The following is a 56928-nucleotide window of genomic DNA, read 5'->3' as shown; positions in this document are numbered from 1 at the left end:
TACCTTGTCTCATCATGTAGTTATGACAACCAGTCGCCCCTTGGGGGTGGAGACCGCATCGGGGGAAGAGAATGTCACAACATGTGCTGCCGGCCAAACTGTGCATGCGGCGCCAACCCAGGCAACTGCGCAGCCAGGAGGTGGCGAGCCGCATCGAGCAGGCCACCCTGGCCCTGTTGCAGGAGCAGGGGTTTGCGGCCCTCAACACCAACGCCATCGCCGCCCGCGCCGGGGTGGGCATCAAGTCGCTCTACCATCTGTTCCCCAACAAGGAGGCCATCATCTGCCGGTTGGCCCTGGACTGGCTGGCGGCGGTGTGCGAGGCGCAGGAGAGCATCCGCGAGCAGGCCGACAGCTTGCCGCAGACCCTGCTGATGCTGGACGAGGCGCTGGAGGCGCTGGATGAGCGCTTCGTCGGCTATGGGGCGCTGTGGCAGGCGATGGATCTCATTCCCGCCCTGCACGGGGTCGAGCAGGAGCACGAGGGGCGACAGGTAGCCTTCTGGTCCGAGCGGCTGCGCCACTTTGGCTGCCGCTGGCCCGAGCCAGAGCTCACCACCCTGGTGCGCTACTTCTACCGCACCGCGGACGTGGCCAAGCAGTGCACCAAGGGGCAGGGGGAGGCGGGGGCGCACCTGTGGCAACTGCATAGACGCTGGAGCGAGCAGCTGATGATGGCGGCCATCGAGGAGCCGGATCCCGCCCGGGTCTGGCAGTCGATGCCGGGACTGGCGCCGGGTTGCCAAGCCGCCGCGAAGGGGGGCGAATAGAAGAGGGACGAATAAAGAGAGGGAGTGCCAGGCACTCCCTCTCTTGCATCTGGCATTGCGCCCAGGGGGCTAGCCGTAGCGGGCCAGGGTCAGCCCCTCGTCGCTGATGGCCGGAGCGCTGCCCGAGATGAGGTCGCTGAGTAGTTGGCCCGAGCCTGCCGCCATGGTCCAGCCCAGGGTGCCGTGGCCTGTGTTGAGCCAGAGCCCGGGGATGGGGCTTGGCCCCACCAGGGGCGTGCCGTCCGGGGTCATGGGGCGCAGCCCGGTCCAGAAGCTGGCCTGCTCCAGATCCCCCCCCTGGGGGAAGAGGTCCCTCACCACCATGGCCAGGGTGTCGTGGCGTCTGGGGTTGAGCGCCAGATTGAAGCCGCTGAGCTCTGCCATGCCGCCGACCCGGATCCGCTCATCGAAGCGGGTGATGGCGACCTTGTAGGTTTCATCCAGCACTGTGCTGCGCGGGGCGCCAGCGGCGTCCGTCATCGGCAGGGTGAGGGAGTAGCCCTTGACCGGGTAGACGGGTAGCTCTATCCCGAGTGGGCGCAAGAAGCCGGTGCCATAGCTGCCCAGGGCGCAGACGATGGCGTCGGCCTTGAAGCGCTGCTCGCCGGCACGGACCGCCACGGCGCGCCCCTGGGCGAGCTCGACCTCGTCGATGGCGCAGTTGAAGACGAACTCCACCCCGAGCCGCCGTGCCTCGTCAGCCAGGGCCTGGGTGAAGCGGAAGCAGTCCCCCGTCTCGTCTCCCGGCAGGCGCAGGCCCCCCACTACCTTGCCGCGCACCCGCGCCAAGGCGGGCTCCACCTCTTCACAGCCGCTGGCATCGAGGGACTGGTAGGGGACGCCATACTCTTCCAGCACTTCGATGTCGCGCTGGCTGGCATCGCGCTGGGCCTGGCTTCGGAACAGTTGCAGGGTGCCGAGCTGGCGCCCTTCGTAATCCAGCGCCAGCTCGTCGCGCAAAAGCTTCATGCAGTCGCGGCTGTATTCGGCCAGGCGCACCATGCGCCCCTTGTTGACCGCATAGGCTGCCGGGGTGCAGTTGGCGAACATCTTCAGCATCCAGCGCAGCTGGAAGGGATCCGAGGTGGGGCGCACCGTGAAGGGGGCGTGTTTTTGCAGCAGCCATTTGGCGGCCTTGAGGGGAATGCCGGGGGCAGCCCAGGGGGAGGCATAACCCGGGGAGATCTGACCCGCATTGGCATGGCTGGTTTCAAGGGCCACCCCGTCGCGCCGCTCCAGCAGGGTCACCTTGTGACCGGCTTTGGCCAGATACCAGGCGCTGGTCACACCGACCACGCCACCACCGAGTACCACTATGTCCATCTTGTCTCTCCTTGACTGGGGCCTCCACCTTAATCAGCCGCCACAGGATATTCAACTGGTGTCGTTATCATTGGTGATTATCACCATTCACATTTTGTTAACTGGTTCTCAATGTTGTCATATTCTCACTTTTTGGCATGAAATCCGGTCGATTCAGAGCCGCTCCAGGTGGAGCAGATGGTGCTCCGCCGTCGCCAGGATTGCCTGTTGCCGGGAGGTTGGCTGACCATCCCAGTTGGCATAGGGCAGGGCGAGGCGGGGGTGGCTACCGAGCCTCTCCCGATGGCGCCATAAAAAGTGCCAGTAGAGGCTGTTGAACGGGCAACTGTCCGGCCCACTGCGCTCCTTCACCTCGTAGTGGCACCCCTTGCAGTAGTGGCCCATCCGCTCCAGGTAGGCGCCGCTGCTGGCGTAGGGCTTGCTGCCCATCAGGCCGCCATCGGCAAACTGGCTCATGCCGCGGGTGTTGGGCTGCTCCACCCACTCGATGGCATCCACATAGATGCCCAGATACCAGGCATCCACCTCATCCGGATGGATCCCCGCCAGCAGGGCAAAATTGCCGGTCACCATCAGCCGCTGGATATGGTGGGCATAGGCGTGATCAAGGGACTGCTGGATCGCGTGGCGCACGCAGGCCATCCGGGTCTGCCCGCTCCAGAAGAAACCGGGCAGGGGGCGCTCGGCCCCCAGGGCATTGACGCGACCATAGTCCGGCATCTTTTCCCAGTAGAGGGCGCGGACAAACTCGCGCCAGCCGAGGATCTGGCGAATGAAGCCCTCCACCTGTGCCAGGGTGATGGTGGCCTGATTGGCCTGCCAGTGGGACTCGGCGGCACGGATCACCTCGAGGGGATGGAGCATCTTGCTGTTCATCGAAAACGACAGGCGGCTGTGGAACAGGCTCCAGCCCCGCTCGCTCAGGGCGTCCTGATAGCGGCCGAAGTGGGGTAGGCAGTGTGCAAGGAAGTGTTCAAGCAGCGCTCGGCTCTGGCGCCGGGAGACGGGCCAGGGCAGAGCGCTGGCATCCGCAGTGCCAATGGTGGCGACGCCGTGGCGGGTCAGCATGGCATCGATGTCGCTCACCTCGTTGGCAAAGGTGAGGGTTGCCGGTATGGGCTGGCGCTCCGGCAGTCTGGCGCGGTTCTCGCTGTCAAAGTTCCAGCGCCCGCCAAGGGGCTGGCCATTTTCATCGAGCAGCACCTTGTACTGCTTTCGCAGGGCGCGGTAGAAGAACTCCATCCGGCTGTGGGGGTAGTGCCGCCAGCCATCCCGGGGGGTGAGAAAATGCTCGCTCTCCACCTCGGCGGTCGGGATGGGCAGGCCCGCTGCCCAGGTTTTCAACTGGCTGGCAAGGCGCCACTCGTCCGGGCTCTGCCAGGCAAAGCGTTCGGCTTGATGGTGGGCGATCTGGGCCGCCAGCAAGCTGGGCAGATCGGGCCAGGGGGCGCTCTCATCCAGAGTCAGGTAGCAGACCCGGTGGCCCGCCTTGGTGAGGGCGGAGGCGAAGGCGCGCATGGCGGCAAAGAAGGCCAGCACCTTCTGGCGATGGTGGCGGCAGTAGTCCGTCTCCTGGCGCAGCTCCGTCATCAGGTAGCAGACCGCGGGATCCGGCGTGCGAAACCAGCTGTGACCGGCGTTCAGTTGGTCTCCTAGGATGAGGCGCAGCTCCATCAGGAGTGCTCCTTATGACGGCGGCAGCGTTCGCTGCAGTAGCGCACCTCCTGCCAGCAGCGGGCCCACTTGCGCCGCCAGGCAAAAGGACGCAGGCAGACGGGGCAGACTTTCTCGGGTAGATGGGGTTTGAGGTGCATGTTCCGCCTCGTTCACTGGGTTGACCGATCTCTGCCTGCATAACGAAGCGCAACCAGGATGGGATCACAGTGGGACGGGAAAGAGGTCGTTCCGGCTTGCGAGGGGAGAGGCGCAATGAGAAGGCCCCCGCACCTGTCGGTGCGGGGGCCTTCTGTGACCGTTACTGGTTGCTGAACAGCTTGGCGGGGGGCGTGGACTGGGCGGTCAGGGTCATGCGGCCCGAGGTTTCCAGCCAGGTTCTGATCTTCTTGGCGTCGGCCACCCGCTCATCCGTGGTATTGGCGTGAAGCAGCACCATGACCACGGGCTCATTGTTGACCCGGGTGTCCATCACCAGGCAGCGACCCGCTTCGCGGATGTAGCCGGTCTTGGAGACCATGATGGGCCAGCTTCCTTCCCGCACCAGGCGGTTGGAGTTGTGGTACTGCATCTGGCGTTTGCCGTTGCGCACCAGTCTGTGCTCTGTGGTGGAGTACTGACGGATCAGCGGGTAACTGGAGGCGCTGGCCACCAGCTTAGCAAGATCGTGGGCGCTGGAGACGTTGCGCGGGTTGAGCCCTGTGCTGTCGGCGAAATGGGTGCTCCACATGCCGAGCATGCGGGCCTTGGCGTTCATCGCCTCGATAAAGGCGCGGCGACCGCCGGGGTAGTGTCTCGCCAGGGCCGAGGCGGCCCGGTTTTCCGACGACATCAGGGCGATGTGCAGCATGTCGGCGCGGCTGAGGCGGGAACCTATGGCCAGGCGGGAACCTGTGCCCTTGATCCTGTCCACATCGTCCATGGTGACGGTGAGCATCTCGTTGAGGCGCTGGTTGCCATCCAGCACCACCAGTGCCGTCATCAGCTTGGTGATGGAGGCGATTGCCATCACCCGGTTGGCGTTGCGTTCAGCCAGGATCTCCCCGGTTCTGGGGTTGGCGACCACGAAGGCATCGGATCCCAGGGCGAGATTGGTGCGTGGTGCCATCAGGCTGTTGGTGGAGGAGGAGGTCGCAGAAAACGGGTTGGCATGGGCGCTTTCCATGCTGGCGGGAAGGAGGAAGGCGCCGAGCAGCAGGGGAAGAAAAGGACGAAGGTTCATGGTTTGGCTCTACTACGACTGACAGGGACATTTGGCTAAGTTATATGACGGTAATTGACGCTTCACAACGTCTGACGGCCCGATATTTCCATTTTATGGGATGGCTCACCTTGAAATAACCGATTTCACGGCTATAGCGCCCTCTCACGGGATTCATAATGAGCCATGCATGGCACGCACGTTGGCCTGGTTCAGCCCGTCATGGGGCGCACTATATGCCCTTTCTGACCAATCATTGCTACTCTTTTTGCGCCTTCCGGGGCGGCATTGGGCCGAAGGCACCATTAATCCTCTTTGTGTCGGGAAGATAGGCGCCTGCAGGGGCTGCGAGGGGGATGCCAGCCGACCCGGATCAGCGCAGCACCACCCTCATCAGCGGCGAGGGGCTGCGCGCCACAAAATGGTGCCAGACATGGTCATAGAGCGCCTGCTGCCCGGGAAAGCTCACCAGCGCCTTGGCCTCGGCGAGCGAACACCAGCGGTACTCGGTGTGCTCGTCGTTGAGGGTCACAGCCTGATGGGGTGGGCAATAGACAACAAAGACCGGCACCACCATCACGGTATTGGTGGCCGCGTCGTAAAACTGCTCCAGATATTGGCCGTTATAGAGCTCGGTTACTTTGATGCTCGTCTCCTCGCCAAATTCGCGCACTATGGTCTGCCAGCCGGTTTCACCGGCCTCGACCGTGCCCGCCACATGGCACCAGAAGCCGCCCTTGACCCGGTTCATCAGCAGTATCTTTATCTGGCCATCGATGTCCGATAGTGCCACTCCGGCAACGGCGTTGCAGCGAATGGGGATCATGCCTGTACCTTGTCGTCGTGAAATCACGGTTTGCATTATGGGGTTGTTCGGCGCCCCTTGCCCCATTTTCTGCGTCCCGCCCTGTCCCCGGTTAGCCCCCCATGATGCGGGCTGTCTGAATAGCCTCGATAAGTGCGGCCCGGTTGATGCGGGGGCGCTCGCTGTCGAGCAGCTGCTGCCACAGGGTGATGGCCTGGCGGTAGCGACCGTGCAGGAAATGATCGGAGGCGAGCAGCATCAGGGCGCTCACTTCCCCCTTGTCCTGCTTGAGGGCGTCATCGAGCAGGCGTTGCGACTGCGGGGTGAGTCGCTGGCCCGCCTGGTAGTAGAGCACTATTGCCTGAGCTGCCCGGGTCGCGGCGCTGGTGCCTCCCTCCTGCAGGGCCAGGCGCTGGTAGGCGAGCAGGGCGTTGTCGTACTCGTCCCGATACAGATACAACTGGCCGAGCTCGGCCCAGGCTTCGAGATCGGCGGGGTTGCGCTGCAGCCGCTGGTGCAGGGCGCCCAGCGCCTTGTCCTGCAGATCCCGTGGACTCATCCCCGCCAGGGGATCGGGGCGGGACTGATAGGCCTGCCAGGCCTGATAGCGGCCGCTGGCGGCATAACCGGCGGCAACGGCGCCTATCGCCACTATCCCGAGCAGCAGCAGGGCGCGCGCGTGCTGCCTGCTGCGGCCGGGGGCCTGGGTCAGCCGCTCGCGCAGGGCCAGCTCGGCGACAGGCGTGGCATTGGCAAGGTGGGCGGCGGTCAGCTCCCGATAGAGGGGATCATGGGGGGAGAGGCCTGCCTGCTCCCTTGCCATGATGCGCCGGTTCAGCTCGGCCCTGGGATCCTGGGCCAGGTTCCCTTGCTCCTTATCGCCAATCAGCGGCATGCGAATCTGCTGTTTGCGCTGCAGGCTGGCGCGCAGGCGAGCAAGCGCCAGCACCAGCAGCAGAAGGGGCCCTCCCCACAGCAGCGCTGTGCTGCCCTTGAAGGGGGGATCGTAGCGCACGAAATCGCCAAAGCGGCTGGTCATGCGGGCGATCACCTGCTCGTCGCTCTGCCCCTCGTCTACCCAGCGGTAGACCTCGAGGCGCAGATCCCGGGCTATGGGGGAGTTGGACTCCACCAGGTTCTGGTTCTGGCACTGGGGGCAGCGCAGGGCGCGGGCGAGATCCTGGGCGCGGCTCTGTCGCTCCGGGTGCTGGAATTGATAGGTATCGACCCCGCTGGCCGTGGCCGCCGGGCTCAGCGCCATGACAAGCATGATGGCAAGGGCCATCAGCAACGGGTTGATGAGGGGGCGGATCTTCATGGTTGCCCCTCCGTCTGTGGGGTGGGCAGGGCACGGGCCCTGGCAAGCAGGGGCGCAAACTGGCGCTGCCAAACCTCCTTGGTGAGCTCGCCTGTGTGGCGGCTGAGCAGGGTGCCATCGGCGGCAAAGAGATAGGTCTCCGGCGTACCGTAGACACCGAGCTCCAGCGCCAGCTTGCCGTCCGGGTCCGCCAGCACGGCGCGATAGGGGTTGCCCGCCTGGATAAGCCAGGCTCGGGCGGCGTCCCCCTTGTCCCGATAGTTGAGACCGTAGAGGGGCACTGTCTTGGCCAGCTCGCTGAGCAGTTGATGCTCGGCGCGGCAGCTCGGACACCAGCTGGCCCAGACGTTGAGCACAAAGGGCTCACCTTTTAGCGCAGCGGTATCAATAACCCCCCCCTCCAGCAGATTGTCGCTCTGCCAGGTCGGCAGGGTGCGCCCCAGAGTTGCCTCGTCCTGGCGGTAAGGGTCGTTGCCAAGGCCGAGCCAGAGCAGACCCCCCAGGCCCAGGGTGACTATCAGGGGGAGGAAGAGACGCAGGTGCGGGCTCATGGCGCCTCCTTGGGGAGCAAGCCCGCGACTTGATGTGCAGAGGTCTGCGGTTGGGCTGCCAGCAATGGCTTGCGCCCCAGCAGACGCAGGGCGCCGCCCGCCATCATCAGTATGCCGCCGAGCCAGATCCAGCGCACCAGCGGCTTATGATGCAGCCGCATGGCATAGGCATCGGGCCCCATCTTCTCGCCGAGCACCACGTAGAGATCGCCAAACAGGCCCCCCTTGATGCCGGGTTCGTTCATGTTCATGGTGCGCACGCTGTAGTGGCGCCGCTCCGGGGCCAGCCTGGCCACCTCCCGGCCATCCTTGTGCACGCTGACAGTGATGCGCTCGGCCGTGTAGTTGGGGCCGATCAGCGGCTCGCTCCCCTCATAGCGAAATTCATGGGCGCCGAGGCGATAGGGTTTATTGGCGGCGAGCACTGTGCCGCCCTCCTGGCTGTGGTGGCTCACCTGAGCGATGCCGAGGGCGCAGACCGCCACCCCGAGGTGGGCCAGCAGGCTGCCGAGCCGGTTGGCACTCAGGTCGCGAGTCTTGAATGAGACATTGAGCAGCAGGCTCGCGATGAGCCAGAGGCTTATCATATTGGCGAGGATGCCGCTCCAGCCCAGGGTTCCCTGTTCGCGATAACCTAGGCTGAGCAGGCCGCCCCCCAGCAGGCCGAGCAGGGGCGGCAGCAGTATCTTGAGGCGGGAGGATGCCATCAGCCCCTGCCAGCGCAGGCGCGGGATCTGGGTCATGAGCGCCATCAGCAGCAGGGCCAGCGGCACGAAAACAGCGTTGAAATAGGGGGCGCCCACCGAGAGGGAGCCCAGGTGCAGGGACTGGAACACCATGGGGTAGAAGGTGCCGAGCAGCACGCAGGCACAGGCCACCGACAGCAGCAGTATGGCGGCGCCCAGCAGCCCCTCCTTTGACCAGAAGCCGAAGCGGGCGTAGGGGGCGCGGGTGTCGGCCCGCAGGGCAAACAGGGTGAGCGCCGTGGTGAGCAGCAGGCCGAGCAGCAGCAAGAGGGTGAGGCCGCGATTGGGATCCACCGCGAAGGCGTGTACCGAGGTGAGCACCCCGGAGCGCACCACAAAGGTGCCAAGCAGGCTCAGGGCGAAGGTGAAGATGGAGAGCAGCAGCACGCCGTGGCCGTAGGCGCCGCGTTTCTCGCAGACGATGAGGGCATGCAAGAGGGCTGTGCCCAGCAGCCAGGGCAGCAGGGAGGCATTCTCCACCGGATCCCAGAACCACCAGCCGCCCCAGCCGAGTTCGTAATAGGCCCACCAGGAGCCGAGCACTATGCCGGCGGTGAGAAAGACCCAGGAGCCGAGCGCCCAGGGGCGGCTCCAGTGGGCCAGGGCGCCGTCCAGTCGGCCCGAGTGTAGCGCCGCCATGGCGAAGGCGAAGTTGACCGCAAAGCCGACGTAGCCGAGATAAAGCAGGGGGGGGTGAATGATAAGGCCGATGTCTTGCAGCATGGGGTTGAGATCGCGCCCCTCAAGCGGCCCCGGGAACTGGCGGTCAAAGGGGCTGGAGAAGATCAGGGTATAGAGGGCAAATAGCCCGACGATCAACCCCATGATGGCCAGCACTCGAGTGGTGATCAATGGATCGACCCGTTTCGAACAGAGCGCCACCAAGGCCCCCCACAACCCCAGCGCAAACACGAAAAAGAGCATGGAGCCCTCGTGGCCGCCCCACACGGCCGCCAGCTTGAAGCCAAGGGGTAGGGCGCTGTTGGCGTGCTGGGCCACATAGCTGAGGGTGAAGTCATCCCGGGCAAAGCAGCTGGCGAGCAGCAGCAGGGCAGCGCCCAGCAGTATGGCATTGCTCAGCGCCAGCGGCTTGGCGCAGCGCAGCAGGGTCGGGGAGGCGAGGCGCAAGCCCAGCCAGGGCAGGGTGCCCTGCAGCAGGGAGAGTGCCGCCGCCAGCAGCAGTGAGAGATAGCCGAACTCCGCCAGCACACAACCTCCAGTTTCATTCGTTTATGTTATGCCGCAGCGTCTGCACAGCACCGGCGCTGGGGCATAAGATCCACACTCTTGGAAACAAACAAGCGCCAGTCCCCCGAGGGCGGCTGGCGCTGGTGATCATACCTTTAAACAACCGTCATCTGGCCGGCATACGAGGATGACGCAGCATCAGACAGCAGCATATCCATCAGGGTCATGCTGCAAGCCGACGTCGTATGGTCGCTTTTGCTACAAATCATGCATTTCCCCTTATACCACCGTCATCTGACCGGCATAGAGCACGAAGTAGCGCAGCAGCAGTATGCCCACCAGGGTCAGGCTGCAGACCAGCACCAGGTGGCCGTTTCGCTCCCGCAGCGCGGCCGGAGCCAGCAGGGAGAGCAGCTGGGGCAACAGCATGCCGATCCCCACCACGCCGACCCAGAACACCTGAGCCCAGAAGCCGCTGCCGATAGCGGCCCACATGGCCACCTCCTTCTGACCGCCACCGAAGTAGAGACCGGTAAAGAAGCAGATCAGCAGCAGCACCTCTACCGCCAACACGGGGCGCTCGAAGCTATGCACAAAGCTCACGCCCGGGCTGTGGTGGTGCTCCTTGAACAGGGTGACCGCCAGCAAGATGGTGGAGGCGATGCCGGAGCTGATGCCGGAAACCAGGAAGAGCACAGGCAGCACTGGGTTGTTCAAGAGCGGATAGGTCTTGAGCGCCGAGAGCAGAAAGCCGGTGTAGGCCCCCAGCAGCACCGCCAGCAACAACAACAGCGGCGCCAGCAGCCGCTCGAAGCGGGCCAACAGGGCGATCAGCCCATCCACAAAGGCGAACTTCTCTTTCAGCAGGTGACGGCGCAGGGTCTCAATCTCGGCCCGAAACACCACCGCCAGCCAGGCGAACAGCACAGCCATATAGAGCTGGAACAGCATGACCCCCATGGACATCACAGAATCGAACTGGTAGTGGAACATCAGCTTCCAGAAGGTCCAGGGGCGGGCCAGGTGGAAGATGAGGATCAAGAGCCCCAGGATCACCGAGAGTGGCGCCAGCAGGGCGGTTGCCTTGATGATGCCGCTCTCGCTGCCAGCACCCTTGCGGCGCAATAGTACCGAGAGGCTAGTAGCCCCGGCGGAGATGCCGAGCAGAAACAGATAGATAGCGATCGGCCAGTCCCAGACAAGGGAAGGGAAGTGAAATGCGTCATACCACATGGTCATTCCCTCCATGGGTTATTGCCGGGGTAGACGGCGATGGGGCAAATCCCCACACCAGCGAGGGGAAGTGAAATGCCGCTTGCATGGTCATGACGTTATCTCCCCTTTGGGCACGCGGTACATCTTGGGCGAGGTGCCGAGCGCCTGCTTGTAGCGATAGGTGGTCTCCTTCACCAGCCGTTTGGCTATGGGGCTATCGGGATCATCCAGATTGCCGAACACCAGCGCCTTGGTGGGGCAGGAGGCCACGCAGGCCGGCTCCTTGCCCGCCGCCAGGTTGGTCTTGCGGCAAAAATCGCACTTGTCCGCCACCCGGGTGACCGGGTTGATGAAGCGCACCTGATAGGGGCAGGCGGCCAGACAGTACATGCAGCCGACGCACAAGTCCGGGTCCACGTCGACGATGCCATCCTCCTTGCGGATATGGGAGGCACCGGTCGGGCAGACGTGGACGCAGGGGGCGTTGTCGCAGTGCTGGCAGGACTTGCGAAAGAAGTGGTAGTCGGCATCGGGGAAGGTGCCTATGGGGCCGGAGCGGAGGATCTCGAGGCGCGAGACCCCCTGTGGTACCTGGTTCACTTCCCGGCAGGCATCCATGCAGGCGGTACAGCCGATGCAGGCCGTCTCGTCATGGAGCATGCCATAGCGGACCCCGTCTATGGTCTGGCTGTGGGCCAGGATGGCTGTGCTGGCGCGCACCGGCCCCGTCATCATGATGAGGGCCCCCGCGCTCATCCCCGCCATAAAGTCACGACGAGAGCAGCTCATGGTGCCTCCTTGCCCGCATTGACCTGCAGACCGGCCGCCTTGGCTTGATGCTGCTTGCTGTGGCAATCGACGCAGATCTTGATGCGGGATTTTTCGGCTATCCCCACCATGGGCTCCTTGGCCGGGTGCAGCGCGTGACAGCTGGTGCAGCTGAGCTTGGTGGCGTGCACGTCGTGGGCCCAGAGCGCCTCGCGCAGGGGTTTGGGCTCGTGGCAGCTCATGCAGACCCCGTTCTGCTCGGCGATGGGATAGCCATCGTCACCTTGCTTTTCATTGAAGCTGTCGCTAAAGCGCATCACGTCTTTGACCCCTTCCCTGTGCTGGGGGGAGGGCTGGCCGTGGCAGTTGGTGCAGGTGACAGGTGCCAGGTTGTTGGGATTGGTCGCCTGACCATGCTTGCCATGCATCCCCTCGGTCTGCTCCTTGTGGCAGTCGGTGCAGGCCTTGTCGGGGCTGCGCAAGAACGCCACGTCATGCGTTTGGGGCAGGGCCGCAGGCGCGCTCGTCGCCTCGGCAGCCTGGCCCTGCAGGCTGGTGAGCAGCATGGCTGCCATCAGCGTCAGTCGTAAGAAATCCATCGTTAAATCACCCATAGGAAGCCTCCATCCGATTGCGGGCCCGACTCGGCGGGCCCGCAAATCTCGTTACTGTGCGAGCCGTCCGGCCGCTTTGGCCTCGGCATCCCAGGCGGGGACTGTGGTCTTGAGGAACTGGGCCTTGTCGCTGTTCATCTGCTTCATGTCCATGCCAAGGGCAGCCTGGGCCTTCTCCTTGCTGGAGATGTCGGGAATGGCGATCTCGTGGCTGATCCCCTTGGCGGCAAGCAGGCGTGCCAGCTTGGTGCGGGCGTCGGCGGCCTTGTCCAGGGCGGTGCCCAGCATGCGCAGCGCCACTTCAGGGGCGTGCATCTGCACCCCGTGGGAGGCGATGGAGAAGTCCCAGCGCCATTGGGCGTGACGGATGTCTTGCAGAATGTCCTTCATCTGCGCCTCGGTGGCGCCGGCATCCCAGGCCGCCTTGGCCTCGAAGTGGGCGTGCACCAGCTGCTTCTCGACCTTCAATTTGATCTCGGTCACCGCATCCTTGCGCTGCTTGACTACCCCCTGCAGCATCTCCTTGCTCTGGGTGTGGCAGTTGCGGCAGGTCTGCTCGAAGCGATCGAAGGGGTTACCCACCTTGTGATCCGTGTAGACCTTGCCCTGCTCGTTCTGCACCTTGGGCATGTGGCAGTCGACGCAGGCGACGTTGTTCTGGCCGTGAATGCCGGCGCGCCAGGTCTCGTACTCGGGGTGCTGGGCTTTGAGCATGGGGGTCTTGGAGAGGGCATGGGTCCAGTCGGCGAAGCCGATTTCGTCGTAGTACTCTTCCATCTGCTCGACAGTGGTGCCCTTGTCCCAGGGGAATTTCACCGCCTTGGTGGGGCCATTGAAGTAGTACTCCACGTGGCACTGGCCGCACACCTGGGACTGTTGATCGAAGCGGCCCTGCTCCTTAAACGGTTTGCCGATGGCGGTCATGGCGCGGTCTGCATAGGGGCGGGAGAGGTGCAGGGCAGGTTTCCCTTCCTTGAACTCTTTCGAGGCGGTGTCGTGGCAGTCGGCGCAGCCTATGGTATTGACGATTTCCGGCCCGCCCTTGGCCCACATCCCCTTGAAGTAGCCATCTTCGCCTTTCTCGTCGATGACGCGGGCCACATCCGGGCCCTTGCAGCTCCAGCAGGCCATGGGCAGGGGACCGTCTTCGGCGGTTTTCGGTGCCCCGGTGCGCAGTGTCTCGCGCACGTCCGTCAGGGCATAGAAGTGACCGCGGGGCTTGTTGTAATCCTTGGAGAAGGGGTAGCCGGCCCAGAGCACCACCATCTGCGGATCTTCCGCCAGGGCGTCGGTGCGCTCCCGGCTCTCGCTGGTGTTTTTCCAACTGCTGAACTGATCGGCGTGATCCTTGGCGAACAGCTCGCTGCGCGCCTCTATCTTGCCCTCGGGGGTGGCCTCGTCTGCCTGTGCCAGCATGCTGGTGCCCAGCAGGGCAGTCAGCAGCAGGGCGGCCAGACCCGGCCGAAATGGCTTGTTATGTGAACCCACGGTCATCACTCCCAGATAAAATGTCCATGCCGAGCCTGACCGTTCCATCTTGGTGCGTGGACATCTGTGCCCATGGTCGATGGGCATGGCAGGCCGATTAATTGTTATGGCTGCATAGAAAATTATTTTTATGCATTTGCTCGTGGAGATAATACCAAATGGGTAAAATGGATAATCATTTATCCCTGTGGGAGTTGCGCTAGATCAATTGGCATGGGGGGCTAATGCAAAAAGTGAGATCCAGGTTGAATTATTGAGCCCAATCGGGTGGTTACCCCCATCACCTCTCCATGATGATGCGCTGCGGCTGGCCATCGCCTCGGGGATGCGGGAGCGTGCCAAAGGGCGGGAGAGCAGGGGAATGGCCTCTGTGACCTGGGGTGCCGCCAAGCGAAAATGAATACTTATTCTTTATTTCTGCTGGGGAGGGGTGCCTTGCCTTCCCCTGGTGAAATAGTGGGGAAGCCTGGCCGGTGCGTTCAGGTCAGAAACTGTCGTATGGATAGGTGCCAAGAGAGCCATATTTTTCATCTGAGGCGTGAAAAAGGGCATCTATCCTGATCTATCCCGTGAATGGCAGCACTTTATTGAATTTAATAGGAAGGTTTGCGGCATTTACTTTCGATATTTTCGAAAATGACGAAGGGATCTGTGTCCGTAGAGGCGGTAAAATAGCCGCCTGTCACGGTGACGTCCTGTACCCTTGTGGGTCTGGACTGTCTGTGTTTACCCGTTGGAGGATGTATGGCTGAGCTGCGAATAGAGAAACCGACTCTTGTTACCCAGGTGGAGGGTGCCGTGTTTGTAATGGATGCCGATGGCTCCTTGCACCCTGCCACCCTGGGGATGCAGCTGCTGCCGGGAATGCGCCTGTTCACCGAAGGGGACGGGCGTTTCGAGCTGGCCGATCCTGCGAAGACCCCAAACGCTGACCAGCCCGAGCTGGCGCAGACAGAACCGAACCTGGCCATGGATCCCGAGCTGGCCAGCTTGCAGGAGGCTATCCGTCAGGGGGCCGACCCGACCGAGCTGTTCGAGGAGACCGCGGCCGGTAACGCGGCCGCCGCCACGGGTGGCGGTGTGGTCGGCTCCAGCGCCGGCGGCTTCGTGGTGGTGGATCTCAACAGCGAATATACCCTGGCGGAGTCTGGCTTTGACACCGATCATCAGGGTGCCCAGCCAGGGGACGAGCTGCTCTATTCGGAAGATCAGGATCTCCTGGCGGGCATCACCATCATCGAGCCCCAGACCACCGACAACATCATCAACGCCGACGAGGCGACCGGCGTCATCATTCGCGGCTTTGTCGAGGATGTGGAGGTCGGCCAGACCGTCACCGTTACCCTGATAGACCAGGATGGTAACCGACTCACCACCACCACAGTGGTGCTGCCGGGCTTCGTCTGGGAGGCAAACTTCGGTGATGTCACCGGCAAGCTGGTGGACGGTCCGCTCACCATAGTGGCCGATACCCAGGATGCCGCCGGCAACCGGGCCAGCGACACCGGTCAGACCCTGCTCGACACCATCACCACCATCACGCTGGATCTCAGTGACGAGAGCGACACCGGCGCCAGCCAGGTGGACGATCTGACCCGCGACACCACGCCGCTGCTGCAAGGCAAGGGAGAGCCCGGAGCCACCGTCACCCTGAGCCTCGCCGGAAACGTTCTGACCGTGCTCACCGTGGATGGCAACGGCAACTGGCAATACCAGATCCCCAGTGACATGGCCGATGGCGCCTATGATTTTCGCGTCGATTCGGTGGACATCGCCGGCAACAGAGCCAGCGACACCCTGACCGTCACCGTCGATACCCTGGCCGGTATCGACATCGACGATCTCGACACCCAGAGCCTGCTGGGCCAGGGCAACGTCACCCTGAGCGGCAGCACCACAGAGGTGGAAGCGGGCCAGCGGGTCACCATCAGCCTCATCGGCCAGAACGGCCAGACCCTTTACAGCGGCTCCGCCCTGGTGGGGAGCGACGGCCGCTGGCAGCTCAATGGCCTGGATCTCTCCGGCATTCAAGGTCCCTTCGAGGTGCGCGCCGAGGTGACGGATCTGGCGGGGAACCGGGTGATCGATGGCGCCCCCCTCATCGGCCAGAGCGATACCCTGACCCTGTCCGAGGCGGATCTGACCAAGGGCCCGGTGAGCGCCACCGGCTCCCTGCACACGGGGGCGGGCCTGGATGGCAACCTGCAGGTGAGCTTCGGCGCCGATCAGAGCGCCCTCGAGCAGCTCGGCCTCACCAGCCAGGGCGCGCCTCTTGGCTACACCATCAACGGTCAGACCCTGACCGCCAGTGCGGGCGTCTTCACCCTGACACTGGCCAATGACGGCAGCTATCCCATCGTCTGGCAGCAGAGCCTGGATCACGACCTGGACAGGACGTGTTGCGCCTGCCGTTCGATACCGCCGAGACAGCGTGGTGATGTCGCGAATGTCGCCGTATCAATCTGGTGGACAGCGCGCTCAGCTTTGAGATCCCGGCCATTCCTAGACCCGAAGATGCCTTTACCAACGGTGCCGCCGTGGTCAGTAGAGCAAGTTGTGGTGGGCCGCACAGGCCGATCCCCTGCGGCGGACTCCCTGGTTTCAGCAATCAGAGCCGCGACGCTCACCCCCTCAACGGCTCGGGTCTTGCCAGCGATGGCCATGTGCTGACCTGAATTCAGCGGCAATCGCCTGCTGACCAGGCTGTACCCCCGGATGCCCAACGGCAACGGGTGGAGGTGCTGAAAGCCGAGCTGACAGCCGCTGAGCAGCTGGCAGCGATATCGATGGGCGGTAGTGGTCACCCTCACCGGTCCGCTGGATCATCGGGAGCGACACGCTTTCCCTCGGCCTCTCCGTCTGAGCGCCAACGAGATAGACGGGGACAGCACCACGCCGATCTCCAGGTCGCCATCAATGACGGCATGGATCCCAGCCTCGGCATCGACACCGGCATCAGCCTGCAGGAAGGGGCCGCCGGTCAGACCCTGGATGGCCAACTGCCGGTCAATGTGGGCAGCGATCGCCTGGTGTCCCTGAACTTCGAGGGGAATCCAGCCCGCCCTGGATGGTCTCACCAGCGGCGGCAAGCCGACCAGCTATCAGGTCAATGGCAACCATCACCCTGCTGGATGCGGGGGGCAAGACGGTGCTGACCGTGACCCTGGACTGGATGGAAAGTACCATGTGAAGCTCGATGGCGTGCTGGATCAACCTGTGGGTACCAACAGCGTCAATCTGGGGCTGCAGGTGCAGGGCACCGACTTTGACGGCGACCAGAGCAACCTCGGCACCCTCAACATCCAGATCACCGATGGCGTCTTGCCCCAGGTCGACCCCGTCTCCCTGACTCTGGTGGAGGACAGCAACTGGAGCGCGGCCAGACCCTTAACGGGGATCTGGCATCACCGCGGCAGCGATCCCCTTGCCAGCATCACCTTCGATGCCAGCCAGCCGGGCTGCAAGGGTTCACCAGCGGGCAAGCAGGCCGTGACCATCAGCGGCAACAGCATCGAGGGACGTACCCCAACGGCAAGCTGGTGTTTGACCTGACCCTTGATCAACGATGGTCACTACGTCTTCACCCTGAACCAGCCGCTGGATCAGGGCAGTGCGGACAGCCTGGTCAAGGCGGGCTTCACCCTCACAGACAGTGATGGGGACAAAGTCTCCTCTTCTTTAAGCGTCGCCATCGGTGATGGGGCCAACCCGGTGATCAGCGCCGTGACCGGCACCAGCCTGACCGAGGCCAACCAGGGCGACGCCGCCGTGGTGGGCAACATGAGCTTCACCGTGAGCCACGGCTCGGATGCCCTCGATGCAAACAGCCTCAGGTTCGATATCGCGGCGATCCAGAGCAGTCTGGACGGCAAATACAGCAGCCACGGCAGCCCGGTTACCTTTACCCTGGATGCCAACGGGGATCTGGTGGGCACCAGCGTGGACGGCCGCGAGGTGCTGCGCGCCGAGCTGGATCTGGTGGACAACAACGGCAACTGGAGCGTCACCACCAAGGTGACCCTGAGTGGTGAGCTGGATCACCAGGGCAGCGAGTCCCTCGACCTGCCTCTTGCCATCACCCTCACGGACAAGGATGGGGACAGGGTCTCCACCCAGTTGCCGCTGACCATCAAGGACGGCAAGGCGCCGAGCTTTATTCCGGGCAAAGGCGTGTAGCCCTGGATGAGGGCAACCTCACCGGCAGCAACAGCCTGAGTCAAACCGGTCACTTCGATGTGCAAGCCGGGTCGGATCGGGTGGTGGAGGTGGCCTTTGCCGATGCCAGCGAACAACCTGCGCTGACCGCCTTGGGTAAACCGGTGCAGTACGAGCTGGTGGACGGCGATGCCGGCATCCCGGGCAGCCAGATCCTCAAGGGCTATGTGGAAGTGAATGGCCAGCGGGTCGAGGTGTTGCGAGGTCAAGCTCAGCGGCAAGCTCGAGCAGGCGGGCAAGAACGGGTTTGACTATCAGGTGACCCTCTATCAGGGGCTTCATCAGGGCGCCAACGCCGTGACCGAGCTGCCCATCAAGGTCATCGTCGTCGACAGCGACAGGGCGGGCGGTAACAACGACACCACCAGCGGCACCCTCAATATCAGCGTTGCGGAAGGGGAGAAACCGACCCTCACCCTGACCGATGTGACCCTCAGCGAGGGGCGCTTCGATGGGGCCGCGAGCAACCAGACAGGTGACGACCAGCAGGCCACCGGTACCCTCACCATCAAGGCGGATTCTGATCCCGTAGTGGACGTGCGCCTGACCCTCTCCGGTCAGGTCGTGGATGCCAGCGGCAAGGCCATCACCCACAACGGCGAGACCCTGACCTGGCAGGAGGTGCCGGGCAGCAATGGCCACAGCTTCCAGGGGGTGACCGCGAGCGGCACCCTGGTGCTGAGCGTGACCCTGCCGAGCGTGCCGGGCAGCATAGCGGCCCACAGCTCGGCGACCCTGGATTACCAGGTCACTGTGCACACCAACCTGGATCACGGTGCCGACGACAAGCTCAACCTGACCCTGCCGGTCCAGGTGACCGACAGCGACGGCTCTGTGATCAACGGCAATACAACAGCCGTGATCACCGATGCCGCCGACCCGAGCATATCCGCCATTGAACCGGTTCGGGTCGAGGAGTCGGATCTCAATGCAGGAACGGTCAGCATCCGGGGCACCACACCTGCAGGGACATGGAGAAACCGATAGTGGCAGGTGACCATCACAGCCGGTTCGGATCGGGTTGCCTCCCTTGAGCTGGATGTGGCTGCATTCAATCAGGCCAATCACCTCACGTCGGGTAGGCAAAGCGGTTACGCTGGCTGCACACAGCACTGGCTGGTATCTGGCTACGGCAGAGGGTGGCAAGTCGGTTTTCTGGGTCCACCTCGATGTTAACGGCAGTTACAGCGTCCATCTGGTTGGCCAGCTTGATCACGGTGCACAGGGTAAAGATGATCTGACCATCGAGGTGCCGCTCTTTGTCACCGATCATGATGGCGATCGCAGCCCCAACGTCAGTGTGACCGTGACGGTACAAGATGACATGCCTATCGGCACTGTGCTGGCTCATACCCTGAGCGAGGGGAGCAGCCTCCTGGTCAGCGGAGATCTGCTGCCTACCGCCAATGAAGGTGCAGATGGTGCCCGTGTCGAGTCGATCACCATCAATGGCCAGACGTACGCCATCAATGGTTCTTTGATAGAAGATGTGATGAGCCCGATGGCAAGCTGGTGATGGGAACCCTGACCATCTCTGCCGATGGCTCCTACCCTTCAAGCCTGCGGCCGGTTTCAATCACAGCAACAACACCCAGTCAGCTGCAGTCAGGTGGTGACAGCCCATCTGGTCGATGGCGATGGCGATCGTGCGAGATAGCACCCTGACCCTGAATCAGGGATGAGTGGTGCGCTTTACCGTCACTGCAGCCATTGGTGACGAAGATGAGGGGCGCAGGATCCGAGGCCAGGGTATCCCTATCAACATGCAGCTCGATATTGGCGATTTCGATCGCGGTGAGCATGTGGATCATTGCTTATCCAGGCGCCTGCCAATGCCCATGGCACCTTCTACTTCAACGGTGTTGCCCTCACCACCACACCTGATGGCAAGTGGTTTATCGTGCCGCCAGCGGCCATGGTGACCAGTGATAATGTTCACTACACCACTCAGGGGGTGACCTTTGTGCCTTCATGCAACTGGTCGAGCTGGAACAATGGCGGTCAGCCGCTGCACTTCCAGGTGCAACTGCAGGTCGGTGTCACCGAAGGGGCGGCACCTGCGGTGCTAACCGGCGATCTGGCCATTACTGTGCGCGGCGTGGCCGACAAGCCGATGTGGGACACAGCCAACACCACTCGCCACTATGACACCGATGAAGACAGCACAGGTATCAAGCTGGACGTGCAAGGCGAGCCTGACTGATACCGACAGATCCGAGACGTTGACCTATCAGATCAAGCTGGAAGCGGGCAAGGGAACCCTGCTGCTCGACGGTGCTGAGCTCAAGCCAAATAACAGTGGGCTGATACCGTTTCGGCCGGCGACATCAACAAGGTGACAGTGGTTCCGGGCAAAGATTTCAGCGGTGACATCAAGCTGTCGGTGACGCCGATCAGCACCGAGAAGAACCCGATCGCTCAGGGTCAGGGTACGGCGCAGGGAGACAAGATTGAGCTGGTGATCAACGTCAATCCGGTGGCAGATGACGCCAAGCTCACCGTGCGCGATATTCAGGGCAAGGAAGACACCCTGCTCGATTGGCAGCAAGATCGCCTTAGCCATCTGGGTGACACCACGGATGGCTCCGAGCAGATGTTTGTGCGCATCAGCGGCCTGCCCGCCGGGGCCACCCTGCTGCTGGGTGGCGTGGCGGTGACCCTGGATGCCAACGGCTACTACGAGGTTCCCTTTGACCGCATCAATGAACTCAAGCTGCAGCCGCCGAAAAACAGCAACGTCGATTTCGACTCTGACCATCAAGGGGGTGGTGAAGGACAGCGCCACCCTGACCGACGCCAATGGTCAGACCCACACAGTGGTGAATGAAAAGGAGACCGGCTCCCAGAGCCTGCACGTGGATCTGGTAGGGGTGGTGGATCAGCCTCACTTCGAGCTTGGCAATACCGGCTGGGAGGCCAAGGGCAGGTTATGCCATCACCATCGCCGAGGATGGCCGGGCACCGCTCGACTTCACCCTCACCTCGGGCGAGTGGGTCGATACCCCGCACGATAACTCCGAGAGCCTCAACCTGGTGCTGGAAGGCCTGCCGGAAGGGGCCAGGGTGTTCGATGGCAACGGCAAGGAGCTGACCCTGACCTTCGCCGGGCTCGATGCCAGCGGCAAACCGACCTATCAGGTCAATGTATCGAGCCTTGGCAACCTGCTTATACAGCCGCCCCCCAACAGCACGGCAGATCTTCAACCTGATCGCCAAGGTGGTGGTGACCGAGAACGACGGCGATCACAAGAGCTTCGACGTGCCGCTGCATATCAAGGTGGAGCCCGAGATCGACGCCACCGACTACGCCAGGACCAGCCATGGCCTGGAGGATCAGTTCACCGTGCTGGACTGGCAGCCGACCTGACCGACGGCGCCGAGCAGGTCACGCACCTCGGCCTCTCCGGCATAGCGCCGGCTACCAGATCTGGCTGCGGGTCGGCAGGAGTCGATAGTCAGCTGACCGTGGTCAGCGGCAAGGTGGACTTGAGCGACGCCCAGCTGCGACAGCCTGCTCAGCGGCGGCCAGCTGCTGGTGAAGGCGCTGGAGGATAGCGATCGGGATACCACTCTCAGAGCCATGTCACCGTGACCCAGCATGATGTGGATTCGGGCGCGGTGGCCGAGAAGGTGATCGATGGCAATCTGCACCTGGATATCCAGGCCGTGGTGGAGCCCGATGGCAACCTGGTGCAGCAGGGTGGAGGTCTGGTCAGCCCGGATGGGCTGATATCCCTGGACTGGACGTCTTCGTGTTCCGACCTGGACCCCAGCAGCGTGAGGACCATCGACTACCTGGTCATCAGCGATCTGGTGCAGGCGATCAGTGGTGGTGGTTGGCGGTATCAACAACGGCCAGGGCAACTGGACCGTGCCGGCGGCCCTCGGCAGCTATGCCCTGCGCTCGCCGGACGGCTTCACCGGCACTGCTCACCTTCAAGGTCAGCGCCATGGTGATCGACCTTGGCGACAACAACGAAGGGGGATGTGAGCGCGCCGGCCTATCGAGAGATGACCACCAGTGCCGATTTCCAAACAACCAACTCTGGCCAGCTGGCGGCCGACTGTCGATATCGACAACAGCGCCCATCACAGGGGTAGGAGGATCATCCGGCGTCAACTTTGGCAGCCAGCTCAAGGCATGGTGACCCTGGGCACGGCAAACATCGGTGATGACGAGCTCAGCATAGTCCTCACCGGTCTGCCCCCCGGCGTGAGCGTGCAGGGGCTCACCTTCGACTTCGTCAACGGCGAGTACCTCATCAAGCTGCCGGGTGGCCTCAGTGATCTCGACAAGCTGACCCTGACCCTGCCGGAGGATTACGCTGGCAGCGGCCTGAGCTTCAACGTGCGTCTGGTCAATACCGACACAGTGAGCGGCAACACCAATACGGTGGAGAAGGTCGTTTCCCTCTCCATCACCCCCGAGGTGGACATCAAGGGCGGCGCAGATGGCCAGCCCGAGCTGCACCTGCAGGTGAAGGAGGTGAACGGTCAGCCGAGCAACCTGGAAGACACCGAGATCCACCTCGATCTCTCGGTCAAACTCGCGGACATCAGCCCCTCGGTGGCCAACGGCGGCCTGGAGACGGTGGAGCGGGTGACCCTGACAGTGGATGCCAAATACGGCCACTTCCTCGATGCCAATAGGAATCCCGTCCAGTCCCTGGTGGTGGATGCCAATGGCCTCAAGGATCTGGTGTTCGTGCCCAAAGAGCACTTCAGCGGTCAGGTACCCTTGGGCATCAAGGTGGACATTCTGGACACAGCCACCACGGGGACGGATCGCGGCAGCTGGAGCGGCAATGCGAGCTTCGAGGTGCTGCCGGTCAATGATCCGGCCCAGCTCACGGTGAAGGATGTGAGCGGCAACGAGGATGGCAGCGTCAGCCTCGGCGGGCTAGGCGCGACCCTGGTCGACAATGATGGCTCCGAGCAGATAGTGGCGCTGCAGATCAAGGGGGTGCCGGACGGCTTCACCCTGTCGGCACCGGCGGTCAACAACGGCGGTGGCGTCTGGCAGGTGCCTGTGGGCACCGACTTCTCCAAGCTGACCCTGATCCCGCCCGCAGATTTTAGTGGCAACGTGGAGCTCACCCTGAGCGCCTTCACCCTTGACAAGGGGCTGACCATGCCCCTCGAGACCAGCGACAGTTTCACCGTCACCGTCAAGCCGGTGGGGGATGCCATCATCGCCGACATTCAGGACAAGGCGAGCGGCACCGAGGGGGACGTGGTCACTCTCAACCTGGGACTGGAGACCAAGGACACCCAGGCCACCGGCGGCAGCGCCAGCAACGTTAACGAGAACGGCCCGGAGCAGGTGCGGGTCACCATAGAAGGGGTTCCCGATGGGGCAGAGATCCGTCTGCCGAGCGGGGTGACCGGCACTGTGGTGGATCTGGGCGGCGGCGTCTGGCAAGTGACCACGACGGGCGGCAAGCTGGCGGCCGTGGAGCTGGTGACCAACGACGCCAATGGCACCCTGGATCTCAAGGTGACGGCCCAGAGCCTGGACAACGGCGCCCTCGGCCCCGAGGTCAGTGGCACCATCCAGGTGGAGGTGAGCCCGGTCAACGACGCCCCCATCAACGTGCTGCCACAAGATCCCCAGGTGGCCCAGGAGGATCAGCCCTTCGTCATCCACGGTTTGCAGGTGAAGGATGTGGACGCGGGCAGCGGCACCATGGAGGTGCGCCTGTCGGTGGAACATGGCACCCTGGCGCTGCCTGCTGGCAGCGGCGTGACGGTGGTCGGCAACGGCACCGGCTCTCTGGTGCTGACTGGCACGCTGGCCGATCTCAATGCCTTGCTCTCCGGTGGGGTCACCTATCAGGGCAACAGTGATTTCTACGGCAATGACGCCCTGACCATGGTCACCAACGATCAGGGAACACCGGCAGTGGCGGGGCACTCAGCGATACCGATGTGCTGCCCATCGAGGTGCAGCCGGTCAATGATGCCTGCAGGTACAGGATGTGGATGCAGGCAGCAGCACCATGGAGGTGACCCTGTCCGTACTGCACGGCACCCTGAACCTGCCGGTGACGGTGACCGGCAGCGGCAGCGGCTCCCTGGTGCTGAGCGGATCGCAAGATGCCATCAATGCCCTGCTGGCGGGCGGCGTGACCTATCAGGGCGAGCAGGACTTCAATGGCCAGGATGCCCTGACCATGGTGACCAATGACAAGGGCAACACCGGCAGCGGGGGCGCCCTGGTCGACACAGACGTGCTGCCCATCGAGGTGCAGGCGGTCAACGATGCCCCTGTGACCCAGGTGCCGGCCGCCATGCAGGTGAAGGAAGATGGTTCACTGTCCCTCTCCGGGATCAGCGTGAAGGACGTGGATGCGGGCACTGCCCCCATCTCCATGGTGCTGCGGGTCGAGCACGGCGTACTGACCCTGCTCGGGGCAGCGGGCGCCGTCTGGTGCAGGGGGCGGGCAGCAGCGAGATTACCCTGGTAGGGGTCGTTGGCTGATCTCAACAGCCTGCTCAAAAGCAACCTGCACTACGAGCCGGCCAAAGATTTCTGGGAGAGGATACCCTTACCGTTACTACCTCCGATCAGGGCAACAGCGGTGCGGGTGGCCCGCTCACCGATACCACCCAGGTCGGCATCACTGTCACCGCCGAGGCGGATATGCCCAGCTCGGTCTGGGCACCCACGACATCCACGCCCTGCAAGGGGCCGTTATGCCCTTGGCATCAATGCCAGCGTGGTCAATCCGGCCACCGGTGAGCTGTCCATCCGCATCAGCGGTCTGGGCGGTGCTCAGGTGGTGGACGAGCACGGCCAGAGCGTGGGTCATGCCGACAATGGCGACTGGCTGCTGCCCATGGAACACTCGGCCCCACTCTATGTGAAAGGTTTTGGCGACGGTGACCATGTGCTGGGGATCCTGACCGCCGAGTCGAGTGCGGGTGGCAACCGTGAGCACGCCCCTTGAGACCCTCACCATCCACAGCCAGAGCGGCCACGACCTGGTTGGCTCGGATCGGGGGATTGGCTGTTCGGCTCCACCGGCGATGATCCTGGGTGGTCTGGGAGATGACGTGATCGGGGCGGCATGGCAACGACATCCTGAGCGGCGGCGCTGGCAGCGATCTCTTCGTTTGGCAGCACGGGGATGAGGGGACGTCGGCCTTGCCCGCCATCGACACCATCACCGATTTCCACCCGGAGGAAGGGGACAAGATCGATCTGGCGGACTTGCTCAAGGGGGTGACCGACAGCAGTGTGGATGGTTTGCTCAATCACCTGTCGGCCTCTGTCACCACGGGGAGCAATGGCCTGAGCGATGTGAATCTCTCGGTCTCCCCGGCGGGGGATGGTCAGGTGACTCAGCAGATCACCCTGAAGGATGTGGATCTGAGCGGCTGGAATCTCACCAGCACCTCTTCCCACGACATCCTGCAATCCATGCTGGAAGATCAGCATAGCCTGATCATCCAGCACCCTTGATGGGACAGATGGCGGGACAAGCGAATGAAAAGAGCCGGCAATTGCCGGCTCTTCCTTTATCTGGTTTTTACCTATGTGGCCGAGCGGGCCATCCGGCCTGGCGTTGCAAGGCGATCAGGCCAGGGCCTGGGCAAGCAGATGGATCGGATGCTCGCAACGGAAGGCGGTGCTCATCTCGATCTGCCACTTGCAGGTCTCGCAGTCGGTGATGACGAGATCAGGCTTGAGGCGGTTTATCTGATCAAAGAGCCCTTCGCCTATGGTCTGGCTGGTCTCGTAGTTCTCCGACTTGAAGCCGTAGGTACCGGCGATGCCGCAGCACTGGGAGTCGAGCACGGTCACCTTGACCCCGGGAATGGCGCGCAGCAATTCGAGGGTGTAGATGACGCCCCCCATCTTCTCCATGTGGCAGGGGGTGTGGTAGGCGATGTGCAGATTGAGCGGTTTCATCGCCGGTTTGTTGCCCTGGTAGAACTCGTTCCACAGGAAGCGGGTCACCAGGGAGATGCGATCCCGCACCTTGCGGTTGTCCTGCTCCAGCAGGTGGGGGTATTCGTCCCTCAGGGTGAAGCCGCAGGTGGATGAGGTGGCCAGGAGCGGCATCTCGTTGCCCAGCAGGCTGTTCTCCATCTGCTTGATGTTGAAGGCCGCCTGCTGCTTGGCCTTGTCCATGAAGCCGTTGGCAATGAGCGGCACGCCGCAGCACTTCTCCCGATCCAGCAGTTGCATGCCTATGTTCATGGCGTTGAGCACCTGCACCAGCTCCTTGCCGAGCTGCGGGTGGTTGTAGTTGACGTAGCAGCCGTGGAAGTAGGCGATCTGGCGCTCGAAGCGGGCCTGGGTGGCCTTCTGCTTTTTGTACCAGCCACGGAAGGTGCCCTGGGAATACTTGGGCAGATCCCGGTGGGAGGAGACCCCCAGCGCCTTGTCCAGCACCAGCTTCATCGGCTTGAGGCCGGTGGTGAAGTTGACCACGGGGGCCATCAGGGTAGACATGCTGCCCATCAGATCGGTGTGGGAGAGCACGAACTCGCGGATCCCCGGTTTGAAGCCGCTGTACTGGTGCTTGGCCTTGGCGATGATGTCGCCGATGCGCACCCCGCTTGGGCAGGCCACCTCACAGCGTTTGCAGTTGGTGCAGTGCTTGAGGGCGCTGTCAAAGAGCTCAGGGCTCTTGATCCGCAGCCGCTCCCCATCCGGGCCCGCCTGCTTGGGGCCCGGGTAGGCAGGGTTGGCCTTGGCCACCGGGCAGTAGGCGGTACAGACGGTGCATTTGATGCACTGATCGAAGGTTTGATTGGCGTGATCCAGTAGCATGATTTACTCCTCCCGGGCCGGATTGAAAGCGCAAGGGACGCGGCAATGGGATTGTCGAGCGGGCAGCGCTCTGCCCGCAGTCAGGAAATGCAGGGTGGGCATCTCAGCCCTCCGCCAGGATATGACCGGCGGCCTGCCAGCCGGTGGCGACGGCGACCCCGGAGCCCGAGCCCTCCTTGGATTGGGCATCGTAGTGGGCCAGCACGCCGTATCGATTGAGTGGGAATGTGTGATTCATCTCAGACCCCCGCCAGAATATGGTCGGCGGCCTGCCAGCCGGTGGCGACCGCGACCCCGGAGCCTGAACCTTCTCGCACGGGATCGTAGTGGGCCAGCACGCTGCCGGCGCCATAGAGGTTGGCAAGGGGCTTGCTGCCGCGCAGCACTCGCAGCTGGTCGTCCGTCTTGACCCCGAAGCCCATGAAGGGGTGATGGTCGAACAGGCGGCGACCGGCCCAGGCGTCGCGCTCGGGGAGGCTCAAGACGTCGGCGTCGAAGATGGGCTCGCGAATGCCCCCAAGGCGGGACTCCAGCCCGCGGCTGAAGAAGCTGCCGGAGGCGAGCACGAAGTGGTCCGCCTCGAACAGCTGATCGTCGCCGTTCTGGCTGTGCACGCCGATCACCCGATCGCCGTCGTAGCGGGCGCCCAGCACCCGCTCGCTGGTGAGGAAGGTGCCGCCGAGGGCCAGGAAGCGGCGCTTGAGCGCCTCCTGCATCCGCATTCCGATGAGGGACGGCGGCATGGTGGCCACCTCCTTGATGGTGCAGCCGGTGCGTTGCTCCAGCTCAGCCAGGCGGGGGCCGACCAGTCCGAGCGACAGGCAGGCGGGCAGCACTATATGGCGGCAGCCCGGCTCGCCGCACTCCTTGACCATGCGGCCTATCTCGCGGGCCAGATCCGTCAGCAGGTCATGCTTGTCGTGCTGCTGTTTGTCAAACAGGCGGGCTATGTCGGCAGAGCGAAACTCGTGGGGATTGCGGCTGAACGCGGCGAGCTGGGGAAGGCGGATTTCACCGGTCAGGATGCGGCAGTGGGCGAAGCGCGCGTGGGTCGCCAGATTGGCGGCCGCCAGCGCCGGGTGGAAGTCGCGAAAGCCCTCGAGCGTCGCCAGCAGCAGCACGTCCGGTGCGGGGGCCTCCGTGACACAGGCGCAGGTCTCGGGGGAGAGCCAGGTGGATTTCAGGGTGCCGATGGGGGTCAACCGCTGATGGTTGCGCTCCTGGCGAAACAGGGGCAACCCCTGCTCGTGGCAGTGGCGCTGCAGATCCGCGAGGCTAGCCTCTATGTTGGTCAACCCTACCTTGCTGTAGGGGTGATCCGGATGGGCCGCCATAAAGGCGGGCAGGGCGGCGCGAGGGTCGCCTTCGCTTTCCAGCAGATCCACCGAGCCGGAAGAGAAGTGCAGGGCGCTCTGGCCGGAGGCCATCAGCAGGGTCTTCTGGCCCGCCTCGGCCAGACGCAGGGCCGCCGACAGGCCTGCCATGCCGCCGCCTATCACGATAGTGTCAAATTTCATGGCTGCACTCCTTGGCTGGATGGGCTGGACGAGGTCCGGGCGAGGGGAAAGGGGGGATCGCTCACCAGATGGGGCGCCGTCCATTCCCCCAGGCCAAAGAGCCCTTCGTAGATCCAGTAGGTAAACTCGGCTTCGCGCAGGGCATCCCCCCAGAGCACGGGGCGGGTCCCCTTGTAACGCTCCTCGAGGAACTGGCGCAGCATGACGCAGGCCTCACGGCCATCGGCCTTGCCGTACTCCTGCATCAGGCCGGCGGCCCGGTAGGCACACAGCTCCCCCTGACAGGGTCCCATGCCCAGACGAGTGCGGCGACGCAGATCCACCAGGTTGTCCACGTCGAGCTCGCGCAGGGCGTATTCAATCTCCCCTGCGGTCACCATCTCGCACTCGCAGATGAGGGCGTTGGCCTTGGGATTGTCCCGAAAGAAGGCGATGACCCGCTCGCCGTGGCGGTACTGGGCCGAGCCTTCGGCGGGCACAGAGAGACCGGGGGCCGAGACCTTCTCCGGATCCCGCGAGCCGGGCAGATTGAGTTCGGCGGTGCGGCAGGGCCGGGAGTTGCCCAGCTTGTTGGCGACGAGATCGGTGGCCCACTCCGCCATCAGGCGGTAGGTCATCAGCTTGCCGCCGGTGATGGTGTTGAAGCCCTTGAGGCCGTCGCGCTCGCTGTGATCCAGCAGCACTATGCCGCGGCTGATGTTGCGGCCGCTCTCGTCGCCGTCCACCGCCACCAGGGGGCGTACCCCGGCGTAGGCGCGCAGCAGACGGGTGCGCGCCATGATGGGTGCGAGCTTGATCCCCTCGCGCAGCAACACTTCTACCTCTTCGGGTTCGACGGTGAGCTGATCAATCTTGTTGTAATCGATGCGGCTGGACGTGGTGCCGATGAGGGAGATGGTATCGCCCGGCACCAGAATGTCCGCGTCCGCCGGTTTGCGAGCACGGTTGAGCACCAGCTGGTTGATGCGGTAATCCATGATGAGCAGGGAGCCCTTGGCCGGGAACATGCGGATGCCGAGATCGGCGTATTCGCAGATTTGCTGGCCCCAGATGCCGGCGGCGTTGATCACCTCCTGGCACTCCACCTCGAACGCTTCGCCGGTGCGGGTGTTGATGGCCTTGACCCCATGGACCCGATCTTGCGTGCGCAGCAGCCCCAGCACCTTGCTGTGGGTGAAGATACGGGCGCCATGTTCCTTGGCATCCAAGACGTTTGCGGCGGCCAGGCGGAAGGGATCAACGGTGCCATCCGGCACATGAATGGCGCCTATCATCGCCGGGTTGGCGTTGGGTTCGAGCCGTAGCGCCTCGCGGGGATCCAGCTGCCGGGTCTCGATCCCCGCCAGGGCGCAGGCCTCCATGAAGGTGCCTTGGAAGTTGATGTCATCTTCCGGCAGGGTGACGAAGAGGCCGCCGGTCGCCTCCACGCAGTGGCTGGCGATCCGCTTGAGAATGCGGTTCTCCTGAATGCACTCGCGGGCGGACTCCGGATCCGTCACCGCGTAGCGAGCCCCCGAATGGAGCAGGCCGTGGTTGCGCCCCGTGGTGCCTGCGGCTATGTCATCCCGCTCCAGCAGGATGCAGTCGATGCCCCGCAGCGCGCAATCGCGCATGATGCCGGCCCCGGTAGCGCCGCCACCTATGATGACGACTTCTGTGGTTATTCTTTTCATTCTTGCCCGTCTCATCTCGTCCAGATGGGGTCAGTGTGGCGCCTGTCTGGCTGAAAATGTTTGATATGGGCCAAATTAATGTTCGTAAACGCTCACAAACGGCAGGGTTGATGAGCGAACTGTGACCATAGTCACATCCCGATCAGGGCGGGGCCAGGCCGGCCCCTCAAAAAAGAGAAAAGCGGGAAGGGGAATACGGGGTAGAGAAGAGGGCAGAGAGCCGAGCAGAGATAGGAGGAGGGGAAGATGGCGGCTCGCCCCAGATGGCAGACGGGGAGGCGATAGCCACCCCGCAGCCGCGCGGGCTAGGTCCTCAGCCGCAGCACTTCTTGAACTTCTTGCCGCTGCCACAGGGACAGGGGTCGTTGCGACCGACCCGCAGGGGGGCAGGATCCTGCTCGCCATCGGTGTAGACCCAGCGCCCCTGGTGGCGCACGAAGCGGGAGCGCTCATGTAGGCAATGGCGCAGGAAGGGGCGCTCATCACCCTCCAGAAACCAGGCCTTGAACTCCACCATGCCGCTCTCATCCGCTGGGCCGCCCTGGGCGGCCAGGATCTCCAGCCCATCCCAGCGGGTGTCGGTGCGGGAGAGCTCCTCCACTGTCAGAGGGCCAAGATAGTCCGGGTGCCAGCTGTGGACCAGGTACTCCCCCAATCCCAGCACGAAGGCGCTGTAGCGCGAGCGCATCAACTGCTCGGTGGTGGCGGCGGCTTGGCCTGCGTGAAGCGCGCCGCAGCATTGGGGGAGAGAAAGAGAGGATCCGCAAGGACATTGGCTCATGGGTCGGTTCATCGGGTCGATATAGAAGGTGGCGGGATTGTAGCGAAAGCGGCCCCCCCTCGGCCAGCATCCCATGCCGATACGGTAGGAACTGAATATCAAGAATAAACAGCAGAAAGGATTACACCATGACACTTAAGCAGAAGATCCTGTTACTGGGGGCCATCCCCGTGCTGCTGATGGCCCTGGTGGTCAACCTCAGCAACTACCTGGTGGCCAGGAGCGACCTGGAGTCCGAGCTGGTGGTGGCGAGGGACAAGGCGGTCAAGGAGCGCAAGGCCCTGCTCAGCAGCTACCTGATGCTCGCCAAGACGGCCATCGACAAGGTCTATGCCGAGCCGGACAGCCCAGAGGCCCGTGCTCGGGTGAAGGAGATCCTGCGCCCCTTGCGCTATGGCAGTGACGGTTACTTCTTCGTCTACGACTTCCAGGGCAATACTCTGCTGCTGCCCACCCGCCCCGAGGTGGAGGGCAAGAACCGCTGGCAGGACAAGGATACCAAGGGCACCTTCCTCATTCAGGAGATAGTCAAGGCGGCCCGTGAGGGGGATGGCTACTCGGAGTACTGGACCAACAAGCCTTCCATAGGGCGGGATGCGCCCAAGCTCTCCTTCAACCTGGTGCTCGACAAGTATCAGTGGGTGGTGGGCACCGGCTTCTACATAGATGATATCGACACCGAGCTGGCGGCCCTGCGCAGCGAGCGCGAGGAGAACATGCACGGCTCCCTGCAGAGCAGCGTGCTGCTGATTCTGGTGATCCTGGGGGTGACCCTGGCGGTGACAGTGGTGCTTGGCAACCGGGTCACCCGGCCGCTGGCGGATGCGGTGGCGGCCCTCAATGACATCGCCGATGGGGAGGGGGATCTGACCCGGCGCCTCAAGGTGCAGAGCGAGGACGAGGTGGGCCAGCTGGCCAGCGCCTTCAACCGCTTCGTGGAGCGGATCCAGTCGGTGGTGAGCCAGGTCGGGGAGACCAGCCATCAGTTGCTGGGGGCCGTGGACAGGCTGCACAGCTTGAGCGAGCACGCCGACCGGCAGATGCACGGCCATGGCCGTGAGACGGATCAGGTGGTCACCGCGGTGACCGAGATGAGCTCCACCGCCCAGGAAGTGGCGGCCAGCGCCTCCAACGCGGCCACGGCCACCAGCGACGCGGCGCGGGAATCCGATGCGGCCCGTGAGGTGGTGGGCAGCGCCATCGGCAGCATCAACCGCCTGGTGGAGGAGGTGCACACCGCCTCCGGGGTCATCGAGCAGCTGGCCCAGGAGACCGGCAAGATAGGATCCGTGGTGGAGGTTATTCGCGGCATCGCCGACCAGACCAACCTGCTGGCCTTGAATGCGGCCATAGAGGCGGCCCGGGCCGGTGAGCAGGGGCGCGGCTTTGCGGTGGTGGCGGACGAGGTGCGATCCCTGGCCGGTCGCACCCAGCAGAGCACCAAGGAGATCAACGAGATGCTGCAACGGCTGCAGGGGGGCGTGCGCCAGGCGGTGGAGGTAATGCAGGCGAGCGAGGCGCGCAGCCAGGAGACGGTGCAGGAGGCGAGCCACATTGCCAGCTCCCTCGACAGCATGGTGACGGCGGTCAGCACCATCAACGACATGAACATCCAGATAGCGACCGCCGCCGAGGAGCAGCATGCGGTCTCCGAGGAGATCAACAAGAACCTGGTAGCCATACAGCAGATCGTCAGCGAGCTGACCGAGGCCGCCGGGGAGTCTAACACCACCACCCGCGCCCTGGCCGGCACGGGTGACAAATTGCGTCAACTCGTCTCCCGCTTCCGTTACTAGTCACATTTTTGCCGTCTGGACGTCATTTCCAGACGGCAAATTTGGGGATCGGCGCAGAATGTGGGAAAATCGCGCCATTCGTTCCTTTCGTTAGCCCCTACCCTATGAATGAGATCGTGAAAGGCAGTATCGATTTGATCCGTCAGCTCAACTACGGCCTGGTCTACGCCAGCCTGGAAGAGCACAAGGAACTGTCCGTACCGATCTGTCCCGTTTGACCGGCCTCTCGCCGGCCAGCATCACCAAGATCACCCGCGAACTGCTCGATGGCGGTCTGGTGGTCACCTGTGGCGAGAGCTCGGTGGGCCGTGGCCGTCGTCAGACCCTGCTGCGCATCAACGAGCGCCGCTTCCAGTTTCTCTCCATGCGTCTTGGCCGCGGCTACGTGGACATGGCCCTGTTCGATCTCGCCGGTCACTCCCTGGCGCGCCATCGCCACCTGTTCAGCGAGTCGGAACGCGAAGACCTGCTGGCCAGCCTGGTGCGGGCCATCGAGGGCTTCTTGCCGAAGAAGGCCCTGCGGCTGGCCTGCATCGCCCTCTGCCTGCCCGGGCAGGTGGAGCGCCACTCCGGCATGGTGAAACACTTCCCCTTCTACGATCTGCGCAACTGGCCCCTTGGCCCGACCCTGCAAGAGGCCTTCGAGGTGCCTGTGCTGGTGAGCGGCGACGTGCGCACCTGGATCCAGGCCGAGCGGGAGTGGGGCGCCGCCAAGAACTGCGCCGATGCGGTGCTGGTGTTCGTCCACAACGACATAGGGGTGGGCATGGTGGTCAACGGCCAGCTCATCGAGAGCGAGTCGGCCCTGCTCGGGGATCTCAGCCACTTGCAGCTCGAACCCTATGGCCAGCGCTGCTACTGCGGCGGCTTCGGCTGCGCCTGCACCCTGGTCACCAACCAGGCCCTGGAGGCGCAATATCGGGACCTGCGCGAGCGGATGCAGGAGCACGATCTGCCGGCGAGCGTCAACATCCGCGAGCTGTGCGAGCTGGCGCTGGCGGGCAACAGCCTGTGCCAGGACATACTGCATCAGGCGGCGGGCCGGCTCTCCCGGGTGCTTGCCAACCTCATCTGCCTGCTCAACCCGGGCAAGCTGCTGCTGGGGGGGGAGATCACCCGGGCCGATCGGCTGCTGTTCCCCATGCTGCACCAGTCCTTGGCGAGCCAGCTGCCGGCGGAATACCTGGTGCGCCTGCAGATCGAGTCCACCCATTTTTACGAAGATCCCACCAAGCCCACCTCGGTGCAGGTGCACAAGGCCCTGCGGGACGGCAGCCTGCTGCTCGACCTGTTACGAGGTGACAGGGAGGCATGAGGCTCGGGTTGCAAGGACGCATCCTGCTCATGCTCTGCCTGGTCAGCCTGCTGCAACTGGTGCTGCTGAGCGGGGCCAGCTACTACTACGTCGCCGAGCAGCGCTACCGGGAGGTGGGGGATCAGGCCCTGGACGTGGCGCGGCTGGTGGCCCGTGAGCCCGGCGTCATCGCCGGGGTGAAGCGGGCCGATAGCGCGCGGCTCAACGTGCTGGTGGAGCGGATGCGGGCCGAGGTCGGCGCCAGCTATATCGTCATCGGCGATGAGGAGGCGCGCCGCCTGGTGCACCCCAATGCGGACCGGATAGGCAAACCCATGATGGGGGACGATCCTGCCCGGGCCCTGCAGGGGGAGTTCTACATCTCCCGCGCCCAAGGCTCCCTCGGGGTCTCGGTGCGCGGCAAGGGGCCCATCCGGGATGAGATGGGCAGGGTCATAGGCGTGGTCTCGGTCGGTTATCTGGTGCGGGACATAGAGGCGGACCTGCAGGGGTTCCTGCGCTTTGGCCTCGCCATGACACTGCTCATAGTGCTGCTCAACAGCGCCGCCGCGGCCTGGCTGGCCAAGCGCTACAAGCGGGCCCTGCTGGGGTTTGAGCCCGAGCAGATAGGGCGCCTCTATGCGGAGCTCGACTGCACCCTGCGCACAGTGCGCGAGGGGATACTCACCATAGACGAGCAAGGCAGGCTCACCTCCCTCAACCCCAACGGCATCCGGCTGCTGCGCCTCGATGAGCGGGCCGCGCAGGCCGCCATAGGCCAGCCCGTCACCCGCTTGCTGCCCGGCAGCCGCATGCTCTCCCTCATTCAGGATCCCCGGCCCCAGTATGACGAGGAGATAGTGCTCAACGGCCAGTCCCTCATCGTCAACCGGCTGCCCCTGGTGCAGGAGGGCAGGCTGATTGGCGCCGTCTCGAGCTTTCGGCGCAAGGACGAGCTGGCCGAGCTCAGTGCCCAGCTCTCCCAGGTGCAGGCCTACAGCGATCTGCTGCGGGTGCAGACCCACGAACACAACAACCAGCTTGGCACCATAGCCGGTCTCATCGAGCTGGGCGCCACCCGGGAGGCGCTCGCCTTCATCGGCCGGGAGGCGGCCACCGAGCAGACCCTGCTGAGCTTTTTGATGGGGGCCATCGCCAAGCCCAAGGTGGCGGGCCTGCTGCTTGGCAAGTACCACAGGGCCCACGAGCTGGGACTGGTGCTGGAAGTGGACCCGGATTCCCGCCTGCACGACATCCCCGCCCGGGTCAGCGGCTCCCAGCTGGTGACCCTGCTTGGCAACCTCATCGACAACGCCTTCGAGGCGACCCGCCGCCACGGCGCCCCCTACCAGCCGATCCGGGTCTCATTGAGCGATCTCGGCCAGGATCTCATCCTGGAGGTGGAGGACGGGGCCGGCGGCGTCGATCCCGCTTTGGCGGACAGCCTGTTCGAGCGCGGGGTCAGCAGCAAGGCGGAGCCCGGCCACGGCATAGGGCTGGCCCTGGTGCGCAAGACCCTGGATGCCCTGCAGGGGACCATCACCATAGAAGCCACGGCGCAGGGAAGTTGCGTCGTCTGTTACATTCCCAAGGAGGTGTGAGTGATCAAGATCCTGATCGTCGAGGATGATCCGGCCATTGCCGAGATCCACCGTCGCTTCGTGCAGCGGCTGGCGGGGTTCGAGGTGCTGGGGGTGGCGCTCACCCTGTTCGATGCCAGAGAGCAGATAACCATACTCAAGCCGGATCTGGTGCTGCTGGACGTGTGGCTGCCGGACGGGGAGGGCTTCTCCCTGTTGCGGGAGCTGCGCCAGAGCGGGGCCCACCTCGACGTCATCCTGCTCACCGCCGCCCGTGAGGCCGCGGCACTGCAGGAGGCGATGCGCCTCGGGGTGGTGGATTTCATCTTGAAACCCGTGGTGTTCGAGCGACTGCGCGATACCCTGGGCAACTATGCCGAGAGCCGCGCCGCGCTGGCGGCCCTGGCGGACATCGATCAGCAGGCGGTGGATGCGCTCTTTGGCACCCCGCTGCAACAGGTGGCGGCGGGCGGCCTGCCCAAGGGGATAGACGCCCTCACCCTGCAACGGGTGCTGGCGGCCCTCAATCAGCAGGGGGCCAGCGCCGAGGAGATAGGCAATCGGGTCGGGGTGAGCCGCACCACGGCGCGCCGCTACCTGGAGTTTCTGGTGGGTCAGCAACTCGCGAGCCCCGAGCTCGAATACGGCACCGTCGGGCGGCCGGAGCGGCGCTACCGCCAGCGTTGAGTGGCGGGTTCACATCCCAAAAAAAAGAGCGCCTGTTGGCGCTCTTTTTGTGATGACTGGGATCAGGTCGGATCGGATTGCAGGGTCGCCACCGGCGTGCGACGAGCCTGCCACCACTGCCAGAGCGGCAGCAACAGCATCACCAGGGTGACCAGGGTGAAGCCCAGGGTGATGGGGCGCTCCCACAGGAAGCTCAGGGAGCCGTCGTTGATCACCAGGGCCCGGCGCAGGTTGTCCTCCAGCATGCCCCCAGGATGAAGCCGAGCAGCATGGGGGCCATGGGGAAGTCCAGCAGGCGCAGCCCTATGGCCACCAGGGCCACCAGCACCATCACATAGATGTCCATGGTGTTGAAGGAGACCAGATAGACCCCGATCAGCGAGAACAGCAGCACCATGGGGATGAGCACGGGGCGCGGCACTTGCAGTATCTTGGCCAGGTAGGGAATGAGCGGCAGGTTGAGGATCAGCAGCACCACGTTGCCCAGATACATGGAGATGATCACCGACCAGAACACATCCGGGTGCTCCATGAAGAGGCGCGGGCCAGGCTGAATGCCGTAGGCGATGAGGGCCCCCAGCATCAGGGCCGTGGTGCCGGAACCCGGGATCCCCAGGGTCAGCAGCGGCACGAAGGCCCCGCTGGAGGCGGCGTTGTTGGCCGCTTCCGGCGCGGCTATGCCGGTCAGGCTGCCCTTGCCAAACTCGTCCCGTTTGCCCTTGCGGGCGAAGTTGCGCTCGGCCCCATAGGCCATGAAGGAGGCGATGGTGGCACCGGCCCCCGGCAGTACGCCGATGAGGAACCCCAGCACAGAGGAGCGGGCTATGGGGGGCGCTATCTCCTTCACTTCGTCCCGGCTCAGCTTGAGGGAGCCGAGCTGCTGCATCTTGCTCGCCTCCTCCTGGCTGGTGTCCTTGCCCGGGCGCAGCACCGTCATCAGGATCTCCGCCAGGGCGAAGGTAGCCATGGCCAGCAGCAGGAAGGAGAATCCATCGCGCAAGTCCGGCAGGCCGAAGGTGAATCTGTCCACCCCGACGCTGCGGTCGATGCCGACGGTGGAGATCATGATGCCAAACAGCGCCATGATCAGCGCCTTGAGCACCTGGCCCTTGCCGGCGAAGGCCGCCACTGCGGAGAGCCCGAGCACCATGAGGGCGAAGTAGTCCGCCGACTGGAAGGAGAGGGAGACCTTGGCGAGCAGGGGGGCCGCCACCATCAGGAAGATGGCAGACAGGGTGCCGCCGACGAAGGAGGCGTAGGCGGCGATGGCCAGCGCCTTGCCCGCCTGCCCCTTGCAGGCCAGCGGATAGCCGTCGATGGCGGTGATCATGCTGGCGGAGCAGCCCGGGGTGTTGATCAGGATGGAGGCGGTGGAGCCGCCGAACATGGAGCCGTAATAGACCCCGGCCATCAAGATGATGCCGGAGGCCGGATCCAGCCCGTAGGTGATGGGGATCATCAGGGCGATGGCGGTGACCGGTCCCAGCCCCGGCAGCATGCCGATGAAGGTGCCGACGAAGCAGCCGACCACCACCATGAAGAGGTTGATGGGCATCATGGCGGTGCCGAGCCCTTGCAGGATTCCGTCTAACATGATGACTCCTTAAAACCCAGCAGGGTGAACAGCCGACCCGGCTCCAGATAGACGTTGAGCCCCTTGGTGAGCAGGGCCCAGAAGATGAGGGTGAACGGCAGGCTCACCTTGCAGGCCGTAGGCGAGGCTCTGCTCGCCCAGTACCCGTATACCCACGGTCAGGAAGGGATGGTGGCGACACAAAACCAAACCAGGTCAGACCCAGGCCGTAGGCCAGCATCAGCCCCAGCAGGGCGAACACCAGTCGCCAGTTGCCGGACTCCTTGCCCAGTCGCTCTCCTCCCGGCGAGCAGATCAGGATCAGGGAGAGCAGGACCCCGACACCCGCCAGGGCATAGGGCAGGGTACTGGCGGTAAAGGGTTCATATTCGTCCCCCGGGTAACCGGGGATCTGGGTGGCGTGATAGCCGTAGGCGAGGGAGAGCAGCAAAAACAGCAGCCCCCCGAACCTTTCCTTGGTCAGTCGCATGATGACTCCGATGGGCGGGCCTGGCCCGCCACGGGCTGAGGGTTACTTGATGAAGCCGAGTTCGCGCATCAGGCCGCCAATTTGCTGCTCCTGACTGTTGAGGAAGGCAGTGAACTCGGGGCCGGCCTGATACTGGTTGATCCAGCTGTTGCGTGCGCGCACCACTTCCCACTCCGGCTTGTCGTACATCTGCTTGAGCAGGGCGGCGAACTCGGCGGACTGCTCGGGGCTGACGTCGGGGGAGGCGAAGTAGCCACGCCAGTTGGCAAAGACGGTGGGGTTGCCCTGCTCGGAGAAGGTGGGCACCTGGCTGGCGTCCGGCATCCGCTCCGGGGCGGTGACGCCGAGGATCCGCATCTGGCCGGACTTGACCGCCTCCATCGCCTCACCAAAGCCGGTGGAGAGCACCTGGGTTTCCCCCGCCAGCACAGCTGCCATGGCGCTGCCACCGGCGTCATAGGCCACGTAGCGCAGCTTGCCGGCATCGGCCCCCGCATTCTTGAAGGCCATGGCGGCCACCAGGTGATCCAGGCTGCCACGGGCGGAGCCGCCGGCAATCTTCACCTTGGCGGGATTGGCTTCATAGGCGGCCAGCAACTGGGCCCAGTTCTGATAGGGGGAGTCCAGGGGTACCGCCAGTGCCTGATAGTCGGCGATGATGGCGGCGACCGGGGTGAGATCCCGGAAGGATTGCGGCAGCTCCTTGGAGAGGGACTTGACGATGATGGGGGTGGAGTTGACCAGCAGCGTCTTGTCGGACTGGGCCGAGGTCTCGATAAGGTGGGCGATCGCCTTGGCGCCGCCGCCGGCCGAGATGTTCTGGTAGGAGGCTGTGGTGATGAGGCCGGACTTGGTCAGGGCCTCGCCGGTGCCACGGGCCGTGTTGTCCCAGCCGCCGCCGGCGCCGCCCGGGATCAGGAAGTGGACTTCGTCTATCTTGGCCTGGACGCCGAGGCTGGCGCCCAGCAGGCAGCAGAGCAGGGTGCGCTTGAAGGTTCCTTGCAACATGGTGTTCTCCTTGTGATTGTTGCGAGGAGGTTAATTAATCGTGTCTGATTGGAAAACAATCTGGCCGTAATGGCTATTAAGGCTGTTGTGCCCATTCTGTTCATTCTGGTCATGGGGAGAAGGGGCCTTTTCGCCTAAAAAGAGGCGGGGCTCGCCTCTGGTGAAGAGGGAGCCCCGCCTGCGGCTGGCCTTGGTTTTAGCTGCCTATGATTTCTCTGCCGCCGAGACTTTCTCGACCATCTTCTCCTGCTGCTTGAGAGTCTCTGTGGCCTGCTCCTTGAGCTGCAACTGCTCCATCACCAGCTTGTAGGCGATGTAGTACTTGTAGATGTTGCCCACATAGGTCACGGTCTCCGGGCCAATTTTCTCCGCCGCCACGTACTCGACGTTGTGGAACCACACATTGGGATCCAGCCCCCGCTTCTTGGCCTCGGCACGCAGCCGCGCCACCCGGGCGGGACCGGCGTTGTAGGAGGCAAACGAGAACAGGGCCTTGTCGAGGGCCGTCATGGGCTCGTCGGCGTAGTAGTGATCTATCATCCAGCGCATGTATTTGACGCCGCCGTGGATGTTGGGCTCGAGCTGGCGGATGTCCCCCACCTTGAGCCCCTTCCCGGTGGCGGGCATGATCTGCATGATGCCGATGGCGCCGACGTGGCTGCGCGCCTTCTGGTTGAGGGCCGACTCCTGATAGCCCTGGGCCGCGATCAACAGCCAGTCCACGTCGTATTTGCCGCCGTATTCACGAAACAGCTCCACCACCTGCAGGAATTTCTTGCGCTCTGCCTCGGCGGCCGCGCTCTTGATGAATTTGTTCTGCTTGAGGTAGCGGGCCAGGATGGCCTCGCCGGTGGCCTTGCCCCGCAGCGCCTTGATCTGCTCGTTGAGCATGGTGAGCAGTTGGGGGCTCTCCTTGCGTACCGCCCAGGCGATGATGCCGCCGTCGCGGAACACCGGCTCTTCGTGGATCTGGATAGCCGGGAAGATCTTCTGCCAGAAGCGGGCCTTGTGCTCATCCATGACGATGAAGGGGAGCAGGCCCGCATTGACCATCTCCACCAGATCTTCATCCTCCAGTACCTCTGAGGCGGGCTGGATGTCGATGAGAGGCTCTCCCGCCTCCTTGCGCGCCTGGTTGTAGGCCATGAGGCTCTCGAAGTAGCTGGAGGAGGGCCTGACATAGATGCTCTTGCCCCCCAGATCGGCGGCGCTCTCCACCTTGGGGGAGTCCGGCCCCGAGATGAGCAGCTCGCGCACGTTCTCGATGAGGGGGGCGCTGAACTCCACGCCCTGCTGTTTGCGCTTGTCCGTGATGGTGAGGTTGGCGGCGGCGATGTCCCCCTTGCCGTCGATGAGGGCCTTCAGCAGGTTTTCCCGGGCGACCGGAATGAAGACGAAGTTCAGCTTGAGGTGGCGCTTGATGGCCTTGTCCTTGCGCAGTTGCTCGTTGAGCCGTTTTTCAACCTGCATGAAGGCGTCGTAGGTGACCCCCCGTTGCACCCCCTTGTGGATGAAGTAGCCGGTCTTGTTGTAGGTGGTCAGCACCCTGATGGTGCGCCGCTCCATCATGGCGTCGAGATCCCCCAACATGGGCTTGGCGAGCTCCTCGCTGGCGAAGCTGAGGGCGCTGCGCTCCTCTGCTTCGGTTGCCGCCTTGTCCGCTTCGGCACTCCAGGCCAGTGGCAGGGAGCCCAGTACCCAAAAAAGGAAAATCCATAAGCGTTTCATAAAGATCACCTCACTCGTTTTACTGAGTGTAAGTGCCGCGCAGGGGGGGCTTTAGCTCTTTGAGTTTCATCGACGCCATCTGATAGCACGATTGTTGCTATCCAGCGCCGAGCTCCCATTGGCCATTGAAAAGCCCTCAGCCCCGCCAACAAAAGAGGGAGCCCATGGGCTCCCTCTTTGCGGTTTACATCCTGTCAAGGCGACCCGGGCTAGAACCAGAAGCCGATGATGAAGGAGCCCGCCAGGGTCAGCATCACGTTGGCCACCGCATAGGTGCCGGCGTAGCCGAGCGCCGGAATCGAGCTGTTGGCGGCCTCGTTGACCACATCCATGGCCGGGGCGCAGGTACGGGCCCCGGTGATGGCCCCGAGCAGCAGGGCCGGGTTCATCTTCAGCACCCAGACCCCGAACAGGTACCCCACCAGCACCGGCAAGGTGGTCACCAGCATGCCGGAGAAGAGCACCACCACCCCCACCTCGCTGAGGTGATCCAGGATGCCGCCCCCCGCTTTCAATCCTGTGCTCACCATAAAGACGGCAAGACCGAGATCCTTGGCCAGGCGCAGCGCCCCCGGCGGCACATAGCCGACCGTGGGGTGGTTGGCTCTCAGGTAGCCCATCAGGATCCCCGCCAGCAGCAGGCCGACGGCGTTGCCGAGGCCGAACTCTATCTGGCCGAACACCAGGGAGACGGAGCCGATGAGCAGACCCAGCACGAAGAAAGTGGTGAAGGCCACCAGATCCGTGGTCTGGCTGTGGATGCTGATGAAGCCTATCTTGTTGGCCAGCAGTTTGACCCGCTGCTTCTCGCCGCTGATCTGCAGCACGTCGCCCTTTTGCAGCATGATGTTGCGATCGAACGGCATCTCGATCTGGGAGCGCACCACCCGGTTGAGGAAGCAGCCCTTCTCGGTGAGGTTGAGCTCCACCAGATGGCGGCCCACCACTGAATCGTTCTTCACCACTATCTCTTCGGTGACTATCTGCAGGTCAAGCAGGTTGCGATCAAACACCTCCTTGCCGTTGCGGTAGTTGACGTCGAGCTTCTCGTGGCTCTCGGGGTAGCCCACCAGGGCGATCTCGTCCCCTTCCTGAATGACGGCGTCACCATCGGGGCTTGCCAGAATGCCGTTGCGGCGGATCCGCTCCACATAGCAGCCGGTGTGGGGATAGATGCCGGTTTCGCGCAGGGTGCGGCCACCTATCCAGGCGGCCAGCTCGGGGCCGACCCTGTAGGCGCGAATGATGGGCAGATAGGTCTTGCGGCTCTCGCTGTCGGAGAGTCCCCGCTCGCGGGCTATCTTCTGCGCCTCGGTATTGAGGTCGAGTCGTGCCAGGGAGGGGAGGTAGCGCACCACCAGCATCAGCCCCACCAGGCCCACCAGGTAGGTCAGGGCATAGCCTATCCCCATGTTGTCGAGCACGGGTTGCATGTCGGTGCCGTGGGGCAGGTTGAGCAGGCCGCTGCGCAGGGCATCCTGGGCCCCCACCAGCGCCGGGGTCGAGGTGAGCGACCCCGCCAGTATCCCCGCCGCCATGCCGGGCCCCAGGTTGAAGAACTTGGCCAGTCCCACCGTCAGCAGCAAGGCGGTCAGCAGGATCACCAGGGTCAGGGTGATGTAGTGGATGCCATCGCGCAGGAAGACGCTGAAGAAGTGAGGGCCAGCCTCGATCCCCACACAGAAAATGAACAGCATAAAGCCGACGTTCTCGGTCGAGGTGGAGAACTGGAACCCCATCTGACCAAACAGCAGGGCGGTGAACAGCACCCCTATGGTGTTGCCAATCTGGAAGTTGCCGATGCGCACCTTGCCCAGCAGCAGGCCGAAGGCCAGCACCACGAACAGTAGCAGGGAGTCGCTTTGATGTAGCAGTGTCACGAAATCTATGGTCATGCCCGGAAAAACCGAGGAAAAAAGTGGGGCCGATATTGTGCCGGATCCCTCATCAAGAAAGAAGCGCGAAAGCGGATTAACAGCCAGTTAAGTGCTGGTCTCCCCGGGGAGGGGAGGGATGCGCGGGCGACTTGGGGAAAATACCTCTATTTTCCGCTGCTGTTCTCGCTGTCAATGAGTGATTTCTGCTGTCGGCGGGGGAAGGCGTGACAGCCCTGTGGACAATTTATTACCTGCTGTGCAGGGGGCGATTGAGCATGGTTTTCAGCATTTTTGACTGGTGGTGATAAAGGGATGCAAAGGAACCCTTTTTGCCGTTGGGGGGAGGCTGACCCATGGCACGGGGCATGGCGAAAAAAAAGCGGGAGAAAGAGGATGTCTCGCACCCGTCCGACCCATTTAGGGGGGAGGGCAAAAACAGGAGAAAATGGGGGGCTAGGTGTTTCGCCTCGCCAAAGCGGAGACAATCGCTGCCAACCTAGGCCTGCATTGGGTTTGGCACACTTACCCACAGAAACTGTGGATAACCCTGTTCATGAAACTTGGTGATCAGCCTGCAAGCCGCGCCAATACTGGGGTGCAAGCGCTGTTCAAAAAATACCGGCAAAAAAATGTTTCTATAAAAATCAAATAGTTATACGCAGCAGAACAAAACGCTGCTGGCCAGGAACCGGGGATCAAATGGGGAGTGCGCCGCGAGGGACGGCTTGTGCATTAAAATTGGCAGAGGAAAGCACTAAAGTGGATAACTTGCACCGAGATGGTGAGGAATTGGCTCCCCCGACTGGACTTGAACCAGTGACATACGGATTAACAGTCCGCCGTTCTACCGACTGAACTACGGGGGAACATCAGGCAAGGAGGAGCATCATACAGAGGTCGCATTTCTGGGTCAATAGCCGTCAGGGGCCGAGAGCGGATACCCAGGCCCGTCAACTCGGGGTACACTGCTCTCTTGCCGTTTTTTGTCGGGAGTCGTCATGAATAAGCCTTTCAAGCTGGCCAGCCAGTTTCAACCCGCGGGGGATCAGCCTGCAGCCATCGCCCGCCTGCTCGATGGCATAGAGTCCGCCCTCGCTCATCAGACCCTGCTCGGGGTGACTGGGTCGGGCAAGACCTTCACCATGGCCAACGTCATCGCCACCCTGAACCGCCCGACCATGATACTGGCTCCCAACAAGACCCTGGCTGCCCAGCTCTATGGGGAGATGAAGGAGTTCTTCCCCGAGAACTCGGTGGAGTACTTCGTCTCTTATTACGACTATTACCAGCCGGAAGCCTATGTGCCGACCACGGACACCTTCATAGAGAAGGATGCCTCCATCAACGATCACATCGAGCAGATGCGATTGTCGGCCACCAAGGCGCTGCTGGAACGGCGCGACGTAGTGATCGTCGCCTCGGTATCGGCCATCTATGGTCTGGGGGACCCCCAGGCCTACCTCAGCATGATGCTGCATCTCAAGGTGGGGGATGTGATCAACCAGCGGGACATACTGCGCCGCCTCGCCGAGCTGCAATACACCCGCAACGACGTGGCGTTTAGCCGCGGCACCTTCCGGGTGCGGGGGGAGGTGATCGACATCTACCCTGCCGAATCGGACAAGCTGGCCCTGCGGGTGGAGCTGTTTGACGAGGAGGTGGAGCGCCTCTCCCAGTTCGATCCCCTGACCGGGGCCATCGAGCAGACTGTGGTGCGCTACACCATCTACCCCAAGACCCACTACGCCACGCCGAGGGAGACCATACTGGGCGCCATCGATCACATCAAGGAAGAGCTCAAGGGACGCCGCGAGCAGCTGTTGTCCCTGAACAAGCTGGTGGAAGAGCAGCGCATCAGCCAGCGTACCCAGTTCGACATCGAGATGATGCAGGAGTTGGGGTACTGCTCCGGCATCGAGAACTACAGCCGCTACCTCTCGGGCCGGGCCCCCGGCGAACCGCCGCCCACCCTGTTTGACTACCTGCCGGGGGATGGTTTGCTCATCATCGACGAGTCCCACGTCACAGTGCCGCAGATAGGCGCCATGTTCAAAGGGGACAGATCCCGCAAGGAGACCCTGGTGGAGTACGGCTTCCGGCTCCCCTCGGCGCTCGACAACAGACCGCTGAAGTTTGACGAGTTCGAGGCCCTGATGCCCCAGACGGTGTTCGTCTCGGCGACCCCAGGCCCCTACGAGCTGGAAAAATCCGGCGGCGATGTTGTGCAGCAGGTGGTGCGCCCCACCGGCTTGCTCGATCCTGTCATCGAGGTGCGCCCCGTCACCACCCAGGTGGACGACTTGCTATCCGAGATCCGGTTGCGGGTGGCGGTGGAGGAGCGGGTGCTGGTCACCACCCTCACCAAGCGGATGGCGGAGGATTTGACCGAATATCTGGCGGATCACGACGTGCGGGTGCGTTACCTGCATTCGGACATAGACACCGTGGAGCGGGTGGAGATCATTCGCGATCTGCGCCTCGGCAAGTTCGATGTGCTGGTGGGCATCAACCTGCTGCGGGAAGGGCTCGACATGCCGGAGGTGTCGCTGGTGGCCATCCTGGATTCGGACAAGGAGGGCTTCCTGCGCTCCACCCGCTCCCTCATCCAGACCATAGGCCGCGCCGCCCGCAACCTCAACGGCAAGGTCATTCTCTACGGCGACACCATCACCAACTCCATGAAGGTGGCCATAGAAGAGACCGAACGGCGCCGTGCCCTGCAGCACGCCCACAACCTGGAGCACGGCATCACGCCAACAGGCCTCAACAAGTCGGTGGGGGATGTGATGGACATGGGGGGGAGCCGCACCGCCGGCAAACCGGGCAGAGGCAGTCGCAAGGCGGCCGAGCCGCAAGGGGAGTACCATGCCCGCTCCGCCAGCGAAATCGCCAAGGAGATCAAGCGGATGGAGGAGCAGATGTTCCAGCATGCCCGGGATCTGGAGTTCGAGCAGGCCGCCGCCATGCGGGATCAGATCCAGCGGCTGCGCGGCGAGTTGATCGAATCATGAGTGGCAAGCGCTGGCTGATCTGGCGGCGCCTGCGCCGCCTCTATGCCGGTTTTCGCCACCCGGACACCCCCTGGTGGGCCAAGGGGCTGGTGATCCTCATCCTCGTCTATGGCATCAGTCCGGTGGATCTCATCCCGGATCTGGTGCCCTTCGTTGGCTGGCTCGACGACGTCAGCCTGCTGCTGTTGCTGCTCTGGGGGTGGGAGTTCTGCCTGCCCGCAACGGTCAGGAAGGGGCTGGATACCCTGGAATGAGGGGAGAGGCGATGCCGCAGATTGTCGGGCGCAAGGCATTGGCGTAGACTCCACGCCGTTCACTTCATGGGTATGAAAAAATGGATCTGATCCTGTTTGCAATCGACTTTATTCTGCACGTTGACGTGCACCTGAAAGAGCTGTTCGAGCACTATGGCATCTGGGTTTATGCCATCCTGTTCCTCATCATCTTCTGTGAGACCGGCCTGGTGGTGACCCCCTTCCTGCCCGGCGACTCCCTGCTGTTTGCCGCAGGCGCCCTCACAGTGGGCAGCGTGCTGGATGTGCACACTCTGGCGGGGGTGCTGATCATCGCCGCCGTGCTGGGCAACGTGGTGAACTACACCATAGGCCACTTCTTCGGGGATCAGCTGTTTCGCAATCCCGATTCGAAGATCTTCCGCCGCGACTATCTGGTCAAGACCCATGCCTTCTATGCCAAGCATGGGGGCAAGACCATCATCATCACCCGTTTCCTGCCCATAGTGCGCACCTTTGCCCCCTTCGTGGCCGGCATGGGAGCCATGACCTACCCGCGCTTCCTGGCGTTCAACCTGATTGGCGGCTTGCTGTGGGTGTTGTCGTTCGTCTACGCGGGCCACTTCTTCGGCAACCTGCCGGTGGTGCGTCACAACTTCACTCTGCTCATCTTCGGCATCATCGGCATCTCGCTGCTGCCCATGGTCGTCGGCATGGTGAGGGCCAGGATGAACACCGCCAAGGCGTAGAAAGGCCAGACAAAATGCGAAAGGGGGAACCATCATGGCTCCCCCTTGTTGTTTCCACGCGGGTGTGATGGCCAGTGGCTGCAGCGGCCCTTGACCAGGTTGCCGATGGCGACCACAGCAAACACCAGCAGGTAGACGGCTAAGCTGGCCACCAGCCAGATGACAGGGGTTTGGAGAAACGGGATTGGCTTGGGTGGCTGACACCGCTGATTGAAAAGGGAGCCAATGGCTCCCTTTTTGTATGCGTCATATATGGCGGCGTCAGCTTCAGTTGCAGCAGCGGCCCTTGACCAGGTTGCCGATGGCGACCACAGCCACCAGCCAGAACAGGGGCATGACGGGATACACCGCTGATTGAAAAGGGGGCCGATGGCTCCCTCTTTGTATGCGTCATATATGGCGGCGTCAGCTTCAGTTGCAGCAGCGGCCCTTGACCAGGTTGCCGATGGCGACCACCGCAAATACCAGCAGGTAGGCGGCGAAGATGGCCACAAGCCAGATGACAGGGGCATGGAGAAACAGGACCGACTTGGATGGCTGACACCGCTGATTGAAAAGGGAGCCAATGGCTCCCTCTTTATATGCGTCATATATGGCGGCGTCAGCTTCAGTTGCAGCAGCGGCCCTTGACCAGGTTGCCGATGGCGACCACAGCAAACACCAGCAGGTAGGCGGCGAAGATGGCCACCAGCCACTGCGGCATGGAGAAACTCAGGAACTGCCAGCTGATCTCGCTGCAATCGCCGTCCGGGAAGAAGAGCCAGGGCACCCAGTTGTCGAGGGGAGCCCAGCTTGGGAAATCGACGAAGCCTTCGCACACGTTGAAGGGGGAGGGGTTCACCTGGTAATCCACATGCTTGAGTGCCAGTTTCAGGCCCCAGAAAGCACTGTAGCCCCACAGCAGCATGGTGCTCCAGCGGAGATACCACTTCTCTGGTGCCACCATGCCGAGCAGACCGGCAGCGAACACCCCCAGGATGGCGATCCGCTCATAGATGCACATCACGCAAGGGTGCAGACCCAGCACATGCTGGAAGAAGAGGGCGCACAGCTCGAAGCAGAGGGCGGACGCGGCCAGCAAGCCCCAGGCCAGACGGTGGCTGGCAACACGGCGAAGAAACTCGATCATCTGATTGATCTCACAGAGAAAAATAGTGGCTGAATTAGAGCAGAGCCGTACTTAAAAAGAAAGGGGCCTAATGGCCCCTAGCATCATCAGTGTGCCGCCGGTACCAGGGTCGGCACGGCGCCACCCTGTGTCAGCCAGCCAGCCTGGTAGAACCATTCGGTGGCAGGGGCGAGCAGTTGCTCCACCGCAAAGAAACCCACCAGCCCCAGCACCAGGGTGTAGGGCAGGGCCATCCACACCATGCGGCCATAGGAGAGGCGCAGCAGCGGCGCCAGCGCCGAGGTCAGCATGAACAGGAAGGCCGCCTGGCCATTGGGGGTGGCCACTGACGGCAGGTTGGTCCCCGTGTTGATGGCTACCGCCAGCAGATCGAAATGCTCGCGGCTGATGGCGCCATTGAGCAAGGCGGTCTTCACCTCGTTGATGTAGACGGTGCCGACGAAGACGTTGTCGCTCACCATGGAGAGCAAGCCGTTGGCCAGATAGAAGAGGGCGAGCTGATCCTCGGGTTTGGCGGCCAGCACCCACTGGATCACCGGCTTGAACAGCTGTTGATCGATGATCACCGCGACCACGCTGAAGAAGACGGTGAGCAGGGCGGTGAAGGGCAGCGCCTCATGGAAGGCCTTGCCGAGGGCATGTTCCTCGGTGACGCCGGTGAAGGACGTTGCGAGCACTATGACGGTCAGGCCGATCAGGCCCACCGCCGCCAGATGCAGGGCCAGACCTGTGATGAGCCAGATGGCGATGGCCGCCTGGACCAGCAGCTTGGCCTTCTCTTGCGGGCTGCGCTCGGCATCTTCGTCGCGCTCGTAGGCTTCCATGATGTGACGTACTGGCTCGGGCAACTTGGTGCCATATCCGAACCAGCGGAACTTCTCCACCAGGATGCAGGTGAGCAGACCGCAGAGGAAGACGGGGAGGGTGACCGGGGCCATGCGAATGGCAAATTCACCGAAATGCCAGCCCGCCTGCTCACCAATGATGAGGTTCTGGGGCTCGCCAACCAGGGTGCAAACACCCCCCAGGGCAGTGCCGATGGCGGCATGCATCATCAGGCTGCGCAAAAAGGCACGGAACTCGTTCAGGTGCTGGCGAGACAGCTCGTCAATGTCCTCGTCATCCTGATGCTGACCCTCGAACTCGTCGCGGGAGGCCACCTTGTGATAGATGGCGTAGAAACCGGTGGCGACGCTGATGACCACGGCGATCACCGTCAGGGCGTCGAGGAAGGCGGACAGGAAGGCCGATACCAGGCAGAAGGCGAGGGAGAGCAGGGTCTTGGAATGGATGCGGACCAGCATCTTGGTGAAGACGTAGAGCAGCAGCTGTTTCATGAAATAGATGCCGGCCACCATGAAGACCAGCAACAGCAGCACTTCGATGTTGGCCACCAGCTCATGCTTGATCTGGTTCGCCGAGGTCATGCCGATGAGCACGGCTTCGATGGCCAGCAGGCCGCCGGGTTGCAGCGGGTAGCACTTGAGCGCCATGGCCAGGGTGAAGATGAACTCGACCACCAGCAACCAGCCAGCCAGGAAGGGATCAATGTGGAAGACGATCGGATTGATCAGCAGGAATATGACGATGGCAATTTTGTACCACCGAGGGGCATTACCCAAAAAATTCTTTGCAAAAGCGCGCCCTAGGCTGATTGGCATAATGATGGTTCTCTGTTCTGTTGTTGGTATCTGCGTCTATGCAGTCGAGCCCGACTCGACCCGAACATCCGGATATTCACCTTTATCAAATTGATTGCACATGATTTTAATCAAGGGAGCGCTAACTATAAATAACGCCGCACTGCTTGCCCAGCGGCGAGGCGTCGATATCACCATCATTTGGTGTTGCTTGGCTCCGGCCATGTTGTTGTATACATATTTTTAACAAAAAGTTCGGGTTAAATGTGAGCAGAGGACTGACCTTCTGCTTGCCAGCATGACCGGCTTTGCTATTATTCGTGAGCCTTTTTACGCACTACAACAGAGTCACCACATGGTCATAAAAGCGCAAAGCCCTGCCGGGTTTGCCGAGGAATACATCATCGAGTCCATCTGGAACAATCGCTTTCCTCCAGGATCCATTCTGCCAGCGGAGCGCGAACTGTCCGAGCTGATTGGCGTGACTCGCACTACCTTGCGCGAAGTGCTGCAGCGCCTTGCCCGCGATGGCTGGCTCACCATCCAGCATGGCAAACCGACCAAGGTCAACAACTTCTGGGAGACCTCGGGTCTCAACATCCTGGAGACCCTGGCACGGCTCGATCAGGACAAGGTGCCGGATCTGGTGGCTCAGTTGCTGTCGGCGCGCACCAACATCTGCACCATCTTCATCCGTGGCGCCATTCGCAACAACCCGGAGCAAGCGGCCGAGATCTTGCGTGGCGCCGATGAGGTTGATAATTCCCCGGAGGCGTACGCCGAGTTCGACTATCGCCTGCACCATCAGCTTTCATTTGCTTCCGGCAACCCCATCTATGCCTTGATCCTCAATGGCTTCAAAGGGTTGTACAGCCGCGTCGGGCGTTATTACTTCTCCGACAAGCAGGCGCGCGAGACGGCGGATGCCTACTACAAGACGCTGCTGGGCTTGGCCGAGACCAAGAATCACGAGGCCGTGTTCATGACTGTGCGTCAGTACGGCATAGAATCCGGCAAGCTGTGGACTCGTCTTCGCCAGGATATGCCGAGCAATCTGTGCGATAACTGATCTGTATCGACCAAGAAAAAACGCGCCAACCGGCGCGTTTTTTTATGCTCCTCGCCTGCCCATCAGGTCAGGCTCTTGCGATCCGGGCAGCGCCCTATAATGTCCGCGGTTAGCTCGCCGTTATCCTGCTCCAGCACCACATCGAATCCCCACAGCTGGTGCAGATGCTTGAGCACCTCATGGCGCGACTCGCCGAGGGGGATCCGGTTGTGGGGGACATAACGCAGGGTGAGGGAGCGATCCCCCTTCACCGCCACGTTGTAGACCTGAATGTTGGGCTCCAGATTGCTCAAGTTGTATTGGGCCGACAGGGTGTTGCGCACCAGCCGGTAACCCTCCTCGTTGTGAATGGCGGAGACCTTGAGGTAGTTCTTCAGATCGTCGTCATCGATGGCAAACAGCTTCATGTCGCGCATCACCTTGGGGCTGAGGAACTGGCTGATGAAGCTCTCGTCCTTGAAGTTCTGCATGGCGAAGTGCAGGGTATCGACCCAGTTGGTGCCGGCGTAATCGGGGAACCAGTATCTGTCCTCCTCTGTGGGGTGCTCGCAGATGCGGCGCAGGTCGGTGAACATGGCAAAACCGAGGGCATAGGGGTTGATGCCCGAGTAGTAGCGGCTGTTGTAGGGGGGCTGGTACACCACGTTGGTGTGGCTGTGCAGCACCTCTATCATGAAGCGATCGCTGATCTTCCCCTCGTCATACAGGTGATTGAGGATTGTGTAGTGCCAGAAGGTGGCCCAGCCCTCGTTCATCACCTGGGTCTGTTTCTGCGGATAGAAGTACTGGCTGATCTTGCGCACTATGCGCACCACCTCCCGCTGCCAGGGCTCCAGCAATGGGGCGTTTTTCTCGATGAAGTAGAGGATGTTCTCCTGAGGCTCGGGCGGATAGCGCCTGTCCTCGATACCGGCTGCCTTGTGCTGCTTGGGCAGGGTGCGCCAGAGCTCATTGACCTGGGTCTGCAGGTAATCTTCCCGCGCCTTCTGGCGCCGCTTCTCCTCCGCCAGGGAGATCTTCTGGGGCCGCTTGTAGCGATCCACCCCGTAGTTCATCAGGGCATGGCAGGAGTCGAGCAGCCGCTCCACGGCATCGATCCCGTGTTTCTCCTCGCATTCGGTGATGTAGTTCTTGGCAAACAGCAGGTAGTCGATGATGGAGGAGGCATCGGTCCAGGCCTTGAACAGGTAGTTGTTCTTGAAAAAGGAGTTGTGACCGTAGCAGGCGTGGGCCATCACCAGAGCCTGCATCGGCATGGTGTTCTCTTCCATCAGGTAGGCGATGCAGGGATCCGAGTTGATAACGATCTCATAGGCCAAGCCCATCTGGCCGCGCTTGTAGTTGCGTTCGGTATGGATAAAGCGCTTGCCGAATGACCAGTGCTGGTAGCCGATGGGCATGCCCACACTGGAGTAGGCATCCATCATCTGCTCGGCGGTGATCACCTCGATCTGGTTGGGATAGGTATCCAGCCGATAAAACTTGGCAACCCGGGCTATCTCCTGGTGATAGGTCTCCAGCAGATCAAAGTTCCAGTCAGGCCCATCGTCCAGCGGCGCTATTTTTCTCGCGGTTTCTACCATATCAGATCCCTCAAGCCGCTTGCTTCTTGAACAACTCCCGGAACACCGGATAGATGTCCTCTACCTTGCGAATGTGCTCCATCGCGAAGTGGGGGTAGTGGTCGGCCACCGACTCGTATTCGTGCCACAGGGTCTGGTGAGCGCGGGTGGTGATCTCAATGTAGGAGTAGTAGCGCACCCGCGGCATGATGTCGCGCATCAGTATCTCCCGGCACTGAGGCGAGTCATCCGCCCAGTTGTCCCCATCGGACGCCTGCGCCGCATAGATGTTCCACTGGTTGGCAGGGTAACGCTCGTTGATGATGTCGTTCATCATCTTGAGGGCGCTGGAGACTATGGTGCCGCCGGTCTCCTGGGAGTAGAAGAACTCGTGTTCGTCCACTTCCTTGGCCTGGGTGTGGTGGCGAATGTAAACCACCTCGACGTTTTTGTAGGTCCGGCTCAGGAACAGATAGAGCAGGATGTAGAAACGCTTGGCCATCTCCTTGGTAGCTTGATCCATGGAGCCGGAGACGTCCATCAGGCAGAACATCACCGCCTGACTGGAGGGCACGGGCCGTTTGACGAAGTTATTGAACTTGAGATCGAAGGTGTCGATGAAGGGCACCGCCTCGATCCGTCGTTTCAGCTCCCTGATCTCTTTTTCGAGCTGTGCCATCTCGGCAAAATGTTCGTTGGGATCGAGAGCCAGCAGGGCCAGCCGCTCCTCCAGCTCACGCACCTGGCGCTTCTTGCCCGCCTGCAGCGCCATGCGACGCGCCAGCGAGTTTTGCAGCGAGCGCACCACGTTGATGTTGGCAGGCACTCCGTTGGAGGTGTAGCCCGCGCGGTAGGTTTTCATCTCCATCAGCTGGTTGAGCTGGGTCTTCTGCAGCCGTGGCAGCTCCAGATCCTCAAACAGCAGGTCCAGGTACTCGTCTTTCGAGATCTGGAACACGAAGTCGTCTGCTCCCTCTCCCTGATCAGAAGCCTGTCCTTCGCCCCCGCCCTGACCGCTGCCCCCTCCCTTGGGTCTGTCAATCTTGTCACCGGAGACGAACTGATCGTTGCCCGGGTGCACCATCTCCCGTTTGCCGCCTTGGCCTTGATGGAAATGGGGCTCACCGATGTCCTTGGTCGGGATGCTGATGCTCTCGCCCTTGTCTACGTCCTGAATGCTGCGTTTGGAGACAGCATCCGAGACCGCTTGTTTGATCTGCTTCTTGTAGCGGCGGATGAAGCGCTGCCGATTGACAGCGCTTTTGTTTTTGCCGTTGAGCCTGCGGTCGATAAAATGCGCCATAACTCCCCCTTGAACACGGCAGGGTCAGGATGACTTGCGTACCCTGAGATACCATTCGGAGAGCAGGCGTACCTGTTTGCGGGTGTAGCCCTTCTCCATCATCCGTTCGACAAAGTTATCGTGCTTCTTCTGCTCCTCGGCCGAGGTTTTGCTGTTGAAGGAGATAACCGGCAGCAGCTCTTCCGTGTTGGAGAACATCTTCTTCTCGATCACGGTGCGCAGCTTCTCGTAACTGGTCCAGTTGGGGTTACGGCCTGCATTGTTGGCCCGTGCACGCAGCACGAAGTTGACGATCTCGTTGCGAAAATCTTTCGGGTTGCTGATCCCGGCCGGTTTTTCAATCTTCTCCAGCTCGCTGTTGAGCGATGCCCGATCAAACAGCTGGCCGGTCTCGGGGTCACGGTACTCCTGATCCTGGATCCAGAAGTCGGCGTAGGTGACGTAGCGATCGAAGATGTTCTGTCCGTACTCTGAATACGACTCGAGATAGGCGGTCTGGATCTCCTTGCCGATAAATTCCACGTAGCGCGGGGTCAGATAGCCCTTGATGAACTCAAGGTAGCGATCGTGCAGCTCCTGCGGGAACTGCTCGCGCTCTATCTGCTGCTCCAGCACATAGAAGAGGTGCACCGGGTTGGCCGCCACTTCCGCATGGTCGAAGTTGAAGACGCGGGAGAGGATCTTGAACGCAAAGCGGGTGGATAGGCCGTTCATGCCCTCATCCACGCCGGCGTAGTCGCGGTACTCCTGATAGCTCTTCGCCTTGGGATCCGTGTCCTTGAGGCTCTCGCCGTCATAGACTCGCATCTTGGAGTAGAGGCTGGAGTTTTCCGGCTCTTTCAGCCGTGACAATACGGAGAACTGGCCTAGCAGCTCCAGGGTGCCCGGGGCGCACTTGGCCTCGGTCAGCTCGCTGTTGAACAGCAGTTTCTCGTAGATCTTCACCTCTTCCGAGACACGCAGGCAGTAGGGCACCTTGACGATGTAAACCCGGTCTAGGAAGGCCTCGTTGTTCTTGTTGTTACGGAACTGCTGCCATTCGGATTCGTTGGAGTGGGCCAGCAGGATGCCGTCGAAGGGGAGGGCGGAGAGCCCCTCGGTGCCGTTGTAGTTCCCCTCCTGGGTCGCGGTCAGCAAGGGGTGCAACACCTTGATGGGCGCCTTGAACATCTCCACGAACTCCATCATCCCCTGGTTTGCCTTGCACAGCGCACCGGAGTAGGAGTAGGCATCGGCATCATCCTGGGCATAGTGCTCCAGCATGCGGATGTCGACCTTGCCCACCAGGGAGGAGATGTCCTGGTTGTTGTCATCGCCGGGTTCTGTTTTCGCGATGGCGATCTGATCCAGGATGGAGGGGTTGACCTTCTCCACCTTGAATTTGGTGATGTCACCGCCAAACTCGTGCAGCCGCTTGGCCGCCCAGGGAGACATGATGGGCCTCAGGTAGCGGCGCGGTATGCCGTACTCTTTTTCCAGGATCTCGCCGTCCTCTTCGATGTCGAACAGGCAGAAGGGGTGGTCGTTGACCGGCGATCCCTTGATGCGATAGATGGGCACTTTTTGCATCAGGGACTTGAGTTTCTCGGCCAGCGAGGATTTGCCGCCGCCAACGGGACCCAGCAGGTAGAGGATCTGTTTCTTCTCTTCCAGTCCCTGGGCGGAGTGCTTGAGGTAGGAGACGATCTGCTCGATCGCCTCTTCCATGCCATAGAAGTCTTTGAAGGCGGGATAGCGTGCGACGACGCGGTTGGAAAAGAGGCGGCTGAGGCGCGGATTGACGGAGGTGTCGATCATTTCCGGTTCGCCGATGGCAACCAGCAGTCGTTCGGCGGCGGAGGCGTAGCAGGATTTGTCCTGTTTGCACATATCCAGAAACTCCTGGATGCTGTATTCCTCCTCTCTGGCCTTCTCATACCGCTGTTGATAGTGCTCGAAGATGCCCATAACTTAGCCCTCGTTATAGTCGCTTACCCTGAAAAAAAGTGGATCACTACTTTTGTTCTGTTTACCTCTTAAGCCTAGTCAACAGCCCCCAGTAATCCATCGCCATCATTGGTTTAAGTTTGTACGGGAGCTTCCCGATCCTCATGCGGGAAGAGGCAGCCAATGACATCTCTATGTTACTGACTGTTAAATTATTTTTGCCACGACAGTGATGCAAATGTCAAAGACATAAAAAATAAATGTTTGTGTGGCAGGTGCAGAAAATGATGGCCCCCCGGTTTGTGGAATCGAAGTGCAGGCGGGGCAAGGGCGGCAGGGGAGAAGAGGTGAAACATAGTGACGCTTACGTCAACGTAACGCCCGTTGTTTGGTGTCAAAGCTCTAATTTTTACATTGACGCTACATTCTAGCTGCTCTAGATTGGCCCTGTGTCGAGCAGTCATCGCTTTAGCAAGAGAGTGGGTGATTGTGCAGATACTAAGCTCTGTTTAAGCACGTTTCCGTTGGCTTGACCCTCGCATCCGCGAGGGTCTTATTTTTTCAGCGTCCGGCAAGCTTGAGATCAAGATTCGGCAGAATAGATCGCCGACACCGCCGCCAGCACCTCGGCGAAGGGATAGGCCGCCAACTGGCCAAAACCGGCCAGGTTTCTCGCCTTGGTCCGGGTGGTCAGGGGGGTGGCGATACCACACAGGAAGCGGGTCAGGATCCGGGGATGGCGCTGGTGACACAGGGCAATCAGAGGATCGCACCAGGCGCGCAAGCCGTGCTCGTTGGGCAAGCCCTGCGGCGGCAACGGCGGCAGCACGGCTATCTCCCCGCGACAGACCGAACAGTGGCCGCAGTGAACCGGCGCCTCCTCATCGGCAAAATAGCGGGCGAGGCGGTGGCTCAGGCAGCGGCTCGAGGTGAAAGAACCCCAGCATGGCTTGCAGTCTGGCCAGCTCGCTCTGCTCTTTTTGCAGGAACAGGGCGTGCAGGGCGGCTTCCTGCTCGTTGTCCCACCCTTGACGAGTGATCCGGTAGACCTCGGTCATCTGCTTGCTTTCAAGCTCGATCCAGCCTTGCTGCTGCAGGTAGTCCAGCGCCGCAACGGCCCGCTGCCGCTCCCCCTGATAGCTCTGCCAGAGGGCGTCAAAGTCCATGGTGCACCAGCTGCGTGCTTGTGGGGCGCAGGCGAACAGCTGCTCCAGAAACTGGCGTCGATCCGGATTGAAACGACTCAATATCTCGCCTTTATCCAGCACAAACTTGAAGCGGTAGTCGGCGTAGTAGCTGTAGGCCGGGGTGATGATGCCCGCCATCTCCAGATAGACCAGCAGGGTTTTAAGGGGCAGTTGGCGGATATTGGTGTCATTGGAGAGGCGCAGCAGGGTGAATTCCCACTCGGCACCGCTCTGTCCGATGATGGCGAGCAGCTGGAGGATGGCACTCAAGTCCGGCGTATCGCCGTAGACGAAGTTTTCCAGCACCGGCAACTGGCTCTGGTTGGCCAGCACGATGCAGCGGGAGGGGAGGCCATCACGTCCGGCGCGGCCTATCTCCTGGCTGTAGTTCTCGATGGATTTGGGCAGATCGTAGTGAATGACCCGGCGGATATCGGCCTTGTCGATGCCCATGCCA

The 56928-nt window shown here is 62.4% G+C and carries 54 protein-coding genes, 1 tRNA gene and 3 pseudogenes; 26 read left to right on the top strand and 32 right to left on the bottom strand.

Annotated features, from left to right (window positions below):
* Nucleotides 1-71: 71 nt before the first annotated feature.
* A complete protein-coding gene (locus ACF2JD_RS11190) occupies nucleotides 72-770 on the top strand; it encodes a TetR family transcriptional regulator (protein WP_440987427.1) in 699 nt (232 codons plus the stop codon).
* 69 nt (nucleotides 771-839) lie between these two features.
* On the opposite strand, the gene ACF2JD_RS11185 is transcribed toward ACF2JD_RS11190, so the two are convergent.
* The 12 genes from ACF2JD_RS11185 to nrfA form a co-directional block, all read right to left on the bottom strand.
* The gene (locus tag ACF2JD_RS11185) at nucleotides 840-2093 is read right to left on the bottom strand and encodes a D-amino acid dehydrogenase (protein ID WP_440987426.1); all 1254 of its coding nucleotides are present in this window, start codon (nucleotides 2091-2093) and stop codon (nucleotides 840-842) included.
* Between the two features lie 153 nt (nucleotides 2094-2246).
* The gene (locus ACF2JD_RS11180; protein WP_440987425.1) at nucleotides 2247-3767 is read right to left on the bottom strand and encodes a cryptochrome/photolyase family protein; all 1521 of its coding nucleotides are present in this window, start codon (nucleotides 3765-3767) and stop codon (nucleotides 2247-2249) included.
* Nucleotides 3767-3907 (bottom strand): DUF2256 domain-containing protein, encoded by a 141-nt coding sequence (locus tag ACF2JD_RS11175; RefSeq protein WP_234678041.1) that lies wholly within the window; start codon nucleotides 3905-3907, stop codon nucleotides 3767-3769. The genes ACF2JD_RS11180 and ACF2JD_RS11175 overlap by 1 nt, the downstream gene beginning before the upstream one ends.
* Nucleotides 3908-4068: 161 nt before the next feature.
* Nucleotides 4069-4989 (bottom strand): D-alanyl-D-alanine endopeptidase, encoded by a 921-nt coding sequence (pbpG, locus tag ACF2JD_RS11170; RefSeq protein WP_106886631.1) that lies wholly within the window; start codon nucleotides 4987-4989, stop codon nucleotides 4069-4071.
* A 352-nt stretch (nucleotides 4990-5341) separates the two neighbouring features.
* Complete coding sequence (locus ACF2JD_RS11165) at nucleotides 5342-5794, bottom strand: NUDIX domain-containing protein (RefSeq protein WP_440987424.1); 453 nt, start codon at nucleotides 5792-5794, stop codon at nucleotides 5342-5344.
* Between the two features lie 91 nt (nucleotides 5795-5885).
* Entirely contained in the window at nucleotides 5886-7091 is a 1206-nt protein-coding gene (gene nrfF, locus ACF2JD_RS11160; RefSeq protein WP_440987423.1) for a heme lyase NrfEFG subunit NrfF, read from the bottom strand.
* Nucleotides 7088-7642: a DsbE family thiol:disulfide interchange protein gene (locus ACF2JD_RS11155; protein ID WP_440987422.1), complete on the bottom strand. Its 555-nt coding sequence runs from the start codon at nucleotides 7640-7642 to the stop codon at nucleotides 7088-7090. Before ACF2JD_RS11155 ends, nrfF begins: the two co-directional genes overlap by 4 nt.
* Nucleotides 7639-9597: a heme lyase NrfEFG subunit NrfE gene (nrfE, locus tag ACF2JD_RS11150; protein ID WP_440987421.1), complete on the bottom strand. Its 1959-nt coding sequence runs from the start codon at nucleotides 9595-9597 to the stop codon at nucleotides 7639-7641. Before nrfE ends, ACF2JD_RS11155 begins: the two co-directional genes overlap by 4 nt.
* 258 nt (nucleotides 9598-9855) lie before the next feature.
* Complete coding sequence (gene nrfD, locus ACF2JD_RS11145) at nucleotides 9856-10809, bottom strand: cytochrome c nitrite reductase subunit NrfD (RefSeq protein ID WP_440987420.1); 954 nt, start codon at nucleotides 10807-10809, stop codon at nucleotides 9856-9858.
* A gap of 90 nt (nucleotides 10810-10899) precedes the next feature.
* Entirely contained in the window at nucleotides 10900-11580 is a 681-nt protein-coding gene (locus ACF2JD_RS11140; RefSeq protein ID WP_440987419.1) for a 4Fe-4S dicluster domain-containing protein, read from the bottom strand.
* Nucleotides 11577-12173: a cytochrome c nitrite reductase pentaheme subunit gene (gene nrfB, locus ACF2JD_RS11135; RefSeq protein WP_408782301.1), complete on the bottom strand. Its 597-nt coding sequence runs from the start codon at nucleotides 12171-12173 to the stop codon at nucleotides 11577-11579. The genes ACF2JD_RS11140 and nrfB overlap by 4 nt, the downstream gene beginning before the upstream one ends.
* 51 nt (nucleotides 12174-12224) lie before the next feature.
* On the bottom strand, nucleotides 12225-13667 hold the full coding sequence (nrfA, locus tag ACF2JD_RS11130) for an ammonia-forming nitrite reductase cytochrome c552 subunit (protein WP_440987418.1): 1443 nt from the start codon (nucleotides 13665-13667) through the stop codon (nucleotides 12225-12227).
* A gap of 738 nt (nucleotides 13668-14405) precedes the next feature.
* Here nrfA and ACF2JD_RS22670 point away from each other — a divergent pair.
* From ACF2JD_RS22670 to ACF2JD_RS22640, 7 genes are all read left to right on the top strand, one after another.
* Complete coding sequence (locus tag ACF2JD_RS22670) at nucleotides 14406-16331, top strand: retention module-containing protein (RefSeq protein WP_456305338.1); 1926 nt, start codon at nucleotides 14406-14408, stop codon at nucleotides 16329-16331.
* Between the two features lie 254 nt (nucleotides 16332-16585).
* Nucleotides 16586-16816, top strand: coding sequence for a hypothetical protein (locus ACF2JD_RS22665; protein WP_456305337.1), 231 nt, complete (start codon nucleotides 16586-16588; stop codon nucleotides 16814-16816).
* A gap of 31 nt (nucleotides 16817-16847) precedes the next feature.
* A complete protein-coding gene (locus tag ACF2JD_RS22660; RefSeq protein ID WP_456305336.1) occupies nucleotides 16848-17213 on the top strand; it encodes a hypothetical protein in 366 nt (121 codons plus the stop codon).
* Between the two features lie 3 nt (nucleotides 17214-17216).
* Complete coding sequence (locus tag ACF2JD_RS22655; protein ID WP_456305335.1) at nucleotides 17217-17837, top strand: hypothetical protein; 621 nt, start codon at nucleotides 17217-17219, stop codon at nucleotides 17835-17837.
* Nucleotides 17838-17896: 59 nt separating this feature from the next.
* Nucleotides 17897-18127, top strand: a complete 231-nt coding sequence (locus ACF2JD_RS22650) for a hypothetical protein (RefSeq protein ID WP_456305334.1) — start codon at nucleotides 17897-17899, stop codon at nucleotides 18125-18127.
* Complete coding sequence (locus ACF2JD_RS22645; protein ID WP_456305333.1) at nucleotides 18054-18863, top strand: hypothetical protein; 810 nt, start codon at nucleotides 18054-18056, stop codon at nucleotides 18861-18863. The genes ACF2JD_RS22650 and ACF2JD_RS22645 overlap by 74 nt, the downstream gene beginning before the upstream one ends.
* 52 nt (nucleotides 18864-18915) lie before the next feature.
* Complete coding sequence (locus ACF2JD_RS22640; RefSeq protein ID WP_456305339.1) at nucleotides 18916-19392, top strand: T1SS-143 repeat domain-containing protein; 477 nt, start codon at nucleotides 18916-18918, stop codon at nucleotides 19390-19392.
* Nucleotides 19393-19471: 79 nt separating this feature from the next.
* Here ACF2JD_RS22640 and ACF2JD_RS22635 read toward each other — a convergent pair whose 3' ends face one another.
* Nucleotides 19472-19687: a hypothetical protein gene (locus tag ACF2JD_RS22635; RefSeq protein ID WP_456305332.1), complete on the bottom strand. Its 216-nt coding sequence runs from the start codon at nucleotides 19685-19687 to the stop codon at nucleotides 19472-19474.
* Between ACF2JD_RS22635 and ACF2JD_RS22630 the strand changes: the two genes are divergently transcribed.
* The 4 genes from ACF2JD_RS22630 to ACF2JD_RS22615 all read left to right on the top strand — a co-directional run bounded on the left by ACF2JD_RS22630 (nucleotide 19687) and on the right by ACF2JD_RS22615 (nucleotide 21243).
* On the top strand, nucleotides 19687-20079 hold the full coding sequence (locus ACF2JD_RS22630; RefSeq protein WP_456305331.1) for a hypothetical protein: 393 nt from the start codon (nucleotides 19687-19689) through the stop codon (nucleotides 20077-20079). The genes ACF2JD_RS22635 and ACF2JD_RS22630 overlap by 1 nt on opposite strands.
* A 132-nt stretch (nucleotides 20080-20211) precedes the next feature.
* On the top strand, nucleotides 20212-20703 hold the full coding sequence (locus ACF2JD_RS22625) for a hypothetical protein (RefSeq protein WP_456305330.1): 492 nt from the start codon (nucleotides 20212-20214) through the stop codon (nucleotides 20701-20703).
* On the top strand, nucleotides 20645-20890 hold the full coding sequence (locus ACF2JD_RS22620; RefSeq protein WP_456305329.1) for a hypothetical protein: 246 nt from the start codon (nucleotides 20645-20647) through the stop codon (nucleotides 20888-20890). Before ACF2JD_RS22625 ends, ACF2JD_RS22620 begins: the two co-directional genes overlap by 59 nt.
* A gap of 140 nt (nucleotides 20891-21030) precedes the next feature.
* Nucleotides 21031-21243: a hypothetical protein gene (locus ACF2JD_RS22615; protein ID WP_456305328.1), complete on the top strand. Its 213-nt coding sequence runs from the start codon at nucleotides 21031-21033 to the stop codon at nucleotides 21241-21243.
* On the opposite strand, the gene ACF2JD_RS22610 is transcribed toward ACF2JD_RS22615, so the two are convergent.
* Complete coding sequence (locus tag ACF2JD_RS22610) at nucleotides 21210-21446, bottom strand: hypothetical protein (RefSeq protein WP_456305327.1); 237 nt, start codon at nucleotides 21444-21446, stop codon at nucleotides 21210-21212. The two genes, ACF2JD_RS22615 and ACF2JD_RS22610, sit on opposite strands and share 34 nt — an antisense overlap.
* 18 nt (nucleotides 21447-21464) lie before the next feature.
* Here ACF2JD_RS22610 and ACF2JD_RS22605 point away from each other — a divergent pair, with 18 nt between their 5' ends.
* The 5 genes from ACF2JD_RS22605 to ACF2JD_RS11110 all read left to right on the top strand — a co-directional run bounded on the left by ACF2JD_RS22605 (nucleotide 21465) and on the right by ACF2JD_RS11110 (nucleotide 25341).
* Nucleotides 21465-21833, top strand: a complete 369-nt coding sequence (locus ACF2JD_RS22605) for a hypothetical protein (RefSeq protein ID WP_456305326.1) — start codon at nucleotides 21465-21467, stop codon at nucleotides 21831-21833.
* A gap of 184 nt (nucleotides 21834-22017) precedes the next feature.
* Nucleotides 22018-24063, top strand: coding sequence for a hypothetical protein (locus tag ACF2JD_RS22600; protein ID WP_456305325.1), 2046 nt, complete (start codon nucleotides 22018-22020; stop codon nucleotides 24061-24063).
* Nucleotides 24002-24343, top strand: coding sequence for a hypothetical protein (locus tag ACF2JD_RS11120; protein WP_440987521.1), 342 nt, complete (start codon nucleotides 24002-24004; stop codon nucleotides 24341-24343). Before ACF2JD_RS22600 ends, ACF2JD_RS11120 begins: the two co-directional genes overlap by 62 nt.
* Nucleotides 24344-24595: 252 nt before the next feature.
* Nucleotides 24596-24826, top strand: coding sequence for a hypothetical protein (locus ACF2JD_RS11115; RefSeq protein WP_440987417.1), 231 nt, complete (start codon nucleotides 24596-24598; stop codon nucleotides 24824-24826).
* Between the two features lie 197 nt (nucleotides 24827-25023).
* Nucleotides 25024-25341, top strand: coding sequence for a type I secretion C-terminal target domain-containing protein (locus ACF2JD_RS11110; protein WP_440987416.1), 318 nt, complete (start codon nucleotides 25024-25026; stop codon nucleotides 25339-25341).
* Between the two features lie 114 nt (nucleotides 25342-25455).
* On the opposite strand, the gene glpC is transcribed toward ACF2JD_RS11110, so the two are convergent.
* The 5 genes from glpC to ACF2JD_RS11085 all read right to left on the bottom strand — a co-directional run bounded on the left by glpC (nucleotide 25456) and on the right by ACF2JD_RS11085 (nucleotide 30731).
* The gene (glpC, locus tag ACF2JD_RS11105; protein ID WP_440987415.1) at nucleotides 25456-26658 is read right to left on the bottom strand and encodes an anaerobic glycerol-3-phosphate dehydrogenase subunit GlpC; all 1203 of its coding nucleotides are present in this window, start codon (nucleotides 26656-26658) and stop codon (nucleotides 25456-25458) included.
* 103 nt (nucleotides 26659-26761) lie between these two features.
* A complete protein-coding gene (locus ACF2JD_RS11100; protein ID WP_413836300.1) occupies nucleotides 26762-26896 on the bottom strand; it encodes a hypothetical protein in 135 nt (44 codons plus the stop codon).
* Nucleotide 26897: 1 nt separating this feature from the next.
* Complete coding sequence (gene glpB, locus ACF2JD_RS11095; RefSeq protein WP_411669764.1) at nucleotides 26898-28175, bottom strand: glycerol-3-phosphate dehydrogenase subunit GlpB; 1278 nt, start codon at nucleotides 28173-28175, stop codon at nucleotides 26898-26900.
* On the bottom strand, nucleotides 28172-29848 hold the full coding sequence (glpA, locus tag ACF2JD_RS11090; RefSeq protein ID WP_440987414.1) for an anaerobic glycerol-3-phosphate dehydrogenase subunit A: 1677 nt from the start codon (nucleotides 29846-29848) through the stop codon (nucleotides 28172-28174). Before glpA ends, glpB begins: the two co-directional genes overlap by 4 nt.
* Before the next feature lie 313 nt (nucleotides 29849-30161).
* Nucleotides 30162-30731: a YchJ family protein gene (locus tag ACF2JD_RS11085; RefSeq protein ID WP_440987413.1), complete on the bottom strand. Its 570-nt coding sequence runs from the start codon at nucleotides 30729-30731 to the stop codon at nucleotides 30162-30164.
* Nucleotides 30732-30757: 26 nt separating this feature from the next.
* On the opposite strand from ACF2JD_RS11085, the gene ACF2JD_RS11080 reads away from it, so the two are divergent.
* The 4 genes and pseudogenes from ACF2JD_RS11080 (at nucleotide 30758) to ACF2JD_RS11065 (ending at nucleotide 35986) form a co-directional block, all read left to right on the top strand.
* Nucleotides 30758-32425 (top strand): methyl-accepting chemotaxis protein, encoded by a 1668-nt coding sequence (locus ACF2JD_RS11080; RefSeq protein WP_041205651.1) that lies wholly within the window; start codon nucleotides 30758-30760, stop codon nucleotides 32423-32425.
* A 104-nt stretch (nucleotides 32426-32529) separates the two neighbouring features.
* Nucleotides 32530-33740: pseudogene (locus ACF2JD_RS11075) on the top strand (ROK family protein).
* The gene (locus ACF2JD_RS11070; RefSeq protein WP_042649902.1) at nucleotides 33737-35320 is read left to right on the top strand and encodes an ATP-binding protein; all 1584 of its coding nucleotides are present in this window, start codon (nucleotides 33737-33739) and stop codon (nucleotides 35318-35320) included. Before ACF2JD_RS11075 ends, ACF2JD_RS11070 begins: the two are co-directional and overlap by 4 nt.
* Nucleotides 35321-35986: a response regulator gene (locus tag ACF2JD_RS11065; protein ID WP_171276254.1), complete on the top strand. Its 666-nt coding sequence runs from the start codon at nucleotides 35321-35323 to the stop codon at nucleotides 35984-35986.
* Between the two features lie 62 nt (nucleotides 35987-36048).
* Here ACF2JD_RS11065 and ACF2JD_RS11060 read toward each other — a convergent pair.
* From ACF2JD_RS11060 to ACF2JD_RS11040, 5 genes and pseudogenes are all read right to left on the bottom strand, one after another.
* Nucleotides 36049-37580, bottom strand: a pseudogene (locus ACF2JD_RS11060) (tripartite tricarboxylate transporter permease).
* A pseudogene (locus ACF2JD_RS11055) lies at nucleotides 37574-38049 on the bottom strand (tripartite tricarboxylate transporter TctB family protein). Before ACF2JD_RS11055 ends, ACF2JD_RS11060 begins: the two co-directional pseudogenes overlap by 7 nt.
* A gap of 42 nt (nucleotides 38050-38091) precedes the next feature.
* Entirely contained in the window at nucleotides 38092-39057 is a 966-nt protein-coding gene (locus ACF2JD_RS11050) for a tripartite tricarboxylate transporter substrate-binding protein (protein WP_440987412.1), read from the bottom strand.
* 204 nt (nucleotides 39058-39261) lie between these two features.
* A complete protein-coding gene (locus ACF2JD_RS11045; protein WP_163157339.1) occupies nucleotides 39262-40785 on the bottom strand; it encodes an MltF family protein in 1524 nt (507 codons plus the stop codon).
* 209 nt (nucleotides 40786-40994) lie between these two features.
* The gene (locus tag ACF2JD_RS11040) at nucleotides 40995-42680 is read right to left on the bottom strand and encodes an aspartate:alanine antiporter (RefSeq protein ID WP_025327138.1); all 1686 of its coding nucleotides are present in this window, start codon (nucleotides 42678-42680) and stop codon (nucleotides 40995-40997) included.
* Nucleotides 42681-43119: 439 nt separating this feature from the next.
* Between ACF2JD_RS11040 and ACF2JD_RS11035 the strand changes: the two genes are divergently transcribed.
* Entirely contained in the window at nucleotides 43120-43314 is a 195-nt protein-coding gene (locus ACF2JD_RS11035; RefSeq protein WP_440987411.1) for a hypothetical protein, read from the top strand.
* A gap of 138 nt (nucleotides 43315-43452) precedes the next feature.
* Here ACF2JD_RS11035 and ACF2JD_RS11030 read toward each other — a convergent pair.
* Nucleotides 43453-43528: transfer RNA gene (locus ACF2JD_RS11030), tRNA-Asn, on the bottom strand.
* A 132-nt stretch (nucleotides 43529-43660) separates the two neighbouring features.
* On the opposite strand from ACF2JD_RS11030, the gene uvrB reads away from it, so the two are divergent.
* The 3 genes from uvrB to ACF2JD_RS11015 all read left to right on the top strand — a co-directional run bounded on the left by uvrB (nucleotide 43661) and on the right by ACF2JD_RS11015 (nucleotide 46655).
* Entirely contained in the window at nucleotides 43661-45673 is a 2013-nt protein-coding gene (gene uvrB, locus ACF2JD_RS11025; RefSeq protein WP_440987410.1) for an excinuclease ABC subunit UvrB, read from the top strand.
* A complete protein-coding gene (locus ACF2JD_RS11020) occupies nucleotides 45670-45927 on the top strand; it encodes a YkvA family protein (RefSeq protein WP_429164991.1) in 258 nt (85 codons plus the stop codon). The genes uvrB and ACF2JD_RS11020 overlap by 4 nt, the downstream gene beginning before the upstream one ends.
* An 80-nt stretch (nucleotides 45928-46007) precedes the next feature.
* Nucleotides 46008-46655, top strand: a complete 648-nt coding sequence (locus tag ACF2JD_RS11015; RefSeq protein WP_394293665.1) for a DedA family protein — start codon at nucleotides 46008-46010, stop codon at nucleotides 46653-46655.
* A 607-nt stretch (nucleotides 46656-47262) separates the two neighbouring features.
* On the opposite strand, the gene dsbB is transcribed toward ACF2JD_RS11015, so the two are convergent.
* A complete protein-coding gene (dsbB, locus tag ACF2JD_RS11010; RefSeq protein WP_290029837.1) occupies nucleotides 47263-47784 on the bottom strand; it encodes a disulfide bond formation protein DsbB in 522 nt (173 codons plus the stop codon).
* Nucleotides 47785-47870: 86 nt separating this feature from the next.
* On the bottom strand, nucleotides 47871-49445 hold the full coding sequence (gene nhaB, locus ACF2JD_RS11005) for a Na(+)/H(+) antiporter NhaB (protein ID WP_290029839.1): 1575 nt from the start codon (nucleotides 49443-49445) through the stop codon (nucleotides 47871-47873).
* A gap of 334 nt (nucleotides 49446-49779) precedes the next feature.
* Here nhaB and fadR point away from each other — a divergent pair, with 334 nt between their 5' ends.
* Complete coding sequence (fadR, locus tag ACF2JD_RS11000; RefSeq protein ID WP_106886656.1) at nucleotides 49780-50493, top strand: fatty acid metabolism transcriptional regulator FadR; 714 nt, start codon at nucleotides 49780-49782, stop codon at nucleotides 50491-50493.
* A gap of 62 nt (nucleotides 50494-50555) precedes the next feature.
* Here fadR and ACF2JD_RS10995 read toward each other — a convergent pair whose 3' ends face one another.
* The 5 genes from ACF2JD_RS10995 to ACF2JD_RS10975 form a co-directional block, all read right to left on the bottom strand.
* Nucleotides 50556-52076: a SpoVR family protein gene (locus tag ACF2JD_RS10995; RefSeq protein ID WP_106886657.1), complete on the bottom strand. Its 1521-nt coding sequence runs from the start codon at nucleotides 52074-52076 to the stop codon at nucleotides 50556-50558.
* A gap of 10 nt (nucleotides 52077-52086) precedes the next feature.
* Entirely contained in the window at nucleotides 52087-53358 is a 1272-nt protein-coding gene (locus ACF2JD_RS10990; RefSeq protein WP_106886658.1) for a YeaH/YhbH family protein, read from the bottom strand.
* 24 nt (nucleotides 53359-53382) lie between these two features.
* Nucleotides 53383-55305, bottom strand: coding sequence for a PrkA family serine protein kinase (locus ACF2JD_RS10985; RefSeq protein ID WP_005327853.1), 1923 nt, complete (start codon nucleotides 55303-55305; stop codon nucleotides 53383-53385).
* Between the two features lie 562 nt (nucleotides 55306-55867).
* Nucleotides 55868-56113, bottom strand: a complete 246-nt coding sequence (locus ACF2JD_RS10980; RefSeq protein WP_440987409.1) for a hypothetical protein — start codon at nucleotides 56111-56113, stop codon at nucleotides 55868-55870.
* A 52-nt stretch (nucleotides 56114-56165) separates the two neighbouring features.
* Nucleotides 56166-56924 (bottom strand): helicase-related protein, encoded by a 759-nt coding sequence (locus tag ACF2JD_RS10975; protein ID WP_440987408.1) that lies wholly within the window; start codon nucleotides 56922-56924, stop codon nucleotides 56166-56168.
* Nucleotides 56925-56928 lie beyond the last annotated feature (4 nt).

Source organism: Aeromonas ichthyocola (genome assembly GCF_046087985.1).
GTDB lineage: Bacteria > Pseudomonadota > Gammaproteobacteria > Enterobacterales > Aeromonadaceae > Aeromonas > Aeromonas rivipollensis.
The sequence above is the reverse complement of the archived record's forward strand: the minus strand, read 5'-3'. Positions and strand labels throughout refer to the sequence as shown.

Coding starts and splice junctions, on each gene's coding strand:
- ACF2JD_RS11190 (WP_440987427.1), top strand. CDS start 72: ATGTCACAACATGTGCTGCCGGCCAAACTGTGCATGCGGCGCCAACCC.
- ACF2JD_RS11185 (WP_440987426.1), bottom strand. CDS start 2,093: ATGGACATAGTGGTACTCGGTGGTGGCGTGGTCGGTGTGACCAGCGCC.
- ACF2JD_RS11180 (WP_440987425.1), bottom strand. CDS start 3,767: ATGGAGCTGCGCCTCATCCTAGGAGACCAACTGAACGCCGGTCACAGC.
- ACF2JD_RS11175 (WP_234678041.1), bottom strand. CDS start 3,907: ATGCACCTCAAACCCCATCTACCCGAGAAAGTCTGCCCCGTCTGCCTG.
- pbpG (WP_106886631.1), bottom strand. CDS start 4,989: ATGAACCTTCGTCCTTTTCTTCCCCTGCTGCTCGGCGCCTTCCTCCTT.
- ACF2JD_RS11165 (WP_440987424.1), bottom strand. CDS start 5,794: ATGATCCCCATTCGCTGCAACGCCGTTGCCGGAGTGGCACTATCGGAC.
- nrfF (WP_440987423.1), bottom strand. CDS start 7,091: ATGAAGATCCGCCCCCTCATCAACCCGTTGCTGATGGCCCTTGCCATC.
- ACF2JD_RS11155 (WP_440987422.1), bottom strand. CDS start 7,642: ATGAGCCCGCACCTGCGTCTCTTCCTCCCCCTGATAGTCACCCTGGGC.
- nrfD (WP_440987420.1), bottom strand. CDS start 10,809: ATGTGGTATGACGCATTTCACTTCCCTTCCCTTGTCTGGGACTGGCCG.
- ACF2JD_RS11140 (WP_440987419.1), bottom strand. CDS start 11,580: ATGAGCTGCTCTCGTCGTGACTTTATGGCGGGGATGAGCGCGGGGGCC.
- nrfB (WP_408782301.1), bottom strand. CDS start 12,173: ATGGGTGATTTAACGATGGATTTCTTACGACTGACGCTGATGGCAGCC.
- nrfA (WP_440987418.1), bottom strand. CDS start 13,667: ATGACCGTGGGTTCACATAACAAGCCATTTCGGCCGGGTCTGGCCGCC.
- ACF2JD_RS22670 (WP_456305338.1), top strand. CDS start 14,406: ATGGCTGAGCTGCGAATAGAGAAACCGACTCTTGTTACCCAGGTGGAG.
- ACF2JD_RS22665 (WP_456305337.1), top strand. CDS start 16,586: ATGGATCCCAGCCTCGGCATCGACACCGGCATCAGCCTGCAGGAAGGG.
- ACF2JD_RS22645 (WP_456305333.1), top strand. CDS start 18,054: ATGGCCAGCGGGTCGAGGTGTTGCGAGGTCAAGCTCAGCGGCAAGCTC.
- ACF2JD_RS22640 (WP_456305339.1), top strand. CDS start 18,916: ATGTGGCTGCATTCAATCAGGCCAATCACCTCACGTCGGGTAGGCAAA.
- ACF2JD_RS22635 (WP_456305332.1), bottom strand. CDS start 19,687: ATGATCCACATGCTCACCGCGATCGAAATCGCCAATATCGAGCTGCAT.
- ACF2JD_RS22600 (WP_456305325.1), top strand. CDS start 22,018: ATGGTGACCCTGGGCACGGCAAACATCGGTGATGACGAGCTCAGCATA.
- glpC (WP_440987415.1), bottom strand. CDS start 26,658: ATGCTACTGGATCACGCCAATCAAACCTTCGATCAGTGCATCAAATGC.
- ACF2JD_RS11100 (WP_413836300.1), bottom strand. CDS start 26,896: ATGAATCACACATTCCCACTCAATCGATACGGCGTGCTGGCCCACTAC.
- glpB (WP_411669764.1), bottom strand. CDS start 28,175: ATGAAATTTGACACTATCGTGATAGGCGGCGGCATGGCAGGCCTGTCG.
- glpA (WP_440987414.1), bottom strand. CDS start 29,848: ATGAAAAGAATAACCACAGAAGTCGTCATCATAGGTGGCGGCGCTACC.
- ACF2JD_RS11080 (WP_041205651.1), top strand. CDS start 30,758: ATGACACTTAAGCAGAAGATCCTGTTACTGGGGGCCATCCCCGTGCTG.
- ACF2JD_RS11070 (WP_042649902.1), top strand. CDS start 33,737: ATGAGGCTCGGGTTGCAAGGACGCATCCTGCTCATGCTCTGCCTGGTC.
- ACF2JD_RS11050 (WP_440987412.1), bottom strand. CDS start 39,057: ATGTTGCAAGGAACCTTCAAGCGCACCCTGCTCTGCTGCCTGCTGGGC.
- ACF2JD_RS11045 (WP_163157339.1), bottom strand. CDS start 40,785: ATGAAACGCTTATGGATTTTCCTTTTTTGGGTACTGGGCTCCCTGCCA.
- ACF2JD_RS11040 (WP_025327138.1), bottom strand. CDS start 42,680: ATGACCATAGATTTCGTGACACTGCTACATCAAAGCGACTCCCTGCTA.
- uvrB (WP_440987410.1), top strand. CDS start 43,661: ATGAATAAGCCTTTCAAGCTGGCCAGCCAGTTTCAACCCGCGGGGGAT.
- ACF2JD_RS11020 (WP_429164991.1), top strand. CDS start 45,670: ATGAGTGGCAAGCGCTGGCTGATCTGGCGGCGCCTGCGCCGCCTCTAT.
- ACF2JD_RS11015 (WP_394293665.1), top strand. CDS start 46,008: ATGGATCTGATCCTGTTTGCAATCGACTTTATTCTGCACGTTGACGTG.
- dsbB (WP_290029837.1), bottom strand. CDS start 47,784: ATGATCGAGTTTCTTCGCCGTGTTGCCAGCCACCGTCTGGCCTGGGGC.
- nhaB (WP_290029839.1), bottom strand. CDS start 49,445: ATGCCAATCAGCCTAGGGCGCGCTTTTGCAAAGAATTTTTTGGGTAAT.
- fadR (WP_106886656.1), top strand. CDS start 49,780: ATGGTCATAAAAGCGCAAAGCCCTGCCGGGTTTGCCGAGGAATACATC.
- ACF2JD_RS10995 (WP_106886657.1), bottom strand. CDS start 52,076: ATGGTAGAAACCGCGAGAAAAATAGCGCCGCTGGACGATGGGCCTGAC.
- ACF2JD_RS10990 (WP_106886658.1), bottom strand. CDS start 53,358: ATGGCGCATTTTATCGACCGCAGGCTCAACGGCAAAAACAAAAGCGCT.
- ACF2JD_RS10985 (WP_005327853.1), bottom strand. CDS start 55,305: ATGGGCATCTTCGAGCACTATCAACAGCGGTATGAGAAGGCCAGAGAG.
- ACF2JD_RS10975 (WP_440987408.1), bottom strand. CDS start 56,924: ATGGGCATCGACAAGGCCGATATCCGCCGGGTCATTCACTACGATCTG.